The organism is Arthrobacter pullicola (assembly GCF_014836875.1).
In the GTDB taxonomy this organism is placed as follows: Bacteria; Actinomycetota; Actinomycetes; order Actinomycetales; family Micrococcaceae; genus Arthrobacter_B; species Arthrobacter_B pullicola.
Map to the genome: position 1 here is coordinate 286519 of NZ_JACSQC010000004.1, position 57671 is coordinate 344189.

Sequence of the window (57671 nt, forward strand, 5' to 3'; positions counted from 1 at the left end):
CACCCGGGCCCGGGAACGATCAGTGACAGGTGCGTACCCGGGGCGGCAGGCCCGCCCGCGGCCTTCCGCATTCGAGCCCGGCGGCCGCGTGTGATTAGCTTTAATCTGTCGCCGCCGACGCGCGGGGGAATGCCGGAATCCGACCGGCGGAATCGTCCTACAGGAAAGGCCGGAATGCAGGAGTCAGCCAACAGGCCGCTGAACATCGTCGTTTTGGTTAAACACGTCCCGGACACCCAGTTTGATCGTCAGCTGGCTGGCCCGGACCACACGCTTGACCGTTCCGAGAGCATCCTCTCCGAGCTGGACGAATACGCACTCGAAGCCGCGCTGCAGCTGGCCGAGGCACGCGGCGGGGAAAAGGGCGGCAACACCGTTACCGCCGTTGCTATGGGGCCGGCCGCCGCAGTCAACGCGGTGAAGAAATCCCTCCAGATCGGCGCCTACAAGGGAGTGCACCTGCTCGATGACGCACTCGCCGGGTCCGATGCCGCCGGCACCTCGCTGGCCCTGGCCGCCGTCGTGCGCCACCTGAACAACACCCAGGGACCGGTTGACCTGGTGCTCACCGGAATGGCATCCACGGACGGCGAAACATCGCTGGTCCCGGCGCAGCTCGCCGAACGGCTGTCCTATGCCCAGCTGACGTTCGCTGCGGAACTGGAGACGGTGGATACTCCGTCCGGCCCGGTCCTGCGCGCACGGAGGGACGGTGACTCCTACTCCGAGGTGATCGAGGCGCCGCTGCCGGCCGTGGTTTCGGTGACGGACCAGGCTAATGAGCCCCGCTATCCGAACTTCCGCGGAATCATGGCGGCGAAGAAGAAGCCGGTGGCTGTGCTCTCGCTCCAGGACATTGGCGTGGACGCATCCCAGGTTGGTCTGGCCGGGGCGTGGACATCGGTGGCCGCTTCGGCACCGCGGCCCGCCCGCGGGCAGGGCACCATCATCAGCGATGACGGCGACGCCGGCATCAAGTTAGTGGACTACCTCGCTTCGCAGAAACTCATCTAGCACCTCCCACCAGGCGCTGCCGCGCCCGCACCCCAAGGAGAGCGCCCCATGGGCTCCGTATTGGTCTTCATCGACGTTCCGTCGCTGCCGCTGCCGCGCGCAGCGCGCGAACTGCTGGCAATCGCCGCTTCGATCGGCGAGCCGGTGGTCGCATCCCCGCGGCCACTGTCCGGCGAAATTGCCGCCGAGCTGGGCCGGCACGGTGCCCGCGCCCTGTACGAACCCGCGCGGCCGCTGCCGGATGTGCTGATTGCTGCCAAGGCGGCATTCCTCGCCGAAGCGGTCAAGGCCGCCGGTCCCGCCGCCGTGCTGCTGGGTAATTCCTTTGAGGACCGTGAGGTCGCGGCACGGGTGGGCATCAAGCTTGGCTCCGGGGTCATTACCGACGCCGTCGCGGTGGCGCCGGACCTCTCGGTCACCAAATCCGTGCTGGCCGGGTCCTTCACTTCCACCTGCCGCGTTGAGACCGGAGTCCCGATCATCACCGTCAAGGCAAACTCCGTTGAACCGGTGGAGGCAGGCGGCGGCGCCGATCCTGAGCGGAGCTTCGTGACCGTGCCGGAGACCGGACCCGCAGCGACCGTGACGGAACGTTCAGAGAAGCGCGTGAGCGGACGTCCGGAGCTGTCCGAAGCCCGTGTCATCGTGGCTGGCGGACGCGGGGTGGACGGCGATTTCGGGCCGCTCGAGGAGCTCGCCGATCTGCTCGGAGGAGCTGTCGGAGCCTCCCGTGCAGCCACGGACGCCGGCTGGATTGAGCACTCGGCGCAGGTGGGCCAGACCGGTAAGACCGTGTCCCCCCAGCTCTACATCTCCGCCGGGATTTCCGGGGCGATCCAGCAGAAGGCCGGAATGCAGACGGCGAAGGTCATTGTGGCCATCAACAAGGATTCCGACGCACCGGTTTTCGAGATCGCTGACTTTGGCGTGGTCGGGGACCTGTTCTCCGTCCTGCCGCAGGCGGCCGCGGAAATCCGGCGGCGCCGCGCGTGAGCGCATTTCCTGCCGGCACACCGGTCAAACGGGTCCTCGCCTTCGCCGCCCACCCGGATGACATCGATTTCGGCGCGGCGGGAACGCTGGCCACATGGGCCGCCGAAGGCGCCGAGGTGTCCTACTGCGTGATGACCGACGGCGATGCCGGCGGTTTTGAGCCCGGGGACCGTTCCGGCGTGAGCGCCTTGCGGAGCGGTGAGCAGCGTGCCGCTGCGGACATCGTTGGGGCGGGCCAGCTTCATTTCCTCGGCGAGCGTGACGGCTTCCTTGCGGTGAATCACGAACTGATTGGCCGCGTTGTCGAGCTGATCCGCCGGGTCCGTCCCGACGTCGTGCTGTCAATGCATCCGGAACGGAACTGGGACAGGATCCAGGCCAGTCATCCGGACCACCTGGCGTGCGGCGAAATTGTGACGCGGGCGGTCTACCCGGCTGCGGAGAACCCGTTCGCCTACCCTGAGCTCGAATCCGCCGGACTGCAGGCGTACAAGGTGCCGTGGCTCTGGTTCTACGGGGCTCCACGGGAACGGGAAAACCACGCCGTGGACATCAGCGCTGAACTGGACCGGAAGCTCGCTGCCATCCGGGTGCACGCAAGCCAGCATCCGGACATCGAGGGCATGGATGCCTCCGTCCGCGGTTTCCTGCAGGAAAACGCCCGGCGGCATGGACTGCCTGCGGGCAGCAGTGCCGAGGTCTTCCACGTGGTGGGCGTGAACACACCCGCCACGATCGCGGGCTTCTAGGCGCCCGCCCCGCTCCCAGGACCTACGGTTTCTGCGCCGTCACAATAAGCGTGTCTGCGTTCAGTGTGTATTCCGGGCCAAGCTCAGCCAGGAAGCCGTCCCGAACCCGCCGCAGGGCCTCCGCGTCCCGGGGCAGCAGCAGCCGCAGGGCACTGCCCAGCACCAGGGACCAGGCCAGCTCCGGACTCAGCTGCACCGGGACGGGGGTGTGGACCGCCTTCACCTGTTCAAGTCCCAGAGCCTCCAGCCAGGCGGTGGCCTTCTCCGGAGTGTTGATGCGCAGCATGTTCTCCCGGGCCGCGGCGGTCGGGACTTCGATTTCTCCGCCTTCTGCGGCGCAGTGCCGGAAGAGGGTACTGGAGAACTCCGTCAGCGAACCGTCTGCCCAGGTGCTCAGGGCAAGCCGGCCGCTGCTGCGAAGCAGGGAGGCCAGATGACGGACACCGGCGTCCATGTCGGGAAGGAAAAAGACGGCATAGCCGCAGAGCACGGCGTCGTACTGCGTCCCGGGCTGCCAGTCCATGACGTCTGCCTGGTGGAAGGCGACATTCTCCAGGGACAGGGTTTCGGCCTTGGAACCTGCCACCGCGAGCAGGTCCGCGGAAATGTCCACCCCGTCGACTATCGCGTCGGGCCCGGCGCTCTGCGCTGCCGGAATCGTGATCGCGCCGCCGCCGCAGCACGCATCGAGGACGTTGTCCCCAAGCCGTACGTCCGCTGCCGCCACCAGCGCATTACCCATGGGGTTCCATAGGGACGGAGCCAGGCGCTCGAAGTCCGCGGCACCGGAATCAAAGGTCGGTGCTAAGGGGTGCTGCTCGGGCATGGAGTCTCCTTCGGCTAGAGCTGGGCTCCTGCGAAGCCGTGCTGGCGCCAGGCTTCGTAGACGGCAATGGAGGCGGAATTCGCCAGGTTCAGTGAACGCAGGGGAGGCAGCATGGGCAGCCGGACCCTGGCAGTAACGTGCGGGTCGTTCTTGACCTCCGGCGGCAAGCCGACGGATTCCCGGCCGAAGAGCAGGACGTCGCCGGGCTGGTAAGCGATGTCGGTGTAGCTGGTTTCGCCGTCAGAGGTAAAAGCGAACACCCGCTCCGGGGAAAGCGCTTTCCACGCCGCGTCGAGGTCCGGATGGACGTGAAGCACGGCAAGGTCGTGGTAGTCGAGTCCGGCGCGGCGCAGCTTGGAATCATCGAGGTCGAAGCCCAGCGGCTCCACCAGATGCAGTTCGGCGCCGGTGATTGCGGCCAGCCGAATGGCGTTGCCGGTGTTGCCCGGAATTTCAGGGGTATGGAAGAGGATGCGGAACACCTCTTTATCCTATGCCCGGCCGCCTACTGCGCGGACGCATCGATCAGGGCGCCAAGCACAGGGAGCAGCACGGTGTTCGGGCCGGGCCCGGTGCTGAAGAACCGCCGCAGGTCCCGGGCCAGGGTTCCCGGGTTCACAACGTCCATCGGAGCGGAATCGGGCAGGTTGGGCGGCGAATCAATGATGGGCTCGAAGGGATTGCGGTTGGGGCTGTGCAGGACCAGCCGGCCGCAGACGTTCAGCTCCGGAAACCTGTCCTGCAGCGTGCGCACGGCGTCCGCGAGCCGCAGGGAGCCGACGGTGTGGCCGCGGTGCCGCAGCGAGGTACCGTCCCAGTAGTAGCCGCCGGGGGAGGACATCAGGGAATCGATAACGGCCATCCGGTAGCCGCCCAGGAGGACATGGCCGATTTCGAGGGTTCCGCCGCGCGGCCCGGAGTCCGGGATCCGCAGGTTGTTGACCAGCCGGCCGGCTGGATAGTCCGGGAGCAGCGACTCCGACAGCAGCCCAATGGTGAGGTTCTCGGCGTCGAACCGTGAGCCGGCGGAGGAACCAAGACGTTTGAACAGTCCCGGCCGTTCCGGTTGTCCGGTCACCTGGCGGCCAAGCTGGGCCAGCGGAATGACGGGCGGGCGCTGCGGACTGAAATCGGGTTCAAAAACAGGCGGCCTGCCAAAGTCCGGGTGCGCGGCCGGACGGCCGGAACCGGGAGGGCGGCCCGGTGGCGCCGTTCGCAGGGGAGAAGCTCCCGCTGGCTTTCCCGCGGTTCCGGCCCGGCCCAGCCGCAGATCATAGGCGGCCCGCTGTTCAGCGTTGGACAGCACCTGGTAGGCCTCGGACACCTGATGGAAGCGCTCGCTGCTTCCGCCATGGTCGGGATGGGTCTGGCGGGCGGCACGGCGGTAGGCAGACCTGATCTCATCGGCGGTGGCCGACGGCGTGACACCCAAGACCTCATACAGCGTTTGGGCTGGGGGAGTCACTGCTGTTCCTTTCGGTAGCGCTGCCGGGCACTGGTGCGCCGGAGCGGCACGGCCCGCACGGAGACCCGTACTGCTTCGGAACACCGCAGGCGCCGGCGGGGCCGCTGGCCGTGGAAAATAATTCTAGCCGCGGGGAGGCCCCCGGCGGAGCACCCGGGCCGCGGGAAAACTCCCCGCCCGGCCTGCAGCGGCAGGCCTGCCGTCTGGACCGCGGGCCGGGTGTTGCTTGCCGGAGGCGGACGCGCGGCAGCCCACCCGCTAGAATTGATGAGTGCCCGTGTACCTTGACCACGCGGCGACCACGCCGATTTCGGCTTCGGCCCTCGCCGCACTCACCAGTGAACTGAGCCGCAGCGGCAACCCCTCTTCGCTGCACGGCTCCGGCCGGCGTGCCCGGATGGTGGTGGAAGATTCCCGGGAAACCCTGGCCGCCGCCCTCGGCTGCCACCCCTCGGAAGTCATTTTCACCTCCGGCGGCACCGAGGCGGATAACCTCGCCGTCAAGGGGCTGTACTGGAGCCGGCGCAGCGCTGACCCCGGCCGCACCCGGATCCTCTGCTCACCGGTGGAGCACCCTGCCGTGCTGGACACCGTCGAATGGCTCGAAAAGCACGAAGGCGCCACCGCCGTTTGGCTCCCGGTCGACGCCGACGGCCTGGTTTCCCTGGACGCAGTCCGGAACGAATTGGAACAGCATGCGGACACCACCGCGCTGCTGACAGTCATGTGGGCGAACAACGAGGTCGGTACGCTGCAGGACATACCCGCTCTGACTGCCCTGGCGCATTCCTATGGTGTTCCGGTCCATTCCGACGCCGTGCAGGCCTTCGGCGCCGTCCCCGTGAACTTCCGGGAAGCCGGCCTGGACACCATGGCCGTCAGCGGCCATAAGATCGGCGGGCCCGTTGGAGTCGGCGCCCTGGTGGTGGGCCGGGCCGTGAAACTGACTCCCGTCCTGCACGGCGGCGGGCAGGAACGCGACATCCGCTCCGGCACGCTGGACAAGCCCGGCATCGCCGCGTTTGCTGCGGCAGCCCGTGAAGTGACGGAGAATCTCCCGGAGGAAAGCGCCCGCCTGCGCACGCTGCGCAACCATCTGATCGCCGCCGTCGAACGGGTGGTCCCGGACGCCGTCCTGCGCGGGCCGCGCGACGACGAGGAGGGTACGCGCCGCCTTCCCGGCAATGCGCATTTCACCTTCCCGGGCTGTGAGGGTGACTCGCTGCTTTTCCTCCTGGATCTGGCGGGCGTGGAGTCATCCACCGGCTCGGCCTGCACCGCCGGGGTTCCCCGGCCCTCGCACGTGCTGCTGGCCATGGGACTCAGCGAAGCGGAAGCGCGCGGCGCCCAGCGGTTCAGCCTGGGGCATACATCCACGGCCGATGACGTTGACGCATTAATAGACGCCCTGCCCGAAGCCTATGAACGGGCCAAAAAGGCCGGCATGGCGGGCAGCGAAAGCAGCATACGAACAGCAGGGACAGGTTTTTCTTCATGAAGGTTTTGGCAGCAATGAGCGGCGGAGTCGACTCCGCTGTGGCCGCAGCACGGGCAGTCGACGCCGGGCACGACGTCGTCGGGGTCCATTTGGCGCTCTCCCGGATGCCCGGGACACTGCGCACCGGCAGCCGTGGCTGCTGCACCATCGAGGACTCCCGCGATGCGTGGCGGGCCTGCGACATCCTGGGCATTCCCTACTACGTCTGGGACTTCTCGGAGCGGTTCAAAGAAGACGTGGTGGATGATTTCGTGGCGGAGTACGCCGCCGGCCGCACCCCGAACCCGTGCATGCGCTGCAACGAACGGATCAAGTTCGCCGCGCTGCTGGAAAAGGCGCTGGCGCTGGGTTTCGACGCGGTCTGCACCGGACACTACGCCAAGGTGATTACCGACGCCGACGGCAACCCGGAACTGCACCGCGCAGCTGACTGGGCGAAGGACCAGTCCTACGTGCTCGGCGTGCTCACCCACGAACAGCTCAAGCACGCCATGTTCCCGCTCGCGGACACCCCCTCCAAGGCAGAGGTCCGCGCCGAGGCCGAACGCCGGGGCCTCTCCGTGGCCAACAAGCCGGACAGCCACGACATCTGCTTCATTCCCGACGGCGACACCCGCGGCTGGCTCGAAGAGCGCATCGACATGTCCGAGGGCGAGATCGTCGATCCCACCGGTGAGACGCTCGGCACGCATCCCGGGGCAAACGCCTTTACCGTGGGCCAGCGCAAGGGGCTGAAGCTCGGCCGCCCGGCGGCCGACGGCAAGCCCCGCTTCGTGCTGGAAATCCGGCCCAAGGAAAACAAGGTCATCGTCGGCCCGGAGAAGCTCCTGGACATCGACCAGATGCGCGGCATCAAGGTCTCCTGGGCCGGCCTGCCCATCCGCGAAGTGGAAACCGGCGAGGTCTTCGAATGCACCGCGCAGGTCCGGGCGCACGGTGATCCCGTTCCGGCGACTGCATGGATGGAGACTGGTGACGGCGGCCGCAGCGAACTTGTGGTACGCCTGAATGAGCCGATGCGCGGTGTCGCCCCCGGCCAGACCGTCGTGATTTACCAGGGCACCCGCGTGCTGGGGCAGGCGACCATCGACTCCGCCCGGTCGCTGGAATGGGACCCCGCAGCCGTCTCCTAGGGCACTGATGACCCCAGGCAGGACGCGTAACCTGGAAACCTGCCCTGCCAACAGGCCCCTAAACTGGAGGCATGAGTGAAAAGTCCGCCGACGAATTTGACCCCGGGGCCAGCTCCCTTTCCGGGAAGGTAGCCGATGAGGTGATGGCCGAACTGCTTGCCATGCGCAGCAGCATCGACAACATCGATGCCACTCTGGTCTATCTGCTGGCGGAGCGTTTCAAGGCTACCCAGCGCGTGGGCCACCTGAAGGCCGAGCACCGCCTGCCGCCTGCCGACCCGGGCCGGGAAGTGGCCCAGATCGCCCGGCTTCGGCGGCTGGCCGAGGATGCGCACCTGGATCCAGCCTTCGCGGAGAAGTTCCTGAACTTCATCATCAGCGAGGTCATCCGGCACCACCAGGCCATCTCCGAGACCCGCAACGGCGGAAGCAATGCAGCGGGAGCCTGAACCGGACAGCGCTGCCGGGACTGCAGGCGCGGACGCCGGTCCGTCGGGCGTCACTGCCACCGGGCCCGGCGGCTGGCCGGGCACTGACCCCGCAGAGGCCGCCAGGATCATCCGCGGGGAACTGGGGGACCCGCATCTGCCGTTCCTGGTGGAACTGCCGCAGCGGGGCATCGGAGCCGACCCGGTGGGACGGACCGCCGGGCTGCTGGTGGAGCTGCCGGTGGACCTGCAGCCGCACGGCTGGCGGCTGGTTGACCGTCCCGGCATCGATCAGCGCCGGGCTGTTTCGCTGCTCTCCCGCGATATCAATGCCCTCGCCGACGTCATCGGTGAGGAAGAAGACCCCGGACGGAGCCTGGCAGTCTCGCTGCAGGGGCCCCTTTCGCTGGCTGCCGGCCTGCACCTCCACAACGGTGAACGCGCCCTGACAGACGCCGGCGCCCGCCGGGAGATTGCCGAATCACTGGCGGCCGGAGCAGCTGGCTTCGTGCACCGGGTCAAGGAGGTCGCCCGCGGCGCATCCATCGTGGTCCAGCTGGATGAACCCCACCTGGACAAGGTCCTGGGCGGGCGGATCCCCACGGCCAGCGGCTACCGGACCCTGCGTTCGGTCCCGGCCCAGGAAGCCTCACTGATGTGGACAATGGTCCGGGAGTCCCTGACTGCGGCCGGTGCCTCCGACGTGATCCTCCGCCTGCCGTCCGCCGGACACGGGCAGGCAAAATCCGGACTGGATCTGGCCTTGGGCTCCGGTGCCCACGGTGTGGCCCTCCCGCTGCGCGGGCTGCGTGACCGGGACTGGGAAGGCATCGCGGAAGCTGTCGAGGCTGGGAAGCAGGTGTGGCTTGGAGTGCTTCCGCTGCCCGCGGGCGGGGAGGAACCGCGCCAGGTCACTGCACTGGTGGAGGACATTACCCGGCCCTGGACCCGGGTCGGGCTGCCGCTGCGGGACCTGCCCGCGCTCCATATCACTCCCGACGGCGCTCTTTCTGACCTGGCACCCGGCCCGGCCCGCCGGGTACTGGCGCGGCTGACCCAGACTGCCTCGGCGCTGGACCAGCTGGCAGCGGAGGGCTAGGACCGCAGCCTCCGGAAGTCCGGGTTAGAGCCGCCGCTCCCACTTCTCCGGCCGGGCGTCCGGCGGCAGCCCGCCGTCGTAATCCCGGTAGGCGTAGGTGAAGCTCCCGTCATAGACGAAGACCGTGCCGAGCTGCCGCTGCCGGACCAGCGTGCGGATCCGGAACCGTCCGGTTTCCCCGTCCCACCACTGTTCGGCATGGGCGTCAGCGCCGGCCAAAACCGGAACCGGCACGCGCAGACGGCCCAGGAACAGGCGGGTATGCGGGGAGTGCATGTGCAGCCTGCCGTCCCCGGACACAGAGAGCTCCAGATCGGTGGCAAGATTCCGGCGCCGGCCGACGTAGTCAGTGAGCCCGGCCGGGGAGGTCAGGGACGTGGTGTCCTCGAAGACGCGCTCGGCGTGGTCGAACCGGAAGCGCCGCACGGCGGTCAGCGATGACCGGCCGAACGGGTCCAGATGCGCGAAGTTGCGGATCGTGAAGGGAACATCGCGGCCGTAGTCGGGGAAGAACGCGTTCCGAACCGGTATGGCAGCCAACGCGGGGCGGAGCGCCGGCCGGGGACATCCTGCGATCTCGAAGGAACCAGTCCCGATGCCGTAGCGCCCCTGCTCCGGGGAGAGCGAAAAATAGTCCTGCAGTTCAGGCTGCAGCCGGCCGAAATCGGCGCCCAGAACCCGCTGGTAGAGGGACCCGTCAGTCATGGCTCCACCCTACGCCGCTAGAGCCTCCCGGACGCCTTGAGCCGGATATACATGTCCGCAAGTTTCGGCGGCAGTTCATACGGTGTCTCATCCACTACCTCGGCTCCCATCGACTTCAGCTGTGCGGTGACCGCGGAGCGGTCCAGCAGCGCCCGTTCGGCGGCCGCGGCCCGGAAAACATCCGCGGCGGTGCCGCGTTCGGAGCGCAGCTCGTCCAGTGCGGGGTCCCGTACCGACGCAATGACGACGACGTGTTTGGCCAGCAGGGAGGGCAGGACGGGCAGCAGGCCTTCCTCCACGGCCCCGGCGTCCAGCGAGGTAACGAGCACCACCAGGGAGCGGCGGGAAGATACGGACTGGACGACGCCGGGAAGGAGGGAGAAGTCCGCTTCGATCAGTTCCGGTTCCAGCGGAGCCATGGCGCTGGCCAGGCGTGGAAGGAGGTTTCCTTTCGCCGCCGAAGCCACCCGGGCACGCACCCGCCGGTCAAAGGCGATGAAATCGACCCGGTCTCCGCCGCCGTGCGCCAGCATTCCCAGCAACAGGGAGGCTTCGATACCGGTGTCGAGCCGCGGTTCGTCCAGAATGCGGGCTGCGGATGTCCGGGCGGTGTCCAGGCAGAGAATGACCCTGCGGTCCCGTTCCGGGCGCCAGGTGCGCACCACCGTCTCCTGCCGTCTCGCCGTCGCACGCCAGTCGATGGACCGGACATCGTCGCCGCGGACGTAATCGCGCAGGGAATCGAATTCCGTTCCGGCTCCGCGCAGCTGGACGGAAGCGTTTCCATCCAGCTCGCGCAGCCGGCGCAGTTTCGCGGGCAGGTGGCGTTTGGAACGGAAGGGGGGCAGAACGCGGAGTGAGCCCGGATACGGGATGGTCCGCTGCCTGGCAGCGATGCCCAAGGGGCCGAAGGACCGGAGGGTGACATGGGCGGTGCGCAGCTCCCCGCGCCGTTCGGGCCGCAGCGTTCCTGGAGCGAGCCGGGCCTCACCCGGCGGAACAGTGATCCGGCGCGCGGGGTTCCGCTGGCCTGCTGACGGCTGCCAGGCATCGCGAAGCAGCGCGTGCAGGGTTCTGCCTGAGTCGTTCCGGACCACAACCGGGGCGGGGATGCCCTCGCCAAACCGGGCGGTGTTAGGCAGCTGCCGTTCAAAGCGGATACGCAGCGGCGGGGCGGCAAGAGCCAGGTCCAGGGCTGCGGCTGCGGCGAGCAGCCCCAGCCAGAGCAGGATGGTTTGAGTCCCGGGGAACAGGACAACCGCGGCGGCGCCCATCGCAGCGAGAATAACGAGGCGGCCTGAGACAGCCATCGCTGTCTACCGGGGGACCGGGACGGTGGCGAGGATGCTTCCCAGGACGTCATCCACGCTGACCCCGTCCATCTGGGCTTCCGGCCGCAGCGCCACCCGGTGGCGCAGTGCAGGAAGGGTGAGCGCCTTGACATCGTCGGGCGTGATGAAGTTCCGCCCGGACAGCCAGGCCCACGCCCTGGCAGTGTTCAGCAGTGCAGTGGCACCGCGCGGTGAAACACCGAGCTGGAAGGAAGGCGCGGACCGGGTAGCACGGACCAGATCGACGATGTAGCCCAGGACTTCCGGGGACACCTCCACCCGTGCCACCGCGCTCCGGGCCTGGTGCAGGTCCGCTTCGCCGGCCACGGGACGGACGCCGGCAGCGGCCAGGTTCCGGGGATCGAAGCCGTCCCCGTGCCGGCGGATGACTTCGATTTCCTCCTCCCGGCCGGGCAGGTCCAGGGTCAGCTTGAGCAGGAACCGGTCCAGCTGGGCTTCCGGCAGCGGATACGTGCCCTCGTACTCCACCGGGTTCTGCGTCGCGGCGACAATGAACGGATCCGGCAGGGGACGGGACACGCCGTCCACCGAAACCTGGTGTTCCTCCATCGCTTCGAGAAGCGATGCCTGGGTTTTCGGCGGGGTGCGGTTGATTTCGTCAGCCAGCAGGATGTTGGTGAAGACCGGACCTTCGCGGAAGCTGAACTCCGACGTGCGGCCGTCATAGATCAGGGAACCGGTGACGTCACCGGGCATCAGGTCGGGCGTGAACTGGACCCGCTTGGTGTCCAGGGACAAGGCGGCCGCCAGGGTCCGGACCAGCAGCGTCTTCGCCACCCCGGGAACACCCTCCAGGAGCACATGGCCCCGGGCCAGCAGGGCGATGATCAGGCCTGTCACTGCTGCGTCCTGGCCGACAACGGCTTTGGCGACCTCCTGCCGGACACTGTGCAGTGCGCGGCGGGCATTTTCCCCCTGTTCTGCCAGGTCACTGCCGGTGTGAACGGCGCCGGACGGCGCAGGATAGTGCTGGGTCATGATGCGGTTATCTCTTCCTCTAGGTCCAGCAGATCCTGAGACCAGTTCACCAGGGCGCTGTCGTTTGCAGGTACGTATCGGTTGAGCAGGTAATCCAGTTCGGCCGTGGGCCGCCCGGTGGCGCGCGCTGCAGCTTCCACGACGGCGCCCGCCGCAGTTCCGGCGCCAAGCCGCAGCCGGGCGGCCAGCCGGGTGAGCGTGGCTGCCCGCAGGTTGGCTGCAGCCCGGTCCAGTGCCTTGCCGTCCTGATAAAGCCGCGCCCTGCCTTCAGCGGTTTCCGCGGCCCGGACCACTACGGGCATGGGTTCCAGGGCAAGCGGTCCCAGCCGTCGGCCGCGCCACAAAGCAGCGAGTGCAGCGACCACCAGCACCCAGGCCAGCAGCGGATTTACCCAGTCAGGGAGCAGCGAGAGGGGATCAACGGGAGCTGCGCCGGCCGGGATGTCGGCGGGGACCGGAAGGTACCAGACCAGCGTGCCGGTGCTGCCGAGCGTCTGCAGGGCCAGGGCGGCATTCCCGCCCCCGGTGATGCCCTCATTGGTCAGCAGCCCCGTGAAGCCGAGGACCGTGTCCGTACCATCTGCGGACGCAGCGTAGAGTCCTGCCGGCCGACCGTCACCGGTGACCGGGAAACAGGTAACCGGACCGCGGTAGGCCAGGCCGCCCGGGGTAACACTTCCGGCGGCCTGGGCGGCAGGATCCGCGCAGCCGGCCGGAAGCGCGGCATTGCTGTCCAGGACGTCCTGGGGAATCAGGCCGGCCTGGGCGATGTCCGGAGCGAGCTGCGCCAGCTGCGCGAATGTCGGTTCCACCAGGACCGTTTTCGCTGCTGCGGTCCCCAGTTCGGCGAGCTGGCCGCGGTCCAGGTATTCGTTGGGATCAAAGAGCAGGAGCGTCGCGTCACCGGCCTGAAGTCCGGCCAGGGCGGCGGCATGGTCATCGGCCACAACGACGTCGACTCCCTGGTCCTGCAGGACGCGGACCAGGGCCTGGGCGCCGGAGGGAGCGGGGTTTTCGGCAGATAGTGCACCCTGGTTGCCGCCCGAAGCGGTGAGAAGCCCGAGCGTGACGGTGGCAGCAAGAACCAGCGCCAGGATGATCCAGAGCCGCCAGGCGCGGAGCCTGGCGCGCAGGCCGCCCGGGGTGGCAGCGGGGAGCGATTCCGCTGTCGGACCGGCGCTTGCCGGTTCTTCCAATCCCTGCGGTCCACCGGCTTCTTGAACCGGCGTTCCCGTTGGTGCGGGGTCCAGCGGAGTTCCGTTCATTTCGGCACCGCAAGGTACGGCTGCGCCTGCCCGGCACCGGCCGTCGGCTGGCTCTGCAGGAGAAGAAGGTCCAGCTGCTGCGCCCGGGCGGCATCTGCGGCATTGGCACGCCCGCGGCCGTAGCGGACCTCGTCAAAGCGGCCGCTGAGCCAGAGGATGGTTCCGGCTGCCGACGGAAAGACAGCGCTGAGTCCGGCACCTGCTTCGCGGGCGGTCCGTCCGGGCCGGCGGTCCAGAATGACCCGTTCTTCCGCCGTCCGGAGGATGGCCCGCAGACGTTCCGCCAGCGCTGTATCCCAGTCTCCGTTCGCGGCGGCCGTGTCGGCCAGACGGCGGTGGGATGCAGCGTCCTGCTCGGCTGCGCTCTCCTCGAACAACCCCGGACGGTGGCGCCGGGCGTTAAGGCGCGGCCGGATCACCAGGACCGCCAAAACGATTACCAGCAGGGCGCCGAGTCCCAGGAGGAGCACTCCGGGCGTGGCTCCGATCCCCTGGATACTGGAGAGAACCTCCCCGAACCATTCCAGGACGGTCCTGAGCAGCTGTTCTGCGAGCCCGGGCTGTGCCTCACGGTATTCCGCCCGGGAAAGTTCCGTTTCAAGCCAGCCGCGGGCTTCCTCGGGGCCAGGAGCCACGGGCACTTCGGAACGCAGCACCGTATCGGCCGCCGTCAACACGGTCACGGCCGCCTAAGCGGAACCGCTGGCCGGGCTGCCGGGCCACGGACCCTGAGATCCGGCGGCGGAGCCTGGATCTGCGGCGCGGCCCGGGACGGTGTCCGGCGAATCTGTTCCGGCGAGTTCCTGGTCTTTCATCAGCGCGATGTCGAAGCCCTCCCGCCGGATCCGCAGGTCGATGTACAGCAGGGACGTGACAGTGGACTGGAACGCGTAACCGATGGCACCGAAGAGGGTGGACACGGCGGTGGTCAAAACGAGCACCGGGACCAGTGAGGAGAAGTCACCGGCCGCGGCGTCGGGGGTCCCAAAGGACGCGAACAGCGTAATGAGCATGGTGATCGGTGTGCTGATCACCGAAACAATGATCGAAACGATGAGGCTGGTGAGCAGCAGGATCCCGAAGGTGCGCCACCAGTTGCGCCGGGTAAGTGACCAGGAGCGGCCGATGGCGGCGAAAACACCGCGGGGTTCCAGGACCAGCGCGGCGGGGGCCAGTGCGAGCTTCACGGACAGCCAGGCGAACACGGCGGTGACGCCCAGGACGCCAAGAACAGTCAGGAAGACACCGGAAGCGCCAAGTAATTCAATGACGAAGACGACGCTGAAGACGAAGGCGGTGATGCCCACCGCCGATGCTGCCAGGAGCAGCAGTGACAGGCCGGCCAGGCGGAGCAGCGATCCCCTGGCCAGGCGCCAGGTCTGCCCGAAGCCGGTCTTGAGGTTCAGGATCGCCCGGGCCACCGGAATGACCAGCAGGCCCTGCATGCCGAGAAGCCCGACGACGGACAGGATGGTCAGCGCGGTGCCCCCGGTCAGGGCTGTGGCGCCCAGCGAAAGCGCTTCGGCGTCGGTCAGCTCCGATTCAATGTCGAGGCTGGCAAGGGGGCCCAGCAGGGTCTGCCCAAAAATAACGGTCAGGACGGCGATCACGCCCTGGATGAGAATCGCCGTGCCGAAGGTGGCCGCCGGGTTGCGCCGGCACGCCTGGAACGCACCGTCCAGAATCTCGCCTAGCCCCAGGGGACGGAGGGGGATAACACCCGGCTTGGGCGGTGCAGTGTACTGCCCGCCCGCGGGATGTGCACCAAAGGGGCCAGTCCCGTAGGGTGGCTGTCCCCAGCCCGGAGCCTGACCTGCCGGGGGACCGTAGGGGACCTGTCCCCAGCCCGGCTGCTGCCCCCATTGCGGCTGCTGGCCCCACTGAGGCTGCTGCGGTTGCGCGCCCCAGGGAGGCTGGGGAACGGATGGCCGGTTCGTGCCGGGACCGGGTGCTCCCTGGGGTGCTTCGGCGTCGGCCGCGGCACCGGGATCCGGTTCGTTGTGATTATCCTGACTCATCCGCAGCCCCCGCTTTTCGGTACATCATTTTGTTTCTCCTAGTCCGACTATAGTTTCTGCGGGCGCTGACCGGGACCCGGCAGGCCGTGGCGAAAATATGCCCGCCGGGGTGATAGGGATACCATGGGCTATTCCGGCGTACTGCGGCTCCTTCCAGCAAGGACCCGGCAGCACGCGTATTTTTATGCGCAGCCGGCCGCTCGTCCCCGGCATATCCCTGGGACGGCATGGCCGGACCGACGGAATCAGCAAGCCTGGCGCCAGGGAACGTTGCGCGGCAGCCGGGGGCGTCCAATGCCCAACCGGGGCGGGAAGTAGTGGGGAACTGGGAAGCATGAAGGCACGGATACTGGTCGTAGACGATGACGAAGCGCTGGCCGAAATGATCGGCATTGTGCTCCGGAACGACGGTTTCGACCCCGTCTTCTGCGCTGATGGCGCCCAGGCGCTGGAGATTTTCCGCGGCTCGAAGCCCGATCTGGTGCTGCTGGACCTCATGCTGCCCGGGATGGACGGAATCGAAGTCTGCCGCCAGATCCGGGCCGAATCAGACCTTCCCATCGTCATGCTGACCGCCAAATCCGATACCGCCGACGTCGTCCGCGGACTGGAATCGGGTGCCGACGACTACGTACCCAAACCCTTCAAGCCGGCCGAGTTGGTCGCCCGGGTCCGGGCACGCCTGCGCCCGGTGGATTCCAAGTCCCCGGAAACCCTCTCCATCGGGGAGATCAGTATTGATGTTGCAGGGCATTCAGTCGCCCGCGGCAGCGAGCGCATCGCGCTGACTCCGCTGGAGTTCGATCTCCTTGTCGCCCTGGCACGCAAACCCTGGCAGGTGTTCACCCGGGAGATGCTGCTGGAGCAGGTCTGGGGCTACCGGCATGCGGCCGACACCCGGTTGGTGAACGTGCACGTGCAGCGGCTTCGGTCCAAGATCGAGCGTGATCCGGAAGCTCCCGAAATCGTCCTGACGGTCCGCGGTGTCGGTTACAAAGCCGGCCAAAACTAGTCCCGGCTCCGCCGCCTCCATGGCAGCGGAGCCGCGCAGCACACCTGCGCGCGGAAAAACACGCAGGGAACGCAGAACCCGCGCGGTGTCTGCACTCCGGCGGGCGGCCGGCGCCGTCAACCGGGCGACCATCGCGCGGATTGCGGTCCGCTGGCGGCGGTCCCTGCAATTCAAGACGGTGCTGGCTACCCTGCTCCTGGTCATCGTTGCCTGCGGCGGAATCGGTGCGTTCCTCTCCCACCAGATTGCCGGTGCCCTGTACGAGGAACGCCTGACCCAGTTCCGGGCTGAAGCAACTTCCGGCCTCAGCAGCGTTAAGGAGAATTTCCGCACCACGGCGGCCACAGACCGGGAAGGCACCGAACGGCTGGTCTCCAACACCCTTTCGCTGCTCGAGGGCCGAGGCGCGGAAACCCCGCGGCGGTACCTCCTCACCCCGCTGCCCGGGCAGGAAAATCTCTTTGTCTCACCGCTGGGCGACGGCATTACCGCCAGCGGCATCCCGGCGCCACTCGCGGAGTCCGTTGCGGGGCTGGACCCGGAGGGGGAAGACGTCGTCTACTGGTCGGCGCTGGCGCTGGCCCACGGCGAGCCCGGCCTTGCCTTCGGCACAAAGGTCACCCTGCCCCCGGACCGCTCCGAATACGCGCTGTACCTGATCTATGACCTCTCCACCATGCAGCAGACCCTCAATGACATTCATGGGATCCTGTGGATCGCCGGTGGACTGCTGCTGGTGATTATCGGCACCATCGCCTGGGTGGTGACCAAGGCCGGTGTCGGCGCCGTGAGCGCCGCCGCGTCCGTCTCCGAGAAGCTGGCCGCCGGTGAGCTGCAGGAACGGATGGAGGTCAAGGGCGAGGACGAAGTAGCCCGTCTGGCCGCGTCGTTCAACCACATGGCGGCCACCCTGCAGGACCAGATCACCCAGCTTGCCCAGCTCTCCCGGATGCAGCAGGGCTTCGTTTCCGACGTCTCCCACGAGCTCCGGACGCCCCTGACCACGGTTCGGATGGCAGCCGAGGTTCTCTACGACGCCCGCGAAGGCTTCGACCCGATCAGCAAACGGTCCACGGAACTGCTCTACCACCAGGTGGAACGCTTCCAGGCTCTGCTGGCCGACCTGCTGGAGATCAGCCGGTTCGACGCCGGCGCTGCCGAGCCGGACCTCGAAGCGGCCGACATCCTGGGCATCGTGCGGGACGTGGTGGAAGCAACCGAGCCGCTGGCCCTGAACAACGGCTCCGAGGTCCGGGTCGTCTGCCGTGAAGACAGGGTGGTCGTTGACGCCGATCCGCGGCGGATCGAGAGGATTGTGCGGAACCTGGTGGTGAACGCGCTCGAACACGGCGAGGGCAAGCCGGTCGAAATCGCCGTCGCCACGAACGCCGACGCCGTCGGGGTGGCCGTGCGCGACTATGGCATCGGAATGACCGACGATGCAGCCGCGCGTGTTTTTGACCGCTTCTGGCGGGCCGACCCGGCCCGCGCCCGAACCACTGGAGGCAGCGGGCTGGGGCTGGCCATTGCGGCCGAGGACACCCGCCTGCACGGCGGCTGGCTGGAAGCCTGGGGGAGCCTGGGCGAGGGAGCCTGCTTCCGGCTCACCCTGCCGCGCAGGCATGGCGGCACCATCGCGGCTTCCCCGGTTCCGCTCTCGCCGCAGGACGTGCCGCTGCCGGCAGCTCCCCGTGCACTGTCCGCACCACCCCGTGCCGCCCAGGAGGATACCCATGGCTAGGAAACCGGCCGCTCCCGGCACAACGCTCGCGTTCCTGATCGCCGCCCTGTTTTTCCTGGCCGGATGTTCCTCCATCCCCACCGTCGGCCCAGTGGGCACCGCTACCGCCAGCGCCGGCGGAAGTGCGCTCTCCAACCAGCTGAGCTACAGCCCGCCGGGACCCGCAGAGGACGCCGGCCCGCAGGAGATCATCGACGGCTTCATTACCGCCGGCGTGGGCGCGGCTGAGGACTACAGTGCCGCGCGTGAATTCCTCACGGCCGAGCTGGCGGCCTCCTGGGTGCCCAGCGAACGTGTGGTCATCTACGGGGCTGATCCCAACGTCGTCCCGCTCCCGGAACCCAATGCTTTCCAGATCCAGCTTGAAGTTGTGGCCTCCGTTAACGCGAAGGGTGTCCGGACCGAGTCCGCTCCGGGCACCACCGAGACCATCCAGGTCCGGCTGGCCCAAAACGCAGACGAAGAGTGGAGGATCAGCGGCATTCCCAACGGCGTGATGATCTCCGACGTTATGTTCCCGACGGTGTTCCAGGCCCACAATCTCTATTTCTACTCCAGTACCTACCGCTACTGGGTTCCGGATACCCGCTGGTTCGTCCAGCGCTCCGGCATGGCTGCCTCGGTGGTCAATGCGATGCTGGCTGGTCCGGCATCCTACCTGCAGGGCGCAGTCACCAGCGCTTTCCCGGCGGAAACCTCGCTGGCGCGGGACGCGGTGCCCGTCGTTTCCGGTGTTGCCTCGGTCGATTTTTCCGCCGAGGTACTGGAAGACTCCAGCGATCTGAGCAGGCAGCAGATGGCCCTCCAGCTGGAACAGAACCTCCGCCAGCTCAACAACGTGAACTCCGTCGAGATGACAGTGAACCAGCGGCCCGTTGACCTGGGACCGGAAAGCAGTGACCTGATTCCCGTCCAGGAGGATCCCTCCGTTGGCAACACCCAGGTGGCAGTCGCCGGCGAAGAACTGACGTTCTTCCGCGACCGCCAGGCGCTGCCGATAGCGAACCTTCCCGATGTCTCGGAATTTGCCCCCCGGGAGCCGGCGGTCTCCGTCGATCTGGCGACCATCGCCTTCCTGTCCGGCGACCGGAGCACCCTGCTCGTGACCGGTCCGGACAAGGACGTGGCACCTGTGGCGGCGGGCAGCAGCCTCAGCGGTCCCAGCATTGACCCGGAAGGCTGGATCTGGTCGGCCTCAGGCGGAGAGGACGGCGGAGGGGGATCGAAGCTGATTGCCGTGGGACCGGATCTGCGTGCAGCCAATCCTGCCGGCCTCACGCCTTCCTGGCTGGCTGATATGAGCGTGCGTGACCTGCGGATCTCGCGGGACGGTGCCCGGGCGCTCCTCGTGGTGGAGCAGGGCGGCGCCAGCCGTGTCCTGATCTCTGGCGTCGTGCGTTCTTCGGACGGGACGCCGCAGACGCTGACCACGCCGTTCGAACTATGGACCGCGGATCCCGTCACGACTGCGGTCTGGGTCGGCGAGACCGAAGTGGCGGCCCTCCAAAAGGGCCAGGATGAGGCGCTTACCCCGGTGATTCTGGACCTGGCCGCTGAGAACCGTGTCCTGGCCCCCTGGGAAGGGAGCTTCGGGCTCAGCGGGGGTGACGGAGCGGAGGACCTGTTCGTTCAGACCCCCGACGCGGTCTACAAGAAACTTGGCAACGGCTGGATCAAGGAAATCGACGGCCTTCGGGATCCGGCCTTCCCCGGATAGGGCTCCGCCCACACCCCTCCGGCACGGATACGCGTCTGTTCCAGCAGCACTTCCTGCACCTCACACTCTTCCTCCACACCGGCTGGACTGGAGGATACCTGCCGCCGTTGTCCCCTGTGAGACTCTCTTCCGCCGGTGCCCGGCACGGGACGCCCGATGCTGGGGGCATGATCGTTCTGGACAGATTGGAGCTCTGGCTCACCCGCCCCGCCGCCGAGCTTCTGCTGCAGGCCGGCAGGGAACTGCGAGCCGTGCTGCTGCCAGTGGCCTGCGTGGTCTGCGGCCTGCCTGACGAACCCCTGTGCCCGCCCTGTGCCGGCAACCTGCGGCACAGTACGCTGCATCCGTTCAACGCGGCGGCCGAAGCTGAACTCCTTCCGCCGCGGTCCGCAGACGCAGATCCCGGCGGGGACTTCGAGCCGCTGCCGGTAACCGCCGCCGGGTACTACCGGTCCGGACTGGCCAGGGTGCTGCTCGCCTGCAAGAACCACGGATCCACGGGACTCAAGGTGGTCCTGGCCTCGGCTTTGGCGCGGGCGCTCCACGCCCACCCGGACACGGGGTCCGGACCACTGGTGCTGGTTCCGGTGCCCGGCAGCGCCGGAGCACGGCGCCGGCGTGGCTATGATCCGCTGCGTTTGATTCTCCAGGCAGCGGATCACCGCGGACTGCTGCCCCGGGGCATACGGATTGGGTATCTGCTGGGCTACCGGCGCCTGCCGCTGGCAATGCGTTGGGCTGCCCGCGGCCCCGGCGGTCCCGGCGGGCAAAAGGCCCTGGGCGCCAGGGCACGGCGGAAGAATGTCCACGGCACCATGAGTGCCGGCGGACCCGGAAGCCTGCACGGGGTCAGGGTGCTGGTCGCTGACGATGTCCTCACCACCGGAGCCACGATCGCCGAAGCCGTGCGTGCCCTGCGCGCAGCCGGAGCCGAGGTGGCCGGTGCCGTCGTCATTGCCGCCGCGCGTGCTCCGTCGCGGAGGGAATAATGTGCCGCTGCGGGCGGCTGCGTCCGGGTGGCAAAGACTCTTCCGCGCAGCGCGGAAGACCGGAAGATGAATTAACCTCCGGTGTGATCTAACGTGTTGGATATGGACTGCTTCAAGCAAAGGAGCAATCCTGCGGCAGCGGCCGCGGAGGAAACTGGCAGCGGCCGTTGTTGTGTCACCGAAGAATATTGGAGGGCACCATGGAATTCATGATCAGCGGACGCAATGTTGCAGTATCCGATCGGTTCCGTCAATACGCCGCCGACAAGATCGGCAAGGTCGAGAACCTCGGAGATAAGGTGCAGCGGGTTGACGCCCGAGTCACCAAGCATCAGAACATCCGCGAAGCCGACAGCTCCCTCACCGTGGAATTGACGGTCGTCGGCCGAGGACCCGTAGTCCGGGCCGAGGCTTCCTCCGCGGACAAGTTTGCGGCTTTTGACCTCGCCTACGCCAAGCTTTTGCAGCGTCTGCGCCGTGCCAGTGACCGGCGCAAGGTACACCACGGCCGGCACACCCCGGTTCCGGTCCGGGTAGCCACGGCCGGCCTGGACCCGGTCAGCAGCACAGAACCTCTTTCCGACCAGTTCGCCGTGAAGGAAAACGAACCAGTGGACGGCAACGAAGCCGACCAGGAGCAGCAGGCCGGTGATTGTCCGGTCCTGATCCGCCGCAAGGTTTTCCCGGGCACCCCCATGAGCCTTGACGACGCCGTCGACAATATGGAGCTGGTCGGTCACGACTTCTATCTGTTCGTGGATTCCGCCACTGGCGCCCCTTCGGTGGTTTACCGCCGCAAGGGCTGGACGTACGGCGTGATCACCCTGGACTCCAAGTGCGCCGAAGGCACTGAGGAGATCCGTGAAGAACTGCGTGGTTACCGGGATGGAGCTCCCGTTCCCGGGGAGGTACGGGCTACCGCCTGACCCCGGGCGGGCCTGCCTAGGATAGGGGCATGTCTCCCGCCTTGACCCCGGACCAGGCCCGCCGCACCGTCCTCGGTGCGCAGCAGTTAGCCACGACGCGGCCCGCCAGCCCTACCGCAGGGCAGGTGGGCCGCGTTTTTAATGCACTGGCACTGCTGCAGATTGACTCGGTCAACGTCCTGACGCGCAGCCACTACCTGCCGCTCTTCTCCCGGCTGGGATCCTACGACCGTGCCCTGCTGGATCGGATGTCCTCGAGGCATCCCCGGAAGATGGTCGAGTACTGGGCACACGAAGCCAGCTACATCCGGCCGGAGCTGTTCGCCGATCTGCGGGTATGGCAGCGCCGGACCTGGATGAGTGCCCGGGACCTGCCGCAGGAGCTGCGTGCAGAAGTGTCTGTTGCTGTTCTGGATCTGCTTGAGCAGAAGCATCCGCTGAGCGCCCGGCAGATTGAGGCGCTGCTGGGCCGTCAGGCCAGCACGGCGGCGGCCAAGTCCTGGGGCTGGAACTGGAGTGCGGTGAAACGCGTGTTGGAGGATCTTTTTGAACAGGGCATCATCACCTCCGCCGGCCGCAGCGCCCAGTTTGAGCGGCTGTACGCACCCACCGGAGCCATACACCCGCACGGAGCCGGAGCCCTGGAGAGCCCGGACCGCACCGAGGCCCTGCTGCGGCTGACCGAGACCGCCGCGCGGTCCCTCGGCGCCGCGACAGCCAACGCGCTCGCGGACTATTTCCGGCTGCCGGTGCGGGACACACTCGCGGCGGCCAGGACCCTCACCGCCGGAGGCCGGCTGGAGGAAATCGAGGTCGCCGGGTGGAAGGGGCCGGTGTTCCTGCACCCTGAGGCGACCACGCCGCGCCAGGCCCGGGGGAGGGCCCTGCTGAGTCCCTTCGACTCCCTGGTTTTTGATCGGCGGCGCCTGCAGGAGGTGTTCGGAATCGAGTACCGGATCGAAATCTATACGCCTGCACACAAACGCCGGTACGGCTACTACGTGCTGCCGTTCCTGCTCGGCGACCGGATTGTGGCCCGGGTTGACCTGAAAGCGGACCGCGCCGGGGGAGTGCTGCTGGTCCAGTCCGCGCACCTCGAGCCGGAGGCACCGGGAAACACCGACGTTGAGCTTGCCGCGGAATTAGCGCTGATGGCACAGTGGCTGGGCCTTTCAGAGGTTATGGTAAGACCTGTGGGCAACCTTGCGCCCGCCCTTAAACTGGCAGTTAACCGTGATTAACCCGAGCCGGGAACCGAGGCGACCTGCCGGACGTCTCTCACGTAGACTGGGGACGCCAGAAAACGGCAACACTAGATTGGGAGCAAATCAGTGGCATCACTTCTCGAACGAGTTCTTCGCACCGGTGACAAGAAAACGCTGAAAACACTGCGGATCTACGCCGACGCGATCAACGTGCTCGAGGACGAGTTCAAGGGCATGAGCGATGCCGAACTGCGTGCCGAGACGGACAAGCTCAGGGAACGCCACGCAGACGGTGAGTCCCTGGACGACCTGCTGCCCGAATCCTTCGCCCTGGTCCGCGAAGCGGCCGGACGCACCCTCGGGATGCGGCACTTCGACGTGCAGATGATGGGCGGAGCAGCCCTGCACCTGGGCAACATCGCCGAGATGAAGACCGGTGAAGGTAAAACCCTGGTCGCCACCGCACCCGCTTTCCTCAATGCCCTGACCGGCCGGGGCGTGCACGTCGTCACCGTCAACGACTACCTGGCCGAGTACCAGTCAGACCTGATGGGACGCGTCTTCCGCTTCCTGGGCATGTCCACCGGCTGCATCCTGGCGAACCAGGATCCGGCCACCCGCCGGGAACAGTACGCCGCTGACATCACCTACGGAACCAACAATGAATTCGGCTTCGACTACCTGCGCGACAACATGGCCTGGAGTGCCAACGAGCTTGTCCAGCGCGGCCATAACTTTGCCATCGTCGACGAGGTGGACTCCATCCTCATTGACGAGGCCCGGACCCCGCTGATCATTTCCGGTGCTGCCAGCGGCGACGTGAACCGCTGGTACACGGAGTTCGCGAAGGTCGTCCAGCGGCTTTCCCTCGACACGGACTATGAGGTTGACGAGAAGAAGCGCACCGTCGGCGTCCTGGAAGCCGGGATCGAAAAGGTCGAAGACTACCTGGGCATCACCAACCTCTACGAGGCCGCCAATACCCCGCTCATCGGCTTCCTGAACAACGCCATCAAGGCCAAGGAACTGTTCAAGCGGGACAAGGACTACGTGATCCTCAACGGCGAGGTGCTGATCGTCGATGAGCACACCGGACGCATCCTGGCCGGACGCCGCTACAACGAAGGCATGCACCAGGCCATCGAAGCCAAGGAAGGGGTGCAGATCAAGGCCGAAAATCAGACGCTGGCGACGGTCACCCTGCAGAACTACTTCCGCCTGTACGAAAAACTCTCCGGTATGACCGGCACCGCCGAGACCGAGGCCGCCGAGTTCATGAGCACCTACAAGCTCGGGGTAGTGCCGATCCCCACCAACAAGCCGATGGCACGCCTGGACCAGCCCGATCTCATTTACAAGAATGAGGTCGCGAAGTTCGACGCCGTCGTCAAGGACATTGCGGAACGCCATGCCTCGGGCCAGCCGGTGCTGGTCGGCACCACCAGCGTTGAGAAGAGCGAGTATCTTTCCAAACAGCTGGCCAAGGCCGGCATCCGGCATGAAGTGCTCAACGCCAAGAACCATGCCCGTGAGGCAGCGATCGTGGCGCAGGCCGGCCGGAAGGGCGCCGTCACCGTCGCCACGAACATGGCCGGCCGCGGCACCGACATCATGCTCGGCGGCAACGCTGAGTTCAACGCCGTCGCCGAGCTCAACAGCCGCGGACTGGATCCGGCAGAGAACCCCGAAGCTTACGAAGCCGCGTGGCCTGCCGCGCTGGAGAAAGCGCAGGCCGCTGTGGCCGCCGAACACGACGAGGTACGCGCGCTGGGCGGCCTTTACGTGCTGGGCACCGAACGGCACGAATCGCGGCGCATCGACAACCAGCTGCGCGGCCGGTCCGGCCGCCAGGGAGATCCGGGCGAGTCCCGGTTCTACCTGTCGCTGACGGACGACCTCATGCGCCTGTTCAACTCGGGTGCGGCGGAACGCATCATGAACAGCTCTTCGATGCCCGACGACGTGGCACTGGAATCGAAGCTGGTGTCCAAGGCAATCCAGAACGCCCAGGGCCAGGTGGAAGGACGCAACGCCGAACAGCGCAAGAACGTCCTGAAGTACGACGACGTCCTGAACCGCCAGCGTGAAGCCATCTACGGTGACCGCCGGCGGATCCTGGAAGGCGACGACCTGCAGGAAAAGATCGGTTTCTTCCTCGAGGACGTCATCACTGCGATCGTCAATGACGCCACAGCCGAGGGCCACGGGGACGACTGGGATCTCGACACCCTGTGGAAGAACCTGAAAATCGTGTACCCCGTGGGTCTGACGATCGACGAGGTCATCGATGAAGCCGGCAGCAAGTCGGACCTCACCCGGGACTTCCTGGTCAACGAAATCCTCTCCGATGCACGCCTGGCCTACCAGGCACGGGAAGATGCCCTGGGTTCCGAGGCGATGCGTGAACTCGAGCGACGCGTTGTGCTCTCGGTCATCGGCCGCAAATGGCAGGAACACCTCTACGAGATGGACTATCTCAAGGAAGGCATCGGCCTGCGCGCCATGGCGCAGCGCGACCCCCTCGTTGAGTACCAGCGCGAGGGCTTCGTCATGTTCCAGACCATGATGGAGGCCATCCGCGAAGAGAGCATCCGCTACCTTTTCAACGTCGAGGTGCAGGTCAGCCAGCCTGCCGTTCCCGAAGCTCTGCAGGGAGTCAAGGATGCCCGCGGAGTTGTTGGCACACCGGTCATCAAGGCCGCAGGGCTGGAGGCCCCGGAGCAGCCGGCGAGCCTGCAGTTCTCGGCCCCGAACAGCCAGGGGCAGGCTGAAACCCGGATCGAGCGCACTGCACCCGCCAAGAAGAGCGGGACGGTGCCAGGCTCGCAGGCCACTTCGCGCAAGGACGCACGGTCCGCGTCCAAGAAGAAGCGGAAGTAGCTCTTAGCCGATTTCCAGCACGGTGACCTTCCAGAGTCCGCGCCGCAGCTCCAGACGGAGGGCTGCAGCGCGGACTCTGGTCATTTCGGCGGCGGCAACCGAGGCCTCATAAACGCCCGCTGAGATGGGACAGACCCGGACCCGGAGCACCCGGACATTGCGGTGCAGCCGGAGATCGCTGCGTCCGCGCACCAGGTTGGCCCGCAGCTGCAGCCGCTCGAACTCTGCAAGGTCGAGCCACCTCAGCATCTGCTGCAGTGGACGGACTCCGGCCAGAACCTCAAGCGCGCCGACGGTGACGGAGCGCGCAATGGCTTCCACCCGCGCGTCGTCATCCGGCGAACTGGTCCAGTTGGCCCCTGCGGGAAGGGGGTCCGGGCGAAGGGGGCGGACCTCGGCGGGCCGCTGCTGGGGAACGACGGGCGGCGCCTGTCCCGGAACGGTGCCGAACACGGGAGGCCGGGGCGCTGGAACGGGCAAGGGCTCCCCGCTGGCGCGGGCCAGGCCGGCCGCTTCGTGGGCGGGAAGTTCTCCCGGCACGGGAAGGATGATCACGGTTGTCACGGGCTTATTCCTTTCCGAAAGTGCCTAGCCTGCGGGCAAGGGCGGGACCAGGAGGATCTGGCCGGGCAGCAGGACATCCGGGTCCGGGCCGATTGCCAGCCGGTTCAGCTCGTACCACCGGGGCCAGAGCTCGGCGACCTCGGCCACAGTCGCAAGGGATCCAAGCTGCGCCGCCGCCAAATCCCAGAGGGTGTCACCTGCCATCATCGTGACGCTCTCCCCGGACGGAGTTTCTGCCCGGAGTCCAGGCGGGACGAGGAACGAAGGCGGCACCGGATCAGCTGCGGGTTTCCACGCCGGATCCACGGCTGCGGAGTCGCCGCCGCCGCCGGCGGGTTCCAGCTGCCACCGGGGGTCCACCGCCGTTCCCTGCACTACGGCTGCGTTCCGAACCTCAGCCGGCTCCTGACCCTTAGTTCTGCCATAGCCAGTGATTTGTGTTGGCTGGGTGGCGCCGGCAGGCATCGTCTGTCCAGCCTGGGCAGGGGGCGAAGCCAGGGCTGCCGGGACCGGAGCGGCCATCAGCTGGACGCCGAGGGCAGCGGCAGCAAGACGGCGGAGAAACCCTGGGCTTATTCGTCCGAATGCACCGGCAGCCCGTACACGTCCACACCGGGCAAGGACCGCGGACAGGAAAGCAGCAGCGAGTCCCAAGGTCCACCAGCCCAGCACCAGCAGGCCCACCGCGGAAGCCGCCAAGCCGGCGGCGTGCTGCAGGTCGCCCAGCGAATAAACGGGCTGCACATCGGCGGAAAGGCCGCCGGAGCGCAGCTGGATACCGGAGAACAACAGGATCAGCCCGGCCAATACCGCACCAACTGCCTGGAACACGTCTTCGAGATGCCGTCTCACGGTGGTGCCCCTCCTTCGCCGTCTTGAGACAGCGTTGCCGCTGGCCCCTGTCGCACTTCCCGACCGTTTATCCGATTTGCCGGGATTTAGTTTGCTTGGCTTCAACTGAGCTTTTTGATCTCATTTGATGCATTTTGGCTGTGTTCGGATCGATTGATGTCTTTTACTACACAGGTATTCCGCGACTGTCCAGAGTGGGCGGAAAAACCTGCGCTAGCCTTTCCCGATGAGATGGGAAGCGTTGTTCGCGGACTTGGAAGCCCAGCTGGCAGCCGCCGGGCAGTCTGCCCGGGAGGCGGAAATCGCAGACAGGCAACGCGGCGAATCCGCTGCCATCCAATTCGCGGACCGGCTGCGCGGCCAGGTGGGCCGGACGCTCAAGGTGCATCTGGACTCATCCGCTGAGCCGCTGACAGGTGTGCTGGCCCAAATGGGGTCCGGCTGGCTTCTGCTTCGGAGTGCTGCCGGCATGCATCTGGTGCCGCTGGACGCCGTCCGGATGGTCGAGGGCATGGACCGCTTCGCTCTGCCCGACCAGGCAACGGTGAAGCTGGGGCTGCTGGCTGCGCTGAGGGGCCTTGCCAGGGACCGGTATCCGGTTCACCTGCAGCTGCGCGGCGCACTGTCCGGCACCGTGTACGGCAGCATCGACAGGGTGGGCAGGGACTTCCTGGAGCTGGCCGTCCTCGAAACAGGCCAAGCCCGGCGGCGGGACAACGTTGCGACAGCTGCGGTGGTTCCGCTCCGGGAGATCGCCGCCGTCAGCTCGCGTCACTGACGGTCAGCCGGATGCAGGGACATCGGTAAGACTAAGACAGAGACAGGGACAGCGACAGCGTCGGATCCCGTTCCCAGGGCCGGGGTGGCTGGGGAGCCGCGGTGCTAGGCGTCTGCCGCTTCATCCAGCGGCAGCGAGGACCGGGCGGCTGCGGCCTTCCGGTAAGCACCGGCAATGTACTCCTCCAGCTTGGCTGACTCCACCCGCCACTGTCCCCTTCCACCGACCTGGATTGCCGGCAGTTCCCCCGACCGGACCAGGGCATACGTCTGGGACGAGGAAATATTCAGGACCTCGCCAACATCGGCGAGGGTGAGGAACCGCTTCTCCGTCATGGTGCCCACCATCGAACCCTTTCCAGCAATCTGCCGCTGCTGCCCTAGTCTGCCACCGCGCCGTCAGCCCGGCGCACGTTATCCACAATTTCGTGCTGCCACCCGTTCCCATCCTGCACGTTCCACGTCACAATGGCGTCCAACACTCCGCGGGGTGTCCAGAAGGAGCACAAACAGGGGGAAAAATGAGTCTCAAGACGGCAGCGCCCGCAGCGCCTGTCCAGCGTCTCAAGAAACCGTCGTGGAAGGATCCAAGGCTGCTGCTGGGACTGCTGCTGGTCCTCGGATCGGTGGCCGGGGTCACCGCGCTGATGTCCAGCCAGGACCAGACCACCAAGGTGTGGACAGCAGGACGTGACCTGCCTGTGGGGACACCGCTGCAAACCGCGGATTTCGACGTGGTCTCAGTCCGGCTCGGAGACGTCGCCGGGGCGTATCTGGCCGCAGATGAGCCGCTGCCGGAAAACGCGGTAGCCGGGGGACTGATCCGAAAGGGCGAACTCATAGCCCAGGGCGATCTGTCCACGGCGGACCGGCTTGATCGAAAGCCCTTGGGGCTGGACGTCGAAACACCGCTTCCGTCCGGGATCAAGCCTGGCGACCGGATCGATGTCTGGGCATCGCTGCCGGACGGCAGAAATGGTTTCAGCGAACCCAGGCGCCTGCTGGAAGCCGCGGAAATCTCCGAGCTCTCGGTCTCCGAGTCGGTTATTGCCGGAACGGACTCGACCCGGCTGCTGGTCCTCGTCGAGGATCCGGATCTGCCCGGGCTCCTTGGTGCCCTTTCCAACCAGGCGAAAATCGCCGTCGTACCGAATCCTTCAGCCGGATGAGCACCATTCCCATCGTGACTTCAGGCACCGGTACCGCAGAGCTGGTCCAGGGATTGGAGCGGCTGCAGGGACCGGTAACCGTCATCCGCCGCTGCGGGGAACTCACGGAACTCATTGCCGCCTGCCAAAGCGGAATGGCACGGGCCGCAATTGTTGACGACGACGCCGGGGAGCTGACCGCAAGCCTGGCCGAGCGCCTCGCCGCGTCAGGAGTTGCACTCGTTGTCCTCGCGGATGACGAGGAGTCGAGGGCGCGGCTGGAAACACTCGGCATCCAGCATGCGCCCCGGTCACTGGAATCCAGCGCGCTCGCGGCCCTGGTAGCCGAAGCCGTGGCAGGACAGGAGGAACTTTTTACGGCCCGCGGCAGCGCATCCTCCCTCGCGGACCCGGCTGAGATCCTGCGCCGGTGGGAACTGGCGGGCCATGAAGCGGAACCGGCGGAGCCGCCCCCGGACACGCGGGGCACTGTGGTGGCCGTATGGGGCCCTGCCGGAGCACCGGGACGCACCACCCTCGCCTTGAACCTCGCGGCGGAAGCGGCCGCCGCGGGGAGCCGGGTTCTCCTCATCGATGCAGACACCTATGCGCCAAGCATTGCCGCCGCCCTGGGGCTCACCGGGGAATCCGCGGGGGTGGCACAGGCCTGCCGGCTGGCCGACCAGGGATTGCTGGACCCGGCGTCGCTGACCGGCGCCGGGCTGTCGGTGGACATTAAAGGCCAGCGGATGATGGTCCTGACCGGCATCACCCGGTCAGACCGCTGGCTGGAGATCCGCGGCAGCGCGCTGGCCCGCGTCCTGGAACAGTCCCGCGGGGCCGCCGACATAATCGTGGTGGACTGCGGATTCAGTGTCGAGGCAGACGAGGAACTGAGCTTCGACACCATGGCGCCGCGTCGAAACGCAGCAACACTGATCGCACTGGAGCACGCCGACACCATCTACGCGGTGGGGGCTGCGGACCCAGTCGGCGTTCCACGCCTGGTCAGGGCGCTGGGGGAGCTGGAAACCGCGGTGCCGGGCGCAGCCCCGCTGGTGGTACTCAACAAAGTCCGGCGCTCCGCCGCCGGGCGGGGCCCTGAACGCCAGCTCAGCCAGGCCTGGGAGCGTTACGGCCCCGGGAAAATTGATGCATTTCTCCCGGCTGACTGGGACGCAGCTGACGCAGCACTCCTCGCCGGCGCTGCCCTTCTTGAGGCTGCGCCGGCTTCGTCCCTTCGGACAGCGATCGCAGCACTGGCCAACGTTCCGGCCGGAACCCGCCGCAGAAACCGCAGGAGCCGGAAGGCAGGAGCAAAATAAACTTTTCATTGCCAACGAGATAGGCTCGTAACAAACGGGCCGCAATGGGGCGGTTCGTACCAAACGGCGATTTTCGGAGGCGTATTAAATGTCGTCTGGGTCCAACACCACGGATCTTTCCAGTTCGAGTACTTCCCTTGAGGAGTTCATCGGGAACTACTACGAGCATCTGGCGGCTGAGGACGCCGAGCTGTACCCGCAGGAGGTCCTCAGGGAGCGGGCGGAAGAGCACCGCGCCCTGGCCTGGACCCGCCCCGAAGGCACGGCGGCCGTAAATATCTTTGATCAGGGCGATGCCAGCGTCATCCTGATCGTCACCGATGACATGCCGTTCCTGGTCGACTCAGTTACCGCGGAAATCGTACGGCAGAACAGCGGCATCCGCCTCGTGGTCCACCCCACGTTCCTGGCCGCCCGCGACCGGGAAACCGATACCCTCCAGAAGGTGAGGAGGGTGCCTTCGGCTGCCGGAGTCTCCAGTGGTGACACTGCGGCGCTGCCGAACATCTCAGGCCTGCTGGGCGGGGAGAACCAGACTGCGCGGATCGAATCCTGGATTGCCGTCGAAGTTCCCCGGCTGACCGACGCAGACCGCCGCGCTGCCATGATCGATGGACTGGAACGGGTCCTCGCGGACGTCAGCATCGCCGTCCGGGACTGGGCCGGTATGCGGTCGAAGGTCCACGAAATCGCGGGTGGGCTCGATTCGATTACCGGGGCCTCGGACATCCCGGACCTGCAGCAGGCACGTGAACTGCTGACCTGGCTGGACAACGGCAACTTTACGTTCCTGGGCTACCGCGAATATGACCTGTCCAACGAAGACGGGGAGGACGTGCTTCGCGCATCGTCCGGCACCGGCCTCGGACTGCTCCGCCGCAGTTCCGAAGCCGGCAAGGTCCAGCACCTGACGGCTGCCGGGAAGGCAAAGGCACGCGAAAAGCGTGCCCTGGTCATCACCAAGGCGAACTCGCGTTCGACGGTTCACCGCGCGTCCTACTTCGACTACATCGGTGTCAAGCGCTTTGATGAGCAAGGAAATGTCAACGGTGAGCGCCGGTTCATCGGGTTGTTCGCCACCGGAGCCTACACAGGCTCGGTCCGGAATATCCCCATCCTGCGGGACAAGGTGAAGGCCGTGATGCACCGTGCCGGTTTCCCGGCCGACTCCCACTCCGGCAAGGACCTTCTGGCCATTCTGGAAACCTTCCCGCGTGATGAGCTCTTCCAGATCGAGGTCGATGCCCTGCTGGAAACAGCCCGGGGCATCCTGCGGCTGCAGGAACGGCGCCGGACCCGGCTTTTCCTCCGCCCTGACGTCTACGGCCGCTTTATGTCCGCACTGGTGTTCCTGCCGCGTGACCGGTACACCACCTCAGTCCGCCTGCGCATCCAGGACGAACTCCGCTCCACGTTCAATGCCGAATCAATCGACTACGAAGCACGGCTGACGGAGTCGGCCCTCGCGAGGCTCTTCTTCCGCATTCGCCTGCCCAAGGGAGTGGAAATTTCCGACGTCGACGCCGCGGCACTTGAACGCCGGCTGGTCAGTGCGACGCGTTCCTGGCCCGAGGGCATCAATGAGGTGCTCCGCGGCAAGTTCGACCGTGAGCAGTCGGAGCAGCTTTCGGCGCTCTGGGGCGAAGCCTTTCCCATGGATTACCGGGTGGCATATGAGGTCGAGGATGCCCTCGAGGACATCGCCCGGTTCGAGGACCGGCTGCAGAACCCCGATACCGCGCCGGAGCTGTTTGTCTACACCCCGGCAGGCTCCGCTGACGGCGCCGATGCACGCCTGAAGCTATACCTGCTGGAGCCGCGGTCCCTGACCCAGATCCTGCCCTTCCTGCACAACCTCGGACTCGAAGTGCTTGATGAGCGGCCCTTCGAGATCCGCCGCCAGGACGGCGCCGAACTCTTCCTCTACGACTTCGGACTGGAATATCCCGCAGGCGTGGATCCCCTGAAGACCGGCAACCTGCTCGCGGAGGCCTTCCGGGCCGGCAGCTCGGGAGCCAGCGAATCGGATGAGTTTGACCGGCTCGTCCTTGGCCAGAACCTTGGCTGGCGGCAGGTCGTGATCTTCCGCAGCTACGCCAAATACATGCGGCAGATGGGCAACACGAACTCCTACGGATTTATGTCCGACACCCTGATGGCCAACCCGCGGGTTACTGCTGCACTGGTCCGGCTGTTCAGGGCGCGGTTCGACCCGGACACCGCAGACGCCCAGCGCGGCGGCGAACTCGAAGCGGCCCGGGCCGAGCTCGAGGCAGGCCTGGAACAGGTCCCCACCCTGGATGCCGACCGTGTCCTGCGCACGTTCGCCAACCTCATTGAGGCAACCCTGCGGACCAACTTCTACCAGGGCAAGTCCTATGTGAGCAGCAAACTCGATACCGAATCCATCGACGGAGCCCCGTTCCCCCGGCCCAAGTACGAAATCTGGGTCTACTCACCCCGGGTGGAAGGCGTCCATCTGCGCTTCGGCGAGGTGGCCCGCGGCGGGCTGCGCTGGTCGGACCGGCGGGAGGACTTCCGCACGGAAATCCTGGGCCTGGTCAAGGCGCAGACGGTGAAGAACGCCGTAATTGTCCCGACCGGAGCCAAGGGCGGCTTCTACGCCAAGCAGCTTCCTGATCCTGCCGAGGACCGCGGCGCCTGGATGGAAGAGGGCAAGGAAAGCTACCGCACCTTCATCCGCGGCCTGCTGGACATCACTGACAATGTGGTGGTTACGGAGGGCGGCGAGCAGATTGTTCCGCCGCAGCGGGTTGTCCGGCACGACGGCGACGACAGCTACCTGGTCGTCGCTGCCGACAAGGGCACGGCGTCCTTCTCCGATACCGCAAATGCGCTCTCCGCCGAATATGGCTTCTGGCTGGGCGACGCCTTCGCCTCCGGCGGCTCAATCGGTTACGACCACAAGGCCATGGGCATCACGGCGCGGGGTGCGTGGGAATCAGTCAAGCGGCACTTCTCCGAACTTGGTGTCGACACCCAGAGCGAAGATTTCACCACTGCTGGCGTGGGCGATATGAGCGGCGACGTCTTCGGTAACGGAATGCTGCTCTCGGAGCACATCCGGCTCGTGGCCGCGTTTGACCACCGGCATGTCTTCCTGGATCCCAACCCGGATGCTGCGCGGTCCCATGCTGAACGGCGCAGGCTGTTCGAACTCCCGCGTTCTTCCTGGGCTGACTACGATGAATCGCTCATCAGCGAAGGCGGCGGAGTCTACCCGCGCCAGGCCAAGAGCATTCCGGTCAGCGCCCAGGTGCGCGAAGTCCTGGGGCTGGACGCTGGAGTGACCCGGCTGAGCCCGCCGGAACTGCTGCGGGCCATCCTCAAGGCGCCCGTCGATCTGCTGTACAACGGCGGCATCGGCACCTACATCAAGTCCTCTGCCGAGACGAATGCCGAAGTCGGAGACAAAGCCAACGACGGAATCCGCATCGACGGCAGGGACGTGCGGGCCAAGGTTATTGGTGAGGGCGGCAACCTCGGCATGACCCAGCGCGGGCGCATCGAGGCTGCACTGTCCGGTGTCATCCTCAACACCGACGCGATCGACAACTCCGCCGGGGTGGACTGCTCCGACCACGAAGTGAACATCAAGATTTTCGTCGACCGGATGGTCGCAGCAGGACGGCTCGATCCGGCGGAACGCTCGGACTTCCTGCACTCCATGACCGACGAAGTCGGCCGGCTGGTGCTCCAGGACAACATCGACCAGAACATGCTGCTGCTGAACGACCGGCAGCACGTTGTTGAGTGGAGCCCCAGCTTCGAGCGGCTGATGGACTGGCTTGAAGAGCGTGCCGGGCTGGACCGCCAACTCGAAGCGCTCCCGACCAACGAGCAGCTGCGGGCCCGGCTGGCTGACGGACACGGACTCACGGCTCCTGAGCTCGCCGTCCTGGCAGCGTACGCCAAGATCGAACTGTCCAGGGCGCTGACTGCCTCGGACCTGGCCGATGACCCGTACTTCCGCGGTACCCTGCGGAGGTACTTCCCCAAGCAGCTGGTGGAACGGTTCGACGACCAATTGGACAGCCACCCGCTGCGCCGGGAGATCATCTCCACGGTCGTGGCCAACGACATGATCAACATCGGCGGCATCACCTTCGCCTTCCGGGTAATGGAGGAGACCTCCGCCGGCGAGGCGACAGTGGCCCGCGCCTTCAGCGCGCTGCGGGAGATCTACGCGATTGACGACGTCGTTGCTGCGCTGGGCGAGCTGCCGGCAAGCTTCCCCACGGAAACCTGGACCACCATCCACCTCGACATGCGGCGTTTGCTGGACCGTGCCGTGCGCTGGTTCGTGAACCACGTTGGCAGTGGCAGCTCCATTGATGAGGACATCGCGGCGTTCAAGCCGATCGTGGAACCGCTGCGCAAGGACCTGATGCGCTTCATGCGCGGAGGGGACCGCGAACGCGTGGAAGCCGCGATGGAAAAGGCCGCTGCCTGGGACCTCCCGGAAGGGCTCGGCTCCTACTGGGCAGAACAATTCGAGAGCTACGGACTGCTCGACGTTGCCCTGGCAAGCCGCCAGGTCGAGGAGCCGGTGGAGAGCATCGCCGCTGTCTACTATGCGGTGTACGACCGCTACGGGATCGACGATCTGCTGGAGCGGATTACGAAGCTGCCCCGGGGGGACCGCTGGCAGGCACTGGCCAGGGCCGCGCTTCGGGATGACCTGTATTCAACTGTCGCGGACATGACCGTGGCAGCACTGCAGGCCACACCGTCCCTGGCCGAGGGCGATCCGGTGGAACGGCTGGAGGCCTGGGAGCGTGAGAACTCCGAGAACCTGGAACGGGCCACGAAGATGTTCGCCGAGGTCAACGAGCTGGAACAGGATGACATGGCTTCGCTGTCGGTTGCCCTGCGCCTGCTGCGCTCGATCGTCAGGCGCTGACGGAGTTTGGAATATGGCTATCTTTACTGATCCGATCAAAGAGCACGCCGATTTCGGGCCCGGCGACGCGGAATGGCTGCACTTGCTGGTGGGCGACTGGCAGCTGGTGGCGGACCTCGCGTTCGCCGACCTGGCACTCTGGTTTCCGCTTCCCGACGGCAGCTACGTTGCCCTGGCGCACGCCAGGCCATCAACGTCGCACACCGTTTTCCACAGCGACTTTGTGGGGGAGCGGATCCGGGGTGACCTGCAGCCGTTGGTGGACGCGGCGTGGAAGAGCCAGTCCATCGAGCGGTCCAGCGAGACAAACTGGACAACCGACACGGCCATGCGGGTTGAAGCCATCCCCTTCGTCCGGAACGGCCGTACGCTCGCCGTCGTGACATCCCACATGGATCTTTCCAGTTCGCGGATGCCTTCACGGCTGGAACTGACCTACCGGCAGTGCGCGTACGATCTGCTGCGGATGGGCACCCTGGGACTGTGGCCTGACTTCGCGACGCCCACCGGTTCGCGCCGGGGTGCACCGCGCGTCGGCGACGGGCTGATCCGGCTGGACGCCCAGGGAGTGGTGCAGTACGCCAGCCCGAACGGTGTTTCGGCGTTCCGCCGGCTGGGTGACATGGAGTCGCTTGAGGGCCGGCCGCTGGCGGAAATCACGACGGCCCTGCTTAAGGACCGCCGGATGGTCGACGAAACGCTGCCCCTGGTGGTGACTGGGCGGATGCCGTGGCGGACTGAAATCGAGTCGAGGGGTGTCAGCCTGTCACTCCGGGCCATACCTCTGCGCGACGAAAAGGAGCGCTTTGGTGCACTGGTCCTGTGCCGGGATGTTTCCGAGCTCCGGCGGCGGGAAATGGAGCTGGTCTCGAAGGACGCGACCATCCGGGAAATCCACCACCGGGTGAAGAACAATCTCCAGACAGTTGCCGCGCTTTTGCGGATGCAGTCCCGCCGGATGGAAAGCGAAGAGGGAAAGCTCGGCCTGGCCCAGGCCATGCGCCGGGTCTCCACCATCGCACTGGTGCACGAAACCCTGTCGCAGGGCCTGACCCAGAACGTGGATTTCGACGAGCTCATCGACCGGCAGTTCCGGCTGTCGGCCGAGGTGGCCTCGCCGGCGCAGGGCGTGCGGACCGAACGGCAGGGCACCTTCGGGGAGCTGCCCAGCGATTTCGCCACCCCGCTGGCGCTGGTGATCAATGAGCTGGTGACCAACGCCGTCGAACACGGTTTGTCCGGGCGCGAAGGGGGAACTGTGTGGCTCAGCGCCGAGCGGCGCCGGGCGGAGGACAATGAGGAGACCTTGGCGGTGACCATCTCGGACGACGGGGTTGGTCTTCCGGCAGAGCCGCGCAGTGAGGGACTCGGACTGCAGATTGTGCGGACCCTGGTCCAGAGCGAACTCGCCGGAACCATTGCCTGGTCGCCGCGGCCCGGCGGAGGCACACAGGTGACGATTGAGATGGGGCTCGACGGCGCCCGGCGCCGGTAAGGATCCTCATCCCTGGTTTAGCCCGGGACACCGATCCCGGGAACAACGAAGGGCCGCTGCTAAGGCAGTGGCCCCTCGGATACCCAGGCGGGGGCGCCTGAGGAAGTCTTCTGTGTTGGACCAAGAACCTCGTGGTCCTTGTTGGGCTTCCTAGGAAGCCCGGCGTGCCCTTGCGGCACGGCGTTTCAGCGCACGGCGCTCATCTTCACTCATGCCACCCCAGACACCGGCATCCTGACCGGTTTCGATGGCCCACTGCAGGCAGGTATCGATAACCGGGCACCGGCGGCATACGCTCTTGGCCTCTTCAATCTGAAGAAGTGCCGGGCCGGTGTTTCCCACAGGGAAGAACAGCTCCGGATCCTTGTCCAGACACGCTGCGCGGCTCCGCCAATCCATGCTAATCACTATCTCCTCTGAAAAGTTGACTCCGTTTGTTTGTGAAAACATTCACGAGCAACCACAAACTAAAGGGGCCGGTTTCGGCCCCTGATCCCCTCTACAAGGGTGTCACGACAGGGAAACGCAAACAAGGGTTAACAAGCTGTTAATCTGCCGGAAATGATGAGTGATGCGTCACAGGGGTCCGTGGCTTCGGCAATGACTGACAAACCTGGACAGTGACCGTGCACCTGCCCTGATGCCTGTCTGGAAGGGATCAAGCCCGCTGGCTGGGGGGTTCCGCCTCATCGCTCCTCGACTATGTCCGGTAGTGTGCCAGTGTGTCAAGACCCCAAGATTCCACGGCTCCCGCGTCCCGTCCGGCAGCAGTCATCATCATTTCCATCGTCCTTGTCCTGGAAGCCGCTGGACTTCTGGGCGTCGCCGCCTGGTATGTCTACAACCTCCTGACCGCCACGGCAACCTCCCTCGGTGGGGCTGTCTTCAGCCTCATTCTGATTGTGGCCGTCGCGGTTTGGCTCCTGGTGGTGGGGCATTTCTTCTTCCGCGGCATGCGCTGGACACGGGCCGCGGCCCTGGTGTGGCAGCTCTTTGTGATTGTCATCGCCGTGCCGACTCTCCAAGGCGGAGTAGTCCTGGCCGGGCTTGTGCTGCTTATTCCTGCTGCCACGGTCCTGCTGCTGATCTTCACCAAACCAGTGATCGCATGGACCAGCGGCACCAATGCGGAGCCCAAGACCTACTGAGTGCGGGGCGGAATGCCCGTGCAGCAGGAACGTCCGCCAGCCTCGTTGAAGCAGGGACACCGTGGAGACACGTCCCCATTGGTCGGTCCCTGGGCCATTCCAGGCCGGTCGGCGCTGGGACACTCCACACCGGGCGGCCCCTGGGACACTCCACACCGGGCGGCCCCTGGGCCACTCCACACCGGGCGGCCCTAGGCCATTCCACACCGGCGGCCCTAGGCCGGGCAGGCGAACTGGGTCTCCGTGGCCTTCGTCCCGGCAATGAGATATCCCCGGCCAGGCCGGGGCGAAGCATCGAGGTTCAACCGCACCCCGAAAAACTCGCCATCTGACTGCTGCTCCGGAGCAAGAACCGCGCCCCTGGGGTCGGACCGCAGCCGTGCTGCAGCGGGCAGGCGGGAGGCAAGTCCAAAACCCGGAGCTGCCGCCAGAACCAGCCGGGCCCCGCGGTCGAGGAACTGGATCAATAAGGCATGCGCCTCCAGGGGCAGCCGGTCAGCGTCGTCGACCAGGATCAGGCAGTTGCGGACGTTGCCGGCTCCTGGGCCGCCTACTCCTGGTGCACTGCCTCCTGGACTGCCGTCTTCTGGTCCGCTGTTGCCGGACTCCGCCGTTTTGGGTGCGGGCTCAAACCATCCCGAATCGAAGCGGTGGACCTCCATATTCCGGCCTGCGGCACGCTCGAACTGACGCAGAAGGGTCGTCCTGCCTGACCCGGGTGGCCCAAGGACCAGAAACGCGGTGCCGGACGGCAGATATGCCTCGGCTGTGTCCAGCTCGTCACCGTGCAGTCCAAGGGGAAACCGGTCCGGGCCGGAGGCCGTCGCGAGGTCTTCCGCGGCTGCGTAGGCAGGCAGCTCCTCCACGCGCTGCGGTGCTGTTGTCCCTTCCGGCAACGGGGTGCGGACGAAGTCCGCAGGCGGCTCACCGCATTGCGCCACCGCGCCCGCCGGAGCTCCGATTCGCCCCTGGATAAAGGCCCGTCCCGGCACGGGTTCCATCGGCGGCATCCGGGGCCAGGCCACAAGCGCGTCATCCGGGAGGCCGGCAGGAAACCAGAGCCGGTTCGGGATCAGCTGGAAGAACCGTGCTGCCGGCAGTTCCCTGTTGCCGTTGATTACCAGGCAGACACCCGCTGCTTCGCCGTCGCGGACCAGGCCGAGCACTTCATCTTCGGCGCCCGTAAACCGGCTGGACCGGAAAGCATCCTGCCACCTGCCCCAGCCCGATACCAGGAGCGTGATTCCCGCGGAACTGGAACAGCCGCGGCCTTTTTGTCCGTGAGCGAGGCGTTGGAGGACGATACCGCCAAGGACACTTACTACCCGGGCCGCCCTGCGCGTTTCATACGGCGCGGCGTACGCCCCCGTCTGCGCATGGCCTGCGGTCCACGCGAGTGACCCATCACCATCAAGGACATAGAGGTGCCGGCCAGGCAGGGCAGCGAGGTGCTCGGCTGCCAGGAGGGCTGCGGTGGTTTCTGTGCCGGAACCGGGCGGACCCACTAAGGCCAGATGGGAATCCCGGCGGGGGTTCCAACCGAGCACGCCCTGGAACTGCTGTTCCGGCCGGTCTGCCAACCCCAGGATTATGCTGCGGCCCGGACCTGCGCTTCCCGGCAGCCCGGACCTGTAGGGGAGCACATTCGGCAGCGGCGGCTGGACCGGGGGCTGTGCCTCCGTAGGGCGGCCGGTGTCGGCGGCTGCGGAAATTACTGCTTCCACCAGCTCTTCAAGGCTCCTGCCGGGTGTGCTTCCACGCCGGTCCAGGGGAGTGGAGAGGTACTGGGCCAGTGTCTGGAGGAGCGGAGGAGGGCTGCCGGGGCTGGAAGCGGTCGAACTGACCTTCAGCGGGAACGGCGGGGCACCTGCTTTGCGCAGAATAGCCATTCCAGGGGAGGAAGCCGGGATATCCGCGGCGTCGTCACATCCCACAACGTCCCGGGACTCCGTGGCGGACTGGACCCGGAGACAGACCGAGGTGGAGATATTGGCGCGGATGTCCGCAGTGACCGCACCCTGCGGGCGCTGAGTCGCCAGCACCAGATGCAGGCCGAGCGACCGGCCCAGGACGGCTATCCGCATCAACTCGGTCACGGCCGTGGGCACTGCGTCCGCGAGCATCCTGAATTCATCGATAACAACGACCAGCCGGGGAACGGTTTTTGAATCGGGGGCGCTCCTGTTGAAGCCGTCCAGATCACTGGCCTCCGCGGCTGCCAGCAGCGACTCCCGGCGCTTGAGCTCGGATCTGAGGGACGCCAGCGTTCGGGCGACGTTTTCGCCAGACAGATCGGTGAGGAAACCCGCGGCGTGGGGCAGGCGGGCCAGGGGAGCCAGTCCGGAACCGCCCTTGAAATCGATAAGGAGGAAGTTCAACCGGGTTGGCGGGACGGCAGCGGCTAAAGAGGCAACGAGAGTCCGCAGCAGCTCGGACTTTCCCGAGCCGGTCGTCCCGGCGATGAGGAAGTGGGGTCCATCCGCCAGGAGGTCCAGGGACACCGGTGCCGCCCCGTGGCGGCCGAGAGCGGCCTTGGGAGACCCGCCGCGGGCCCACGAAGCGGCAATGTCACCGCTGGACAGAGGGAAGAGGCCATTGGGTGCGGACCGCCCCGCGGTGCGGTTCCGTGCGGAGGCAAGCAGCGCCGCCGTGCGGTGGAACGCCAGGGGGCCGACGAGGTCCGGACGAAAAGCCTGCTCTGTGCCGTCCACCCGGAGGACGCCGCCGTCTTCGGAGAGCAGGATGGAGGCAGTACCGCCGCCACCGTCAGCGTGGGAAGCGCCGGTAGCGTCTGCTTCGACGCCGACGAGGAAAACCACGGCACGCCGGATCGACTCGGGCAGCCCCGCCCGGAGAAGACAGGTGTCCGCAGCCGCTGAGGGAGGCGCGAGGACAATCAACGGTGCGTCGGAATTCTGGCCGGCGATCCCCTGGATGGCTGCGGCTGCGGCTGCGGAGTCGGCCACGCTCAGGAGCTGGACTCCCGGCAGCAGCCTTGCATCGCGGACGAAGCGGTCGTCTCCGCGGGACAGAACGATCACTGGACCGGCACCTCCAGGCCGGGACGAGGCCAACTGAAGCAGCACAGAGCAGAGCATTCCCAAGGTCTCTGCGGCAGGGCCGACAATCCGGATTCCGGCGCCGGACGCGGGGGACAGCGTCACCGGGACATCGTCCAGCCGCGGAGGTGCCCAGGCTTCCCTGGATGCCTGCAGCACAATGTTGGCGGGCAGGGATCCGGTCCCGAGGCGAAGCCCGGGAACCGCCTGCATGTCCGCGTTGCCTTCGGTGAAAGAGCGGGGCGGCTGGCTGGCCGGAGTAGGCTCAGCCTTCCGGTGGCGAAGGCCCGATTGAAGTACCGCCACAGCCAGGTCCCCGGGCGTGGGGTGGGCCAGCCGCCGCCGCGCTGCGTCCTGCGCCGCCGTCCGGGACACCGCAGCATGGAACCTGCGCCTCCTGCGCGTGAATCCCGCGAAACCGGCGAAGGCTGTGAGGGCGGTGATGCCCGAGAACGCGAGAAATATCCACATGCCGGTGGTCACCGCCAGCACAACGCCCAGCCCGAGGGCAATAACCGCTGCTGCGAGCATCCCCGGGTTGTACGCGCCGGGTGGCGGCACCGGTACCGTAAGCGGTCCGGAGGAGCCGGGGCCTGCCTCCGGGAGACGGGCGGAGGCGGGGACACAGATCCGGAACGTTGTGTTTCCTGCAAAGACCCGCGATTCCGTGGTGAGCTCCGCCGTTCCGATGCGGCTTCCATCAACCCACACGCCGTTCTGCGATGCCAGGTCGGTGATCCGGACACCTCTCGCGTCAACAGTCAGTTCTGCATGCAGGCGCGAAAGCGCCGGGTCCCTGAGCTCAATCGGAATGCTTCCGGCGGGAAGCGCCAGGCCCGGGCGGCCCAGCCGGTACCGGCCCCGGCGGAGCTCTATGACCCTGCCGGCGTCGGGACCGCTGTGGGTCACGAGAACCAGTGCCGGGGGATCCACTGCGGGCGTTCTCCGGGAAGGGCGCGGAGGTGCCAGGAGGACACCGTCGGGAAGGGCGAGGACCGGCCCGGACAGTGCTGCCAGCGGTTGGCCATCGGCTGTGTAAGGGCCCGGGCCGAAGGCCTGCTCCAAGGCCTCGGCAAGGTCTGCGCCCGCGGTCTGTGCTGTCGCGTTAATCACAACCGGATGGATCGTTTCGGACCGGTCAGCTGGGAGAAACGGCCGGAGGTATGAAGGCAACAGGACCGAAGCATGAATCTCCACAACATGCCTCCTTTGCGCTGATCGCTGCGTTTGAGGAGACGATACCGGCCATTCGCCGGTGCCCGGCCGGGTTCGCGGACTCTGTGGATAAAGGCAGCTGCCAGGGAAGCCGGACTCAAACCGGGTTGGAACAGCCGGGGTAGACTTCCAATCGGGGGAGTCTGTGAAGCTTTTTTGAGAGGTCTGTGTGTCCCAGGAAATACTTGCTACCCGCGAGCAGCAAGCGCCTCCGCCCAAGCGCGCGTCCTTCCGCCCTGAGGTCCAAGGCCTGAGGGCGCTGGCCGTACTGATGGTGGTGACCTATCACGTCTGGTTCGGGCGTGTGTCGGGCGGCGTTGACATCTTTCTCCTTATCTCGGCCTTCCTGCTGACCCTTTCCTTTGTCCGCAAGGTTGAAGCCGGTAAGGCGCTGGATCTGGGGCGTTACTGGCTCCACATGTTCAAGCGCCTGCTTCCCGCCGTCGTCGTCGTCCTCCTGGCCGTCCTCACCGCCACCGCTCTCTTCGTACCCCGGTCGCGGTGGAGCGAAATCCTGAGCCAGACATGGTCGTCCCTGTTCTACTTCCAGAACTGGGCACTTGCCTCAAACTCGGTAGATTACTATGCGGCAGATCAGAGTGTCGCCAGTCCGCTGCAGCACTTCTGGTCCCTCTCCATCCAGGGACAGGTCTTCGTCCTCTGGCCACTTCTCTTTGGCTTGGCGGCATTCATCGCACGCGCCACGGGGATGCGCTTCCGCCGCATCGTCATGATGATCTTTGGCGCATTGTTCCTGGGTTCCTTGGCTTTCTCCATCCACGAGACCTACACGAACCAGGTGCATGCGTACTTCGATACGCGGACCCGCTTGTGGGAGTTTGCCTTCGGCACCCTGCTGGCGCTGGCCCTGCCGTATCTGAAACCACACCGGTGGATACGTGTCGGGATGGGCTGGCTGGGTGTTGTCATCATGCTCAGCGTTGGGTTCGTCCTCGACGTCCAGGGGCAGTTCCCTGGCTACGTTGCGCTGGTGCCGCTCACAGCAGCATCTCTGGTGATCGTTGCGGGCCAGACCGAAAGCCGCGTTGGCGCTGACCGTCTGCTGTCTTGGAAGCCGCTGACACGGCTGGGGGACATTTCCTACGCGCTGTACCTGTGGCACTGGCCGATTCTCGTCATCTATCTGATCTGGCGGGACAGGGAAGAAGTAGGGCCGGTCGGCGGGACAGCGATCATAGGTCTATCTCTTGTCCTCGCCTACCTGACGACCAAACTGGTGGAGCGTCCGATGCGCTCGATGAGTTGGGCCACCCAAAGCTCTGCGCGGACCGGTTTGGTGGTGGCAGTGTGCGTCGCAGTGGTAGCAGCTCCAGTTACTGCCTGGCAACAGGGCCTCAAATTGGAGGCAGAGCGGCTGACCGCAGATGCAAACCGTAATTACCCCGGAGCTGCAGTGCTGGTGCCTGGCTACGAGGACCAGTCCGACCCTGACGTCGGTATTCTTCCGCTAGTGGGGGACGAGTGGCCCGATTTCGGCTCTAGCTGCCTCGAGAAGCCGAGCGCTTTGGAGAGCCGTTGCAAGATTGCAGGGACGACGGATTTCACCTTGGCATTGGTGGGCAGCTCACACGCGAAGGTGTGGGCGACACCGCTCATCTCTATGGCCGAAGAGCGCGGCTGGAACCTCTCAGCGTGGATGAAGGGAAATTGTCCACTGGCGCTTGAAACAGGGACAGTGGCCCAGGACTGCGTGGATTTCAACGAGGAGCTGGTTGATGAAATTCTGCGGACGCACCCGGACATCGTGGTGACTACTTCCTCGCGTACAGTAGTGGGCGGCAACGAATACGTCGACGATACCTGGAACGACGTTGTGAAGAAGTTCACCGAAGCTGGAATCAAGGTGGCAGCCATCCGGGATACGCCTCGGTTTGAGTCGTTTATTCCGGAGTGTGTGGACCGGAACCCGGATAACCCTTCCCTCTGCGGAATAGAGTCAGAGGTAGTATTCAACAGGGTCAACCCTGCAGAAGACTCACCGCCGGTGCACGGACTGGCTCATCTGGACTTCACAGACATGCTCTGCCCTGGGGGATTCTGCGAACCGGTCATAGGAAATGTCATGGTGTATTTGGACACGAATCATCTCACCGCAAGCTACCTGCGGACCATGACGGATGTGTTCGCTGAACGATTCGACCAGGCAATCCACGGACTGGACTGAAACAGGTCCCTCTGTGCACGCCCGCATATTGGATAATGTAGAGCGTCGTATCCGTGCTCGGATAGGCCGAACCGGAATAAACAGGAGAATTAAGTGAACGTTGACCTCGTAGTAGTTGGGTCTGGCTTCTTCGGCCTCACCGTAGCTGAACGCGCTGCCAAGGAGCTAGGCCTGAAGGTCGCAGTCCTGGACCGGCGTCACCACATCGGTGGAAACGCCTACAGCGAGAACGAACCGCAGACGGGGATTGAGGTCCACCGCTACGGAGCGCACCTTTTCCACACCTCCAATGAGCGGGTCTGGAACTACGTCAACGAGTTCACCCAGTTCACCAACTACGTGCACAAGGTCTACACCAGCCATAAGGGCGAGGTGTACCCCATGCCGATCAACCTCGGGACGATCAACCAGTTCTTCCGTTCCTCCATGGGGCCGGCCGAAGCCAAAGCGCTCATCCAGGAGCAGGCTGGCGAACTCGCAGGCACAGATCCAGCGAACCTCAATGACAAGGGGATCCAGCTCATTGGCCGCCCGCTTTACGAGGCGTTCATCAAGTACTACACCGGCAAGCAGTGGCAGACGGATCCCAAGAACCTTCCGGCCGAGATCATTTCCCGCCTGCCTGTCCGCTACACCTACGACAACCGGTACTTCAACGATAAGTACGAGGGCCTCCCAGTTGATGGTTACACGGCGTGGATCGAACGGATGGCGGACCACCCGAACATCCAGGTCCACCTGAAAACGGACTTCTTCGACCACGGCCACGAATTCTCCCGGGACACCACTCTGGGACAGGTTCCGGTCGTATACACCGGCCCCGTCGACCGTTACTTCGACTTCGCTGAAGGAGACCTGTCCTGGCGTACCATCGACCTCGAAGAGGAGGTCCTTCCTATCGAGGACTTCCAAGGAACCTCCGTGATGAACTATCCGGATGAGGACGTCCCCTACACCCGGATCCATGAATTCCGTCACTTCCACCCGGAGCGTGACTACACCAAGGATGCCACCGTGATCATGCGGGAGTTCTCGCGCTTCGCCGAGAAGGGCGATGAGCCTTACTACCCCGTTAACACGGCTGAAGACCGGGCAAAGCTGCTTGCGTACCGGGACCTCGCCAAGGGCGAGAAGTCCGTGCTCTTTGGTGGACGGCTCGGCACATACAAGTATCTGGACATGCACATGGCGATCGGCTCCGCACTTTCCATGTACGACAATAAGATCAAGCCCCACTTCACCGGTGGGGCCAAACTGGAAAGCGGAGGAGTGGACGCGTGAGCAAGGTGGACGCAACTGTCGAACTGCAGGCGACGGGTAACCGCAGTGCAGCAGGTGGGGATACAGCGTGGCATACCGTGCAGCGCGTCATCTTCCCGGACCAGAGCCAGATGGACACAGCTCTGCTGTACGTGGACACGGGGACAGCCATGGGGGCTGCCTTCAACACGATGGATGGCTCCATGACCACGGCGTCGAAAACCACGCCGGCCTCGGCGGTTGCGTCGGCAGCGGCTTCCCAAGGAGAAGTCCATGTTGACGATTTCACCTCCCGCACTTCGGGTCTGGCCCGCGCGGGCCAAAGACTCTCATTCGGTACTTACTTCAATGCATTTGCAGCAAGCTATTGGCGCCGGTGGACGAACGTCGAGAAAATCCGGCTCCAGGTAGCGACCGCGGGCAGCGGCGTCGTCAGCATCTACCGGTCCAACGCCAGGGGTTCGCTTCAGCACGTGGAGACGCGCAGGGTCTCCGGTGACACCGTTTCCACGTTCGAACTGCCGCTCAAGCCCTTTGGCGATGGTGGCTGGTACTGGTTTGACTTGGTGGCAGGTTCGGCGCCACTGACGCTGAACGCGGCGGAATGGCAGGCCCCGGGAGCGGAGCACACCCCCGGATCGGTGACCCTTGAAATCACCACCCTGAACAAGAACGAATTCTGCCTCAACAACCTCCGTATCCTGGCGAACAACCCCGATGCGCTTGCCTACCTCAAGGAAGTCCTGATCGTGGATCAGGGCACCAAGAAGGTCAAGGACGCTCCCGGCTTCGCCGAGATCGAAGCACGGTTCGGCGGAAAGCTCCGGATGATCCACCAGGGAAACCTGGGCGGATCCGGAGGTTTTGCCCGCGGTATGTACGAAGCCGTCCAGAATGACAGCGACTACGTCCTGCTCCTGGACGACGATGTTGTGGTGGAGCCGGAGAGCATTGTCCGGATGGTGACCTTTGCGGATCACTGCAACAAACCGACCATCGTCGGCGGCCACATGTTCGATCTCTACAACCGCACCGTGCTGCACACGTTCGGAGAGACGGTCAATCCCTACCGTTTCCAGCCGGACCACCCGATCAAGGAACAGGTACTGGGGCACGATTTCGCCCGGACCAACCTTCGCACCACGCCGTGGATGCACCGGCGGGTGGACGTGGACTACAACGGCTGGTGGATGTGCCTGATACCGACGAAGGTCATCCGCGACATCGGGCTGTCCCTTCCGGTGTTTATCAAGTGGGACGACGCCGAGTACGGTGTCCGTGCCAAGGCCGCGGGTTACAACACCGTCTCCCTCCCGGGTTCCGCCGTCTGGCACATTACCTGGGCCGACAAGGATGACGCCGTTGACTGGCAGGCTTATTTCCACAGCCGTAACCGGATCATTACGGCCCTGCTCCACAGCCCGTATCCGCACGGCGGCCGCGTGGTCCGGGAGGGGAGCTTCATTGACGTCAAGCATTTGATTTCCATGCAGTACTTCACTGCCCAGACACGCGTTATGGCCCTGCAGGACCTGCTGGCCGGCCCCGGGAAGCTTCACGAGATCCTGGCCCACAAGCTGCCTGAAATCCAGTCGATGCGCCACGCGTACTCGGAGGCGAAGTTTGAGCCCGATCCCGAGGCTTTCCCCACGCCGGGTGTCAGCAAGCCGCCCCGCCGCGGGCGCGGTTTCCAGCCGCCGTCCTACATCACCCTGGTTCCCTGGGCTGCGAAAACGATTGTCCGGCACCTCACCAAGCCGGTTTCAAAGACGAGTATCGAACGTCCTGAAGCACGGGTGGCGCACATCGACAACAAGTGGTGGCGGATGTCGCAGTACGACAGTGCCGTCGTTACCAATGCCGACGGTACCGCTGCTTCCTGGTACCACCGGGATCCGGAGAAACTGCGTGACCTGCTGGTCGAGGGTATGCGCCTCAATGCTGTCATCCTCAAGGACTGGCAGCGGCTCAGCGAAGAGTACCGTCAGGCACTTCCGGTGATTACCTCCCTGGAAGCCTGGAAGGAAACCTTCGACAAGTACTCGGAAGAGAGTAAATAAGCTTGTCCACTGGCGCACTGGAAACCCCGGGCCGGGGAGCGGGGTTGGCGGACGTGTTCCGCTCCCGGTTCCTGCTCAAGCTCCTGGTCTCCAAAGAACTTAAGGTCCGCTACCGGGGATCCGTCCTTGGACTGCTCTGGTCCTACGTAAAGCCGGGCGTGCAGTTCATCGTGTTCTACATAGCTCTTGGGGTTTTTCTTGGGCTGGAACAGAGCTCACGCAACCCCAACGGACTGCCCAACTATGCGATCTATCTGTTCTCCGGAATCGTGCTGATCAACTTCTTTACGGAGGCCCTGGGAAATGCTTCCCGGTCGATAGTCGGTAACGGAGGCCTGATCAAGAAGATCTACCTCCCGCGCCAGCTGTTTCCCATGGCATCCGTTTGGGTCTCGGGTGTGCACTTTGTTCCCCAGATCCTGATTCTGATCGTTGCGTGCGTCCTTAACGGGTGGCGGCCAGGACTGCTGGAACTGGCGGCAGCCGCGGCAGGGTTCCTGATCGTGGCCCTCCTGGCCACCGGCCTGGGACTGCTTTTCGGGGCCATAAACGTCTATTTCCGCGACGCTGAGAACCTTGTCGATATGCTGCTGATGATCGCCACCTGGGCCTCGCCGGTGCTGTACTCCTGGGTGATGGTCCGTGAACAGCTTGGTGAGACGGTTTTCAACCTGTACCAGCTGAACCCCATCACTGTTGGGGTCGAAGCGTTCCACTTCGCTTTCTGGCTTCCCACAACCGACGGCGCGGAAGCCATCCCACCGCATCTGCTTTCCCTTTGGCTGTCCGTAGGCCTAGCAATTTCGGCAGGGATCCTACTGCTTGGCCAACTCGTCTTCCGTCGGCTTGAAGGCCGTTTCGCGCAGGAGCTCTGAACCGTGGCAAACGCCATTGAAGTACGCAATATCAACAAGCGATTCGTCCTGCGCCATACCCGCTCGATGAAGGAAGCCTTTGTCTGGCTGGTCAAGGGGCGCAAGGGCGATCTGAATGAGAAATTCGACGCCCTGAAAGGGGTGTCGCTGGACATCGAGCAGGGCGAGACGGTAGCGCTGCTCGGTCTGAACGGCTCAGGAAAGTCAACCCTGTTGAAACACATCTCAGGTGTGATGCGTCCAGACAGCGGAACGGTAGGAACCCGCGGACGGGTCGCGGGGCTCATTGAGGTGGGAGCCGGTTTCCACCACGATCTCAGCGGGCGTGACAACGTCTACCTGAACGGCGCGATCCTGGGAATGACCGAAAGTGAGATCGACGAGAAGTTCGATTCGATCGTTGAATTCTCGGAAATCGGGCAGTTCATTGATACCGAAGTGAAGTTCTACTCATCGGGCATGTATCTTAGGCTGGCGTTCTCGGTTGCGGTTCACACCGATCCCGAGGTGTTCCTGGTGGATGAAATCCTAGCTGTCGGAGACGAACCCTTCCAGCGCAAATGCATCGACAAGATCAAGGAACTGGCGGGCGAAGGCAAGACCCTCGTGGTCGTGAGCCATGACCTGGATCTGGTTTCGCGTATCTGTGAGCGGGGCGTGCTCCTGGAACACGGACAAATCGTCATGGATGCTCCCGTGCGCGACGTGGTGGACAGAATGCGCCAGTAGATCTTTTTCCGGGAGCAGTGCCCAGGAAAACCAATCCGATAGAATACACAGGCGCCTGGCTTACGGGTGCGGATGGGGAGTGGAATTGTCGAGCAGCATAGCTGAAAATGCAGACGTCTCAGCTGACGCCGTCTTGGGGGAAAACACCAAGGTATGGCACCTCGCACAGATTCGTGAAGGCGCTGTTATCGGCGCCGGCGGCATCATCGGCCGCGGGGTCTACGTCGGCTCAGGCGTTCAAATAGGCCAGAACTGCAAGATCCAGAATTACGCGCTGGTGTATGAGCCTGCGTCACTGGGGAATGGTGTGTTCATTGGGCCGGGCGTCATCCTCACCAATGACACGTATCCGAGAGCGATCAATCCAGACGGCACCCTGAAGAGTGCCGACAATTGGGAAGCCGTAGGAGTATCCATCGGCGACGGCGCTTCCATCGGTGCCCGGGCGGTCTGCGTAGCACCCGTCAAGATCGGACGCTGGGCAACCGTTGCCGCCGGAGCCGTAGTGGTTAGAGATGTTCCCGACTTTGCTCTGGTTGCCGGCGTTCCGGCGAAGCGCCTGGGATGGGTCGGAAAAGCCGGTGTCCCTCTGGTGCAGGACGGGGCGCTGTGGAAATGCCCTGAAACGGGCGAAGCATATATCCAAGAGAACGAGACTCTTCGAGAGGCACACGTATGAACCAGGATTTCATTCCCCCAGCCAAGCCGATTATCGGCACGGAGGAGCGGGAGGCCGTTGACGCCGTCTTGGCATCCGGACAGCTGGCACAGGGAACAGAAGTTGCCTCGTTCGAAAGCGAGTTCTCGGATGTCCTCCTGGACGGACGTCCTTCAGTCGCAGTCAACTCCGGCACCTCGGGACTGCACCTTGGCCTTCTTGCCGCAGGTATCGGCCAGGGCGACGAGGTGATCGTGCCGTCCTTCACCTTCGCAGCGACGGCGAACTCAGTGGCTCTCACCGGAGCGACGCCGATTTTTGCCGATATTGAACCTGACTACTACGGGCTGGATCCGAAGTCCGTTGAGGCCCACATTACAGACCGGACTAAGGGAATCATGCCGGTCCACCTTTATGGGCACCCCTTTGACGTCCCTTCCATCTCCGCAATTGCGCAAAAGCACGGACTGCAGTTGTTCGAGGACGCGGCTCAGGCGCACGGAGCAGCCGTTAACGGCCGCCGGGTGGGGACCTTTGGCACCTTCGGAACCTTCAGCCTTTACCCCACCAAGAACATGACTTCGGGCGAGGGCGGAATGGTCACCACAAATGACCCGGAAGTTGAACGCCGTCTGCGGCTGCTGCGGAATCAGGGGATGGAACGCCAGTACGAAAATGAGCTGGTCGGTTTCAACTGTCGGATGACCAACATCCACGCCGCCATCGGGCGTGTGCAGCTCACCAAGGTGATGGGCTGGACGAAGCAGCGGCAACAGAACGCTGCTTTCCTCGACGCGAATCTGCAGGGCGTTGTGACGCCGAAGGTCGCTGCGGGCTATGAGCATGTCTACCACCAGTACACGATCCGGGTTACCGAGGACCGTGACGGGTTTGCCCGGGCGCTGCGTGAAGAATACAACGTGGGATCCGGTGTGTATTATCCGGTGCCGAACCATGAGCTCGCTCCGTACCGAGTCGCCGAGCACCTGCCGCAGACTGCTTCCGCGGCTAAGGAAGTCCTTTCCCTTCCCGTCCACCCTTCACTGAGCACGAACGACCTGGAGCGTATCGTCGAGGCCGTCAACAAGGTCGCAAAGGCAGGTGCCTAATGGCGAATCTTCGGGCCGGCCTGATCGGCCTGGGAATGATGGGACGACACCATGCACGGGTGATCCGTGAAATCGACGGCGTCGACCTAGTTGGCGTTTCAGACGCCTTCGGCGACCCGCACGGTGTCGCGGACGGGCTGAAAGTCTGCTCGCAGGTCGAGGAATTGCTGGAACAGGGCTTGGACATGGCGGTGGTCGCCGTGCCGACCATCCTGCATGAGGAGATCGCCCTTAAGCTCGCTGATGCGGGTGTGCATGCCCTCATCGAAAAACCGATTGCGAACGATTCCGCCTCGGGCACCCGGATTGCTGAGTCCTTTGAAGCAAAGGGCCTGGTGGGCGCCGTCGGGCACATTGAGCGGTTCAATCCTGCCCTGCAGAATCTGCGTGAACGTCTCGAAGCAGGTGAGCTTGGGGACGTGTACCAGCTCTCCACTCGCCGCCAGGGGCCGTTCCCGGCACGCATCGCCGACGTCGGGGTCGTTAAGGACCTGGCCACTCATGACATCGATCTGACTGCCTGGTTGACCCAGTCAGCTTACGTGGACGTCTATGCGCGGACCACGTCCCGAAGCGGGAGGGACCACGAAGACATGGTCTCCGCCATCGGTCACCTCGCAGGCGGCATTATCACCAACCACACAGTTAACTGGCTTTCCCCGTTCAAGGAACGTACGACTGTGGTTCTCGGAGAGCGTGGAGCCTTCGTTGCGGACACTATTTCCGCGGACCTGACTTTCATCGAGAACGGCACATTCCAAACTGAATGGGAGTCAATGGCCGCTTTCCGCGGTGTCGCGGAAGGCTCCAGCACACGGTTTGCGCTGGCCAAGCGCGAGCCCCTTCGGGTCGAGCATGAGACTTTCCGCGACGCGATCCTTGGTAAATCGAACTCCGTGGTCACCCTCCGTGAAGGCCTCGAGACGCTTCGGGTAGCTGAAGCCGTCCTCGAATCGGCCAATACCGGGAGCATTGTCACCCTCTAACCAGTGAGGCCTCTGAGCCGTCCCGACGCACTGCGGCGGTACAACCCAGGGGCCTCTACTTCGGACCGAAGGCAGAAGACCGCATGAACTCCCCTGGATCATTGCAAACGACGACGACCGGTAACTCATCCGGCTACAAGGATGATGTGCGCGCGCTCGGAATCTGGGTGGCCGGCACAGCGATTATTGTTGCGTGGCTGTTGTACCTCGGATATGAGTCCTCCGCCCCGGCCCGGCCCACGCTGCAGGAGCTCACTGCCCGGTTCGCCCGGTTCGACTACGTCCACTTTGATGACATAGCGAGGCTTGGCTACCTTCCCGAGCCGGGTACCGCGTCGACCGCTGCGCCGCTCTACGCCTTTTTTCCTGCCATGCCGATGCTCCTGAGGCTCGGGATGGCCCTTACCCTGTCCTCGGTGGTAACGGGACTCATCGTCTCGTTCCTGTCCGGAGCCATGGCCACGATTTGGATTCGCCGGATTGCCGATGGGTATCAGCAGGGCTTGGGGCTGAAAGCTGCAGCGGTGTTTGTCACAGCACCCCCCGCGATTTTCCTCTATGCGCCGTATACCGAATCGCTGTTCCTGGCCTTTGCCCTGGGAGCCTGGTACTTCGGTATGCGGAGGAGCTGGCTGTTCGCCAGTGTTCTATGTGCGTTCGCCTGCACCGTCAGAATCTCAGGCGCGTTCCTTCTGGTTGCCTTGTTCGTCCTTTGGCTGACGCAAAGGGCCAGCAGCAAGAACCTGCGTCGAGCGCCGGTAAGAACCCAGTCTTTCCTCTTTTTGGGCATTCCTGCGGCAGTTTTACTGGGTTGGATGGCCTACCTGGCCGTTATAACAGGCGATCTGCTGGCCTATCAGAGTGCCCAGAAGTATTGGAACAGGCACTTCGAATGGCCGTGGGATGCTTGGAGCGCCACCCTCGCGTCGTATCCGCCCACTGGCGGAGTTGGACCGATGGGAGTCATAGAGGTCATCGCCGTCGTGTGCGGTGTTGTGGTGACCACGGTGCTGATTGCCCGGCGGCTCTGGGGCGAAGCGGTGTTTGTGGCGCTGAATGTGCTCCTGCTGGGCACCTCAACGCACTTCTATTCGGTACCTCGCGCGGCCCTGCTTTGGTGGCCCCTGTGGATAGGCATTGCCTACCTGCTGCGGAAATCCGCAACAGCTTTTTGGGCCTATCTGGCATTCTCAACGATCCTGATGATCGCGTGGGCGCATCTGTTCCTTACGGGACAGTGGGCCGGCTAGGGGTAACTCTCACTGAGGTTTGTGAACGCGTTCGATGGGTGAATAAGGCTCTCGATCCCGGTATGGGGTTGGTGATGATTGGAGTGATGAAACCAGGAATCGTAATCAGCGATTCTGGCTTCGTCGCTCTTGCAAGGTTTCGCGTACGGGGTGGGCCACACTGTGTGGTCCCCACCGGCCGGTGAAGCGCAGCGCGAGGATCCACCGCTCGATGCAGGGCGGTGTTTGGTGCGGGCAGAGCAGTGGCTGTAGGGAAAGGTCTTCCATGCCTGATGGTCCGCGGGAGCGGTGCTCTCGCGTGGGGCACGAGGGTCCCCGTAGGCCGACTAATGTGGTCCAGATATCGAACCGGAGACCCTCGTCTGTTTAAGCGATCCCATCCCGTTCACCACGTCAGTGAGAGTTTCAAGCTAGTCTAAGCAGCTTCGATCCCGGCTGGACTATCAAATCGTGTCCCGCGGGGAAGTCCTTCTGACAATGCGTGGCCAGAAAACTACTTGCCGTTCGACCGCACGGGTGTCCGTCGGCGACGCCAGTAGTGCAGGACAGTCAGGCCCAGGGCCAGAGTCCAGCCCGCGGCCATTGCGGCCAGTCCAAGAGTTAGTCCCGGGGGAGTGAAGTCCAGGTCTATTTCCGTGGCGCCGGCTGGAACATCGACGGAGATGAGTCCGGCCGGTCCCTGCTCGAGTTCCTGCTCGACGCCGTCGACCGCCACGGTGTAGCCGGGCCAGGCGAGCCGGGCGAAGCCAAGCGTACCGTCGCTCTCGGCGTTGATGTGGACAGTCTCGGAATCGCCGTTCTCCTCTGCGGCGTCCACGTGAATCCCGGGGGTAGCCCAGGAAACGGAACCAGGGAGCTCGAAGGGCTCCTGGCGCCCCAGCACGACGCGGTACTCGTCGGATTCAACGATGGCCCAGCCGTCGGGAACGTCTGACTCCTGGATGTCCCGGGCTGACTTCTGCACAACGATGGTCTCCAGCCGCAACGCGTCAGCCAGCGGCTCAGTGACGTCGTCAGAGGCTGGTTCCCAAAGCACATCGTAAAGCCATGGGCAGGTTTCGCCCCGGTAGTTCATGCACAGGGCGTTGGCGTAAGTGACAAAGCTGATCCCGCTGTAACGGTTCAGGCTGTCTTCCACGCCCGCGTTCAGGATCTGGTTCCCATACAAAAGTGAACCATCGACAAAGGCCTCGGGGTCCAACTCTGCGGTGGAGAAAATCTGGAGCGTGTTGCCACTGTAGCTCTTGGCGGATTCCTCCAGCACATCTGCGTCAACCGGGGAGCCCAGCGCGGCCACAGGGTTGTGGGCAACAAAGGCATAGCTCTGGAAGGTGAGGACCAAGGCAGTGCCGAGGACCATGGCGCTGGCCAGGCCAGGGAATCCAGCACGCTTCCAGAGGAACAGGGCAAGGACGAGTAAGAGTGCAATGAGTGCGCTTCCCACCAGCTGGCTCTGGAACCCGTCAGGATAGATCGCCCAAGCCCGGTACAGCCCAAAAAGTATAATCGCTCCGGAGACGACGAGCCTGGTCCCCATGTTCTTACGGCTGAGACCGGCGGAAAGGACAACCATAAAGAGAATGAGGAAGCCGAGGTAGGCATACTCAACGAGGCGGATGGGCCAACGGAACAGCAGCACGTTGGAAGGGGCGAAACTCAGCAGGAAATAGGTCGCTGTAACCACATAGAGGCTGGACATCTGCCGGCTTCGCCGTGCAATTGACCTGAAGTTAAGCCAAGGCATTAACGGGAGAACAAACCACGCTAGATATGCAGACGGTACTACATCGATGTTTCCCCAGAAATTGGCTGTTGGTGGCCGGAAGTTCGGCGTGCTCATCGCCGTCAGGTCGCCGATGCCCGGGACTAGGAACATGTCGTTCGCAATAACGGAGTCCGTGCGAACGGTGACCTCGGAAGAGAGGGGGAGCGGGAAGAATACCAGGACGGCTGTGAGACCCACGGCCAAGGCTAGGAAGAAAAGCGGGATGACCTTTGAACCGTGACGGGTCAGCAACATTTCGACGCTGACTGCACCGCAGACGATAATGACGCCGAGGGCACCATAGGGGTTGCCAGCAGTCATGGTGAGGAAACCAAGAATGAACGGGACGAACGGACTGCGGTTGCTGCGGAACCAGCGGCGCAGGGCCCACCAGAACAGTGTGGTCCATGCGAAAGCCATCAGGCCACCGGGCCAACGCGCTGCCTCGTAAAAAAGCGTGAACCCGCTAAAGGGAATGGCAATTCCGGCTGCCGCGGCCAGCCACCTATTCGCACCGTAGCTGCGGGTCAAGAGGGTGGCGCCCAGCGCAAGAAGCGCCATGAACTCAACAACGACGATTGCGCTGGCCAGGGCCAGATCATTCATGCCAGCCACAAGCATGAAGTTGACGAGGTTGAGGGGATTCCAGATGCCGTACCCGACTTCTGCGATGTAGTTGCCCCCGACCCATCCGCCGGGGTCCATCATCTCGAAGTTGCCGCTCAGCAGTTCCTGTCCGAGGCTCCGCCACACGGGGAGGAAGGACTGCATGGTGTCATCCCAGTAGAAAAATGTGTTGTTGAAGAACCGGGGGATGAAACAGAGCAGGACCGTGACCGCCGGCGCCAGCAGAACGATCTGCCAGTCCTTGACTCGTGTGAACCGCCCAGCTTTCGCTGCGGCGGTCTGGACGGAATGAGACATGGCTTCCTCGAAGTTTCAGGGGCTGTTAAGCGATTCGGCGGGTGCGGCCTAGGTGCCGGACTTGTGCAGGACGAAGTTGTTCAGGCGGTGAGGCCGTCCGAAAATTCAGGACTGACAGTCTGACTCACCCCTCGACCTCGGGGCGCTTGATTTTGACTACCAGGAAGGCGATACCCACACAAAGCAGATCAGCAACCGTGAAAAGCAGACGTGAGAGCAAAGCCAATGCCGTGGCGGCACCGACAGTCGTCATCGATGCCAGCGCCAGGCCTACGATAGCTTCTCTGGCGCCGATGCCGGCTGGCAGAAGGAAGGCCATTACCCCGGTGGTCATGCCGAGGGCCAAGGCGCCCGTCAGGAAGAATAGGTTGACTAGTCCCAGCCCCGCTTCCTGGGAGGACAGCAGCCACAGGTGCAGACCAAAGAAAGCGTACATTCCAACGCCCAGGCCGAACGACAAGATCATCGTCGAAGCACGAAGGGGGGTGGTCAGTGGCTGGCGGCGGAAGATTTTGAGGACGAGGTTAACCAAAAAGGTGACGATCCGCGGATGCATCGCCAGTAGCACGACGGGAAGCAGGATATACAGCCACTGGAGCGCCGGCTCTTGGTTAGCTAGTGCCGGCAGGGCTAGGGCACCCACCACCAGGGATGCGCCAACGGTGATGCCAGTGCTGATCAGTGAAGCGACAAAAACTTGTGCGCGGCCGAGTCCGTGCTTACGTCCGAGTTCCATCTGAAGCACAAACGCCCATACGGATCCGGGAACATACTTTCCCAGCTGCCCAATGAGATAGATGTTGTTAAGCACGCTGCGGTGCTTCACGGCAGAGTGGTCGCTGTCGAGAATCCCAAGAAGGACCACACGCCACATCAGCATGCCCAGGAGCACGCCCGGGATCAGGAGGAGGAGCGACGCCGTGATCTGCCACCAGGTCATCCCGTAGACCGTGCTCTTGACTTCCGGCCACTGGGTGACCACTGCATAAACGGCTGCCGCAAGCACGATAACCAGCAGCGCCCGCCGGGCGAAGTCGGTGATCTTCTGGCGCTTGGTTTGGGGTTCGGGCACGGATGCTTCGGGGAGCGGACCCTGCTGGCTCACCGTACAGCCGTTCCTTTATAGGAAATTTGGGAGAAGTCCCGCCGCTGGCGACGCAACCGTCCGAGGCCGAGCCCCATCTTAAGAACGTCCTTGGGCCGGACGCTGGTTTGTTTTTCACTCTGTACCACTGTCAGCGTGACGGGGACCTCGACTATCGTCAGCTTCTGAACTTCAGCGGCGAGGACGATCTGCGTGCTGAACAAGAATCCCGGGTCGTCAAACTTCTCGTACATCTGACGGATCCATTCTCCATCAACGTTGATGG

Annotated in this window: 46 protein-coding genes (1 of these 46 running past the window's edge); 29 read left to right on the forward strand and 17 right to left on the reverse strand. The window is 64.8% G+C overall.

Features of this window, described 5'->3' with window-relative positions:
- Positions 1 to 174: 174 nt before the first annotated feature.
- Genes H9638_RS10180 through H9638_RS10190 form a run of 3 tightly spaced genes read left to right on the forward strand, consistent with a single transcriptional unit; the run spans position 175 to position 2756 of the window.
- Positions 175 to 1014 (forward strand): electron transfer flavoprotein subunit beta/FixA family protein, encoded by an 840-nt coding sequence (locus H9638_RS10180; protein WP_191747062.1) that lies wholly within the window; start codon positions 175 to 177, stop codon positions 1012 to 1014.
- A 48-nt stretch (positions 1015 to 1062) separates the two neighbouring features.
- Positions 1063 to 2007, forward strand: a complete 945-nt coding sequence (locus tag H9638_RS10185) for an electron transfer flavoprotein subunit alpha/FixB family protein (RefSeq protein ID WP_191747063.1) — start codon at positions 1063 to 1065, stop codon at positions 2005 to 2007.
- The gene (locus H9638_RS10190) at positions 2004 to 2756 is read left to right on the forward strand and encodes a PIG-L deacetylase family protein (RefSeq protein WP_191747064.1); all 753 of its coding nucleotides are present in this window, start codon (positions 2004 to 2006) and stop codon (positions 2754 to 2756) included. Before H9638_RS10185 ends, H9638_RS10190 begins: the two co-directional genes overlap by 4 nt.
- Positions 2757 to 2778: 22 nt before the next feature.
- Here H9638_RS10190 and H9638_RS10195 read toward each other — a convergent pair whose 3' ends face one another.
- Genes H9638_RS10195 through H9638_RS10205 form a run of 3 tightly spaced genes read right to left on the reverse strand, consistent with a single transcriptional unit; the run spans position 2779 to position 5047 of the window.
- Positions 2779 to 3582, reverse strand: a complete 804-nt coding sequence (locus H9638_RS10195; RefSeq protein ID WP_191747065.1) for a class I SAM-dependent methyltransferase — start codon at positions 3580 to 3582, stop codon at positions 2779 to 2781.
- A 14-nt stretch (positions 3583 to 3596) separates the two neighbouring features.
- Positions 3597 to 4064, reverse strand: coding sequence for a tRNA (cytidine(34)-2'-O)-methyltransferase (locus tag H9638_RS10200; RefSeq protein ID WP_191747066.1), 468 nt, complete (start codon positions 4062 to 4064; stop codon positions 3597 to 3599).
- Between the two features lie 23 nt (positions 4065 to 4087).
- Complete coding sequence (locus H9638_RS10205) at positions 4088 to 5047, reverse strand: J domain-containing protein (RefSeq protein WP_191747067.1); 960 nt, start codon at positions 5045 to 5047, stop codon at positions 4088 to 4090.
- 271 nt (positions 5048 to 5318) lie between these two features.
- Between H9638_RS10205 and H9638_RS10210 the strand changes: the two genes are divergently transcribed.
- The 4 genes from H9638_RS10210 to H9638_RS10225 all read left to right on the forward strand — a co-directional run bounded on the left by H9638_RS10210 (position 5319) and on the right by H9638_RS10225 (position 9205).
- On the forward strand, positions 5319 to 6545 hold the full coding sequence (locus H9638_RS10210; protein WP_191747068.1) for a cysteine desulfurase family protein: 1227 nt from the start codon (positions 5319 to 5321) through the stop codon (positions 6543 to 6545).
- Positions 6542 to 7678 carry a tRNA 2-thiouridine(34) synthase MnmA gene (gene mnmA, locus H9638_RS10215; protein WP_191747069.1) on the forward strand — a complete coding sequence of 379 codons (1137 nt, stop codon included), beginning with the start codon at positions 6542 to 6544 and terminating at the stop codon, positions 7676 to 7678. Before H9638_RS10210 ends, mnmA begins: the two co-directional genes overlap by 4 nt.
- A gap of 71 nt (positions 7679 to 7749) precedes the next feature.
- On the forward strand, positions 7750 to 8127 hold the full coding sequence (locus tag H9638_RS10220) for a chorismate mutase (RefSeq protein WP_191747070.1): 378 nt from the start codon (positions 7750 to 7752) through the stop codon (positions 8125 to 8127).
- Positions 8111 to 9205 (forward strand): uroporphyrinogen decarboxylase/cobalamine-independent methonine synthase family protein, encoded by a 1095-nt coding sequence (locus H9638_RS10225; protein ID WP_191747071.1) that lies wholly within the window; start codon positions 8111 to 8113, stop codon positions 9203 to 9205. The genes H9638_RS10220 and H9638_RS10225 overlap by 17 nt, the downstream gene beginning before the upstream one ends.
- 24 nt (positions 9206 to 9229) lie before the next feature.
- Here H9638_RS10225 and H9638_RS10230 read toward each other — a convergent pair whose 3' ends face one another.
- The 6 genes from H9638_RS10230 to H9638_RS10255 are packed head-to-tail and all read right to left on the reverse strand — an operon-like array spanning position 9230 to position 15523.
- Positions 9230 to 9910 (reverse strand): DUF4166 domain-containing protein, encoded by a 681-nt coding sequence (locus H9638_RS10230; protein ID WP_191747072.1) that lies wholly within the window; start codon positions 9908 to 9910, stop codon positions 9230 to 9232.
- Between the two features lie 17 nt (positions 9911 to 9927).
- Positions 9928 to 11220: a DUF58 domain-containing protein gene (locus tag H9638_RS10235; RefSeq protein ID WP_191747073.1), complete on the reverse strand. Its 1293-nt coding sequence runs from the start codon at positions 11218 to 11220 to the stop codon at positions 9928 to 9930.
- Positions 11221 to 11226: 6 nt separating this feature from the next.
- Complete coding sequence (locus H9638_RS10240) at positions 11227 to 12240, reverse strand: AAA family ATPase (RefSeq protein ID WP_191747074.1); 1014 nt, start codon at positions 12238 to 12240, stop codon at positions 11227 to 11229.
- Positions 12237 to 13505, reverse strand: a complete 1269-nt coding sequence (locus H9638_RS10245) for a DUF4350 domain-containing protein (protein WP_191747075.1) — start codon at positions 13503 to 13505, stop codon at positions 12237 to 12239. The genes H9638_RS10240 and H9638_RS10245 overlap by 4 nt, the downstream gene beginning before the upstream one ends.
- A complete protein-coding gene (locus H9638_RS10250) occupies positions 13502 to 14188 on the reverse strand; it encodes a DUF4129 domain-containing protein (protein WP_191747076.1) in 687 nt (228 codons plus the stop codon). Before H9638_RS10250 ends, H9638_RS10245 begins: the two co-directional genes overlap by 4 nt.
- A 6-nt stretch (positions 14189 to 14194) precedes the next feature.
- Entirely contained in the window at positions 14195 to 15523 is a 1329-nt protein-coding gene (locus H9638_RS10255) for a glycerophosphoryl diester phosphodiesterase membrane domain-containing protein (protein ID WP_191747077.1), read from the reverse strand.
- Positions 15524 to 15857: 334 nt separating this feature from the next.
- Here H9638_RS10255 and mtrA point away from each other — a divergent pair, with 334 nt between their 5' ends.
- From mtrA to secA, 7 genes are all read left to right on the forward strand, one after another.
- On the forward strand, positions 15858 to 16535 hold the full coding sequence (mtrA, locus tag H9638_RS10260) for an MtrAB system response regulator MtrA (RefSeq protein ID WP_191747078.1): 678 nt from the start codon (positions 15858 to 15860) through the stop codon (positions 16533 to 16535).
- Between the two features lie 19 nt (positions 16536 to 16554).
- Positions 16555 to 18276 (forward strand): MtrAB system histidine kinase MtrB, encoded by a 1722-nt coding sequence (gene mtrB / locus H9638_RS10265; RefSeq protein ID WP_191747079.1) that lies wholly within the window; start codon positions 16555 to 16557, stop codon positions 18274 to 18276.
- Complete coding sequence (locus H9638_RS10270; RefSeq protein WP_191747080.1) at positions 18269 to 19993, forward strand: LpqB family beta-propeller domain-containing protein; 1725 nt, start codon at positions 18269 to 18271, stop codon at positions 19991 to 19993. Before mtrB ends, H9638_RS10270 begins: the two co-directional genes overlap by 8 nt.
- 167 nt (positions 19994 to 20160) lie before the next feature.
- A complete protein-coding gene (locus H9638_RS10275; protein ID WP_191747081.1) occupies positions 20161 to 20982 on the forward strand; it encodes a ComF family protein in 822 nt (273 codons plus the stop codon).
- Positions 20983 to 21182: 200 nt separating this feature from the next.
- Complete coding sequence (gene hpf / locus H9638_RS10280) at positions 21183 to 21908, forward strand: ribosome hibernation-promoting factor, HPF/YfiA family (protein ID WP_191747082.1); 726 nt, start codon at positions 21183 to 21185, stop codon at positions 21906 to 21908.
- Positions 21909 to 21937: 29 nt separating this feature from the next.
- Positions 21938 to 23149: a winged helix-turn-helix domain-containing protein gene (locus H9638_RS10285; protein WP_191747083.1), complete on the forward strand. Its 1212-nt coding sequence runs from the start codon at positions 21938 to 21940 to the stop codon at positions 23147 to 23149.
- Positions 23150 to 23239: 90 nt separating this feature from the next.
- Complete coding sequence (secA, locus tag H9638_RS10290) at positions 23240 to 25993, forward strand: preprotein translocase subunit SecA (protein ID WP_191747084.1); 2754 nt, start codon at positions 23240 to 23242, stop codon at positions 25991 to 25993.
- A gap of 3 nt (positions 25994 to 25996) precedes the next feature.
- On the opposite strand, the gene H9638_RS16860 is transcribed toward secA, so the two are convergent.
- On the reverse strand, positions 25997 to 26557 hold the full coding sequence (locus H9638_RS16860) for an Rv3235 family protein (RefSeq protein WP_318241849.1): 561 nt from the start codon (positions 26555 to 26557) through the stop codon (positions 25997 to 25999).
- A 24-nt stretch (positions 26558 to 26581) separates the two neighbouring features.
- Positions 26582 to 27409: a LysM peptidoglycan-binding domain-containing protein gene (locus H9638_RS10300; protein WP_191747085.1), complete on the reverse strand. Its 828-nt coding sequence runs from the start codon at positions 27407 to 27409 to the stop codon at positions 26582 to 26584.
- 226 nt (positions 27410 to 27635) lie between these two features.
- Between H9638_RS10300 and H9638_RS10305 the strand changes: the two genes are divergently transcribed.
- Positions 27636 to 28187 (forward strand): hypothetical protein, encoded by a 552-nt coding sequence (locus tag H9638_RS10305; protein WP_191747086.1) that lies wholly within the window; start codon positions 27636 to 27638, stop codon positions 28185 to 28187.
- A gap of 104 nt (positions 28188 to 28291) precedes the next feature.
- Here H9638_RS10305 and H9638_RS10310 read toward each other — a convergent pair whose 3' ends face one another.
- Positions 28292 to 28522, reverse strand: a complete 231-nt coding sequence (locus H9638_RS10310) for a helix-turn-helix domain-containing protein (protein WP_191747087.1) — start codon at positions 28520 to 28522, stop codon at positions 28292 to 28294.
- Between the two features lie 185 nt (positions 28523 to 28707).
- On the opposite strand from H9638_RS10310, the gene H9638_RS10315 reads away from it, so the two are divergent.
- The 4 genes from H9638_RS10315 (at position 28708) to H9638_RS10330 (ending at position 37078) form a co-directional block, all read left to right on the forward strand.
- Positions 28708 to 29355, forward strand: a complete 648-nt coding sequence (locus tag H9638_RS10315; RefSeq protein WP_191747088.1) for a CpaB family protein — start codon at positions 28708 to 28710, stop codon at positions 29353 to 29355.
- Positions 29352 to 30659: an AAA family ATPase gene (locus H9638_RS10320; RefSeq protein WP_191747089.1), complete on the forward strand. Its 1308-nt coding sequence runs from the start codon at positions 29352 to 29354 to the stop codon at positions 30657 to 30659. Before H9638_RS10315 ends, H9638_RS10320 begins: the two co-directional genes overlap by 4 nt.
- 88 nt (positions 30660 to 30747) lie before the next feature.
- Complete coding sequence (locus tag H9638_RS10325) at positions 30748 to 35583, forward strand: NAD-glutamate dehydrogenase (protein ID WP_191747090.1); 4836 nt, start codon at positions 30748 to 30750, stop codon at positions 35581 to 35583.
- Between the two features lie 13 nt (positions 35584 to 35596).
- Positions 35597 to 37078, forward strand: coding sequence for a sensor histidine kinase (locus H9638_RS10330; RefSeq protein ID WP_191747091.1), 1482 nt, complete (start codon positions 35597 to 35599; stop codon positions 37076 to 37078).
- Positions 37079 to 37228: 150 nt separating this feature from the next.
- Here the strand turns inward: H9638_RS10330 and H9638_RS10335 are convergent, their stop codons facing one another.
- Positions 37229 to 37477 carry a WhiB family transcriptional regulator gene (locus tag H9638_RS10335; RefSeq protein WP_055239553.1) on the reverse strand — a complete coding sequence of 83 codons (249 nt, stop codon included), beginning with the start codon at positions 37475 to 37477 and terminating at the stop codon, positions 37229 to 37231.
- Positions 37478 to 37800: 323 nt separating this feature from the next.
- Here H9638_RS10335 and H9638_RS10340 point away from each other — a divergent pair, with 323 nt between their 5' ends.
- A complete protein-coding gene (locus H9638_RS10340) occupies positions 37801 to 38226 on the forward strand; it encodes a hypothetical protein (protein WP_318241850.1) in 426 nt (141 codons plus the stop codon).
- Between the two features lie 215 nt (positions 38227 to 38441).
- On the opposite strand, the gene H9638_RS10345 is transcribed toward H9638_RS10340, so the two are convergent.
- Entirely contained in the window at positions 38442 to 42398 is a 3957-nt protein-coding gene (locus H9638_RS10345; protein ID WP_191747092.1) for an FtsK/SpoIIIE domain-containing protein, read from the reverse strand.
- Positions 42399 to 42669: 271 nt separating this feature from the next.
- On the opposite strand from H9638_RS10345, the gene H9638_RS10350 reads away from it, so the two are divergent.
- From H9638_RS10350 to H9638_RS10390, 9 genes are all read left to right on the forward strand, one after another.
- Entirely contained in the window at positions 42670 to 44685 is a 2016-nt protein-coding gene (locus H9638_RS10350; RefSeq protein ID WP_191747093.1) for an acyltransferase family protein, read from the forward strand.
- Positions 44686 to 44778: 93 nt separating this feature from the next.
- Positions 44779 to 45966, forward strand: a complete 1188-nt coding sequence (gene glf, locus H9638_RS10355; RefSeq protein WP_191747094.1) for a UDP-galactopyranose mutase — start codon at positions 44779 to 44781, stop codon at positions 45964 to 45966.
- A 110-nt stretch (positions 45967 to 46076) separates the two neighbouring features.
- On the forward strand, positions 46077 to 48005 hold the full coding sequence (locus tag H9638_RS10360; RefSeq protein ID WP_191747301.1) for a glycosyltransferase: 1929 nt from the start codon (positions 46077 to 46079) through the stop codon (positions 48003 to 48005).
- Positions 48006 to 48007: 2 nt separating this feature from the next.
- Positions 48008 to 48880: an ABC transporter permease gene (locus H9638_RS10365; RefSeq protein ID WP_225217261.1), complete on the forward strand. Its 873-nt coding sequence runs from the start codon at positions 48008 to 48010 to the stop codon at positions 48878 to 48880.
- A 3-nt stretch (positions 48881 to 48883) separates the two neighbouring features.
- Positions 48884 to 49609, forward strand: a complete 726-nt coding sequence (locus tag H9638_RS10370) for an ABC transporter ATP-binding protein (RefSeq protein WP_191747095.1) — start codon at positions 48884 to 48886, stop codon at positions 49607 to 49609.
- 85 nt (positions 49610 to 49694) lie between these two features.
- Positions 49695 to 50288 carry an acyltransferase gene (locus H9638_RS10375; protein ID WP_225217262.1) on the forward strand — a complete coding sequence of 198 codons (594 nt, stop codon included), beginning with the start codon at positions 49695 to 49697 and terminating at the stop codon, positions 50286 to 50288.
- Positions 50285 to 51376 (forward strand): DegT/DnrJ/EryC1/StrS family aminotransferase, encoded by a 1092-nt coding sequence (locus tag H9638_RS10380; protein WP_191747097.1) that lies wholly within the window; start codon positions 50285 to 50287, stop codon positions 51374 to 51376. The genes H9638_RS10375 and H9638_RS10380 overlap by 4 nt, the downstream gene beginning before the upstream one ends.
- The gene (locus tag H9638_RS10385) at positions 51376 to 52362 is read left to right on the forward strand and encodes a Gfo/Idh/MocA family protein (protein WP_191747098.1); all 987 of its coding nucleotides are present in this window, start codon (positions 51376 to 51378) and stop codon (positions 52360 to 52362) included. Before H9638_RS10380 ends, H9638_RS10385 begins: the two co-directional genes overlap by 1 nt.
- Positions 52363 to 52445: 83 nt before the next feature.
- The gene (locus H9638_RS10390; protein ID WP_191747099.1) at positions 52446 to 53612 is read left to right on the forward strand and encodes a mannosyltransferase family protein; all 1167 of its coding nucleotides are present in this window, start codon (positions 52446 to 52448) and stop codon (positions 53610 to 53612) included.
- A 493-nt stretch (positions 53613 to 54105) separates the two neighbouring features.
- On the opposite strand, the gene H9638_RS10395 is transcribed toward H9638_RS10390, so the two are convergent.
- From H9638_RS10395 to H9638_RS10405, 3 genes are all read right to left on the reverse strand, one after another.
- On the reverse strand, positions 54106 to 56301 hold the full coding sequence (locus H9638_RS10395; protein ID WP_191747100.1) for a glycosyltransferase family protein: 2196 nt from the start codon (positions 56299 to 56301) through the stop codon (positions 54106 to 54108).
- 124 nt (positions 56302 to 56425) lie between these two features.
- Positions 56426 to 57406 carry a lysylphosphatidylglycerol synthase domain-containing protein gene (locus tag H9638_RS10400; RefSeq protein WP_191747101.1) on the reverse strand — a complete coding sequence of 327 codons (981 nt, stop codon included), beginning with the start codon at positions 57404 to 57406 and terminating at the stop codon, positions 56426 to 56428.
- Positions 57403 to 57671, reverse strand: partial view of a glycosyltransferase gene (locus H9638_RS10405; RefSeq protein WP_225217263.1) — the 3' end only. The gene runs 484 nt beyond the window's last position; only the last 269 of its 753 coding nucleotides appear in the window; its start codon lies off the right edge, out of view; the stop codon is at positions 57403 to 57405. Before H9638_RS10405 ends, H9638_RS10400 begins: the two co-directional genes overlap by 4 nt.

Excerpts from the sequence above, each read along its gene's own strand:
- H9638_RS10180 (WP_191747062.1), top strand. The coding sequence starts at position 175 with ATGCAGGAGTCAGCCAACAGGCCGCTGAACATCGTCGTTTTGGTTAAA.
- H9638_RS10185 (WP_191747063.1), top strand. The coding sequence starts at position 1,063 with ATGGGCTCCGTATTGGTCTTCATCGACGTTCCGTCGCTGCCGCTGCCG.
- H9638_RS10195 (WP_191747065.1), bottom strand. The coding sequence starts at position 3,582 with ATGCCCGAGCAGCACCCCTTAGCACCGACCTTTGATTCCGGTGCCGCG.
- mnmA (WP_191747069.1), top strand. The coding sequence starts at position 6,542 with ATGAAGGTTTTGGCAGCAATGAGCGGCGGAGTCGACTCCGCTGTGGCC.
- H9638_RS10220 (WP_191747070.1), top strand. The coding sequence starts at position 7,750 with ATGAGTGAAAAGTCCGCCGACGAATTTGACCCCGGGGCCAGCTCCCTT.
- H9638_RS10225 (WP_191747071.1), top strand. The coding sequence starts at position 8,111 with ATGCAGCGGGAGCCTGAACCGGACAGCGCTGCCGGGACTGCAGGCGCG.
- H9638_RS10230 (WP_191747072.1), bottom strand. The coding sequence starts at position 9,910 with ATGACTGACGGGTCCCTCTACCAGCGGGTTCTGGGCGCCGATTTCGGC.
- H9638_RS10235 (WP_191747073.1), bottom strand. The coding sequence starts at position 11,220 with ATGGCTGTCTCAGGCCGCCTCGTTATTCTCGCTGCGATGGGCGCCGCC.
- H9638_RS10240 (WP_191747074.1), bottom strand. The coding sequence starts at position 12,240 with ATGACCCAGCACTATCCTGCGCCGTCCGGCGCCGTTCACACCGGCAGT.
- H9638_RS10245 (WP_191747075.1), bottom strand. The coding sequence starts at position 13,505 with ATGAACGGAACTCCGCTGGACCCCGCACCAACGGGAACGCCGGTTCAA.
- H9638_RS10255 (WP_191747077.1), bottom strand. The coding sequence starts at position 15,523 with ATGAGTCAGGATAATCACAACGAACCGGATCCCGGTGCCGCGGCCGAC.
- mtrA (WP_191747078.1), top strand. The coding sequence starts at position 15,858 with ATGAAGGCACGGATACTGGTCGTAGACGATGACGAAGCGCTGGCCGAA.
- mtrB (WP_191747079.1), top strand. The coding sequence starts at position 16,555 with ATGGCAGCGGAGCCGCGCAGCACACCTGCGCGCGGAAAAACACGCAGG.
- H9638_RS10270 (WP_191747080.1), top strand. The coding sequence starts at position 18,269 with ATGGCTAGGAAACCGGCCGCTCCCGGCACAACGCTCGCGTTCCTGATC.
- H9638_RS10275 (WP_191747081.1), top strand. The coding sequence starts at position 20,161 with ATGATCGTTCTGGACAGATTGGAGCTCTGGCTCACCCGCCCCGCCGCC.
- hpf (WP_191747082.1), top strand. The coding sequence starts at position 21,183 with ATGGAATTCATGATCAGCGGACGCAATGTTGCAGTATCCGATCGGTTC.
- H9638_RS10285 (WP_191747083.1), top strand. The coding sequence starts at position 21,938 with ATGTCTCCCGCCTTGACCCCGGACCAGGCCCGCCGCACCGTCCTCGGT.
- H9638_RS10305 (WP_191747086.1), top strand. The coding sequence starts at position 27,636 with ATGAGATGGGAAGCGTTGTTCGCGGACTTGGAAGCCCAGCTGGCAGCC.
- H9638_RS10310 (WP_191747087.1), bottom strand. The coding sequence starts at position 28,522 with ATGACGGAGAAGCGGTTCCTCACCCTCGCCGATGTTGGCGAGGTCCTG.
- H9638_RS10315 (WP_191747088.1), top strand. The coding sequence starts at position 28,708 with ATGAGTCTCAAGACGGCAGCGCCCGCAGCGCCTGTCCAGCGTCTCAAG.
- H9638_RS10320 (WP_191747089.1), top strand. The coding sequence starts at position 29,352 with ATGAGCACCATTCCCATCGTGACTTCAGGCACCGGTACCGCAGAGCTG.
- H9638_RS10325 (WP_191747090.1), top strand. The coding sequence starts at position 30,748 with ATGTCGTCTGGGTCCAACACCACGGATCTTTCCAGTTCGAGTACTTCC.
- H9638_RS10330 (WP_191747091.1), top strand. The coding sequence starts at position 35,597 with ATGGCTATCTTTACTGATCCGATCAAAGAGCACGCCGATTTCGGGCCC.
- H9638_RS10335 (WP_055239553.1), bottom strand. The coding sequence starts at position 37,477 with ATGGATTGGCGGAGCCGCGCAGCGTGTCTGGACAAGGATCCGGAGCTG.
- H9638_RS10360 (WP_191747301.1), top strand. The coding sequence starts at position 46,077 with ATGGACACAGCTCTGCTGTACGTGGACACGGGGACAGCCATGGGGGCT.
- H9638_RS10380 (WP_191747097.1), top strand. The coding sequence starts at position 50,285 with ATGAACCAGGATTTCATTCCCCCAGCCAAGCCGATTATCGGCACGGAG.
- H9638_RS10385 (WP_191747098.1), top strand. The coding sequence starts at position 51,376 with ATGGCGAATCTTCGGGCCGGCCTGATCGGCCTGGGAATGATGGGACGA.
- H9638_RS10390 (WP_191747099.1), top strand. The coding sequence starts at position 52,446 with ATGAACTCCCCTGGATCATTGCAAACGACGACGACCGGTAACTCATCC.
- H9638_RS10395 (WP_191747100.1), bottom strand. The coding sequence starts at position 56,301 with ATGTCTCATTCCGTCCAGACCGCCGCAGCGAAAGCTGGGCGGTTCACA.